Below are 42,149 nucleotides of genomic sequence, written 5' to 3'. Positions count from 1 at the left end.
GGGGTGTGCCCGCAGTGCATTTGACGGTCTAACTGCGGGTGACGCGGGGTTTCCCCCCCCCCAAGCGGGGCGGGGGCGGGCACAGACCCCCCGGCCCCGCCCCGCGCCCGTTGTGGCCTCAAGCCCCGCGCCCTACGCTCACCCCCAAGCAGAACTGACGGTCCATCAGATATCTTGGGGGTCCCCACCATGCGCCTCGGGCTAGCACTCGGCTATTGGGGCGCCGCCCCCTCCCCCGGCTTCCTCGACCTCGCCGTCGAGGCCGAACGCCTCGGCTACCACAGCGTCTGGACGGCGGAGGCCTGGGGCTCCGACGCCTTCACCCCGCTCACCTGGATCGCCGCCCGCACCAGCCGGATCCAACTGGGCACCGGGATCGCGCAGATGGCGGCCCGCACCCCGACCGCGACCGCGATGCACGCGATGACCCTGGACCACCTCTCCGGCGGCCGACTGCTGCTCGGCCTCGGGCTGTCCGGACCGCAGGTCGTCGAGGGCTGGTACGGACGGCCGTTCCCCCGCTCCCCGCTCACCGCCGTCCGGGAGTACGTGGACGTGGTCCGCCAGGTGCTGCGCCGCGAGAAGCCGGTCACCCTGGACGGCGTCTACCATCCGCTCCCCTACCCCGGCCCGGACGGCACCGGCCTCGGCAAGCCGCTGAAGCCGATCCTGCACCCCCTCCGCTCCGACCTGCCGATCCTCCTCGGCGCCGAGGGTCCTAAGAACATCGCCCAGACCGTGCGGATCGCCGACGGCTGGCTGCCGCTCTACTTCTCCCCGGCATCCGAACGAGCCGACCTCTACGCGGACGCACTCGCCCAGGCGCGGCCCGGCTTCACCGTCGCCCCCCTGGTCCATGCCCGGGTCTGCGACGACGTCGCCGACGGCCTGGCGCCGATCCAGGCCATGCTCGGCTTCTACGTCGGCGGGATGGGGGCACGCGGGCGCAACTTCCACGCCGACCTGATGGCCAGAATGGGTTACGAGCCGGAGGCCCGCCGGATCCAGGAACTCTTCCTGGCCGGCCGGCAGGCCGAAGCCGTCGCCACCGTCCCCGCCGCCTTCGCCGACGAGATCTCCCTGGTCGGCCCCCGTGCCCGCATCGCCGACCGGCTGCAGGCCTGGGAGGCGAGCCCGGTCACCGACCTGCTGGTCACCACCCGCGACCCGCTGACCCTGCGCACCCTCGCCGAGCTGGTGCTCTGACGGGTCATCCGCTGAAAGGCCGTCAGTCGAGGGTCAGCCCGTCCAGCCAGAGCGCGACCACCCGGTCGTCACCGATCACCTGAACGTCGTTCCTCCCGTCCGGCAGCCGCTTGTTGACCAGCAGCATCAACTCCTCCGCAGATCCGCGCACGGCGGCATCGCCCTTGGCGTGCCCCTCCTCGTAGACGAAGCCCTCCGGCACCGGAGCGCGCCGCAGCAGCCACTCGCCGGGCACGTCGGTGCAGTGCAGGTGCAGGGTGTCGCCCTCACCGCGCAACAGGCCGCGGTTGGGGAAGGCCCGGGAGGCGGGCGCGACGGCGTTGTGCAGCAGCTCGTCGATGTTGTCGGCGGCCAGTTCGGGGTCGATCGGCCCGGGGCGGCCACTGACCGTCAACTCGGCGTCGATCCGGTGCACCATCGTCTCGTGCGCCATCCGGCGGCCCCACCAACCGGTGCTGTGCTCCCCGGCCCAGCCCCACACCTCCAGCCCGGTGCCGGCCTCGCGCAGCAGCGCGGTCACCGCCAGCGCGCCGCGCAGCAGCCATTCCGCCTGTCCGGCGGGATCGGCGGGGATCTCCGCGTCGGGCAGGGCGTCCCAACCGACCCGTTCCTGCGAGCGGGTGGTGATGATCTGGGTCACCCATCGGTGCACATTGCCCTGGTGGGCACAGAGGTCGGCCAGTTGCCAGTCCGGGCAGCTCGGCACCTGGGCCTTGGGATCCCCCTCGGCCACCGCTGCGGCGAAGCGCCTCGCGTCCGCCTCCACCGATTCCAGGTACCGCTCGTGCCGAAGCAAGGTCATCGCAGGTCACGTCCCCTTCTGGATACTTCTTCCGACTGCCTGGAAGTTAGCATCCGGCCGGGCGGGGCAGGCGTAGGACATGAGTGGACTCATACGTCTGATCGGACTCGCCCTGTACCTAGGGGCGTTGATCCTCGTCATCTGGTTCCTGCTGTACCTCTTCGACGCGAACACCGGCAACACGGTGGTCAACTGGTTCCACGAGGCAGCAGACTGGCTCGCCACCTGGTCCCGCAACATCTTCAACAACAACGGCGTCCACAACAGCAAGCTGCGCGCCCTGCTGATCTTCGGCCTCCCGGCCCTGGTCTACGGAGCCGTCGGCAACGCTCTCGGCCGCACCGGCTCCCGCGAGTAGGCGGGATCCGAGCAGTACTGACGGAGCGTCAGCAGTCCTGCGGCGCGCAGCACTCGTCGGCCAGTCCGGTCGGCAGCCGCGCGCCGCCGAACACCGTCGCGGTGGCCTCGTCCCCGCCCAGGGCCGCCACGGCCAGCAGCAGCGCGCCCGCCGTCCAGGTGGTGCGTTCCTCGGGCCAGACCGCGTCGTCCTCGAAGACATAGCCGGTCCAGTAGCCGCCGTCGGGGTGGCGCAGGTGCTGGATGGACCGGAGTATCTCCACGGCGCGGTCGGACTCGCCGATCGCCCAGAGCGCCAGGGCCAGTTCGGCGCTCTCGCCGCCGGTGACCCAGGGCCGGTCCGAGACGCAGCGGACGCCGAGCCCGGGCACCACGAAGCGGTTCCAGTCACGCTCGATCCGCTCCTCGGCGGCCGCTCCGCGCAGCGCCGTCCCCAGCACCGGGTAGTACCAGTCCATGGAGTAGCGGTCCTTGTCCAGGAACGCCTCCGGATGGGCGGTGACGGCGTGGCCGAGCCGTCCGGCGGCCAACTCCCAGTCGGGCTGCGGCTCTTCCAGGCAGTCGGCGATGGCCAGCGCGCACCGCAGCGCGTGGTGGACGCTGGAGCAGCCGGTGAGCAGCGCCTCGTCGGGAGCGCTGCCGTCCTCCTCGCGGCGCCAGGCGACGGTTCCGTCGGGCCGTTGCAGGGTCAGTACGAACTCGACCGCGCGGACGACCGTGGGCCAGACCTCCTCCAGGAAGGTGTCGTCGCCGGTGGCCAGGTGGTGGTGCCAGATGCCGACGGCGATGTAGGCGCAGAAGTTGGACTCCCGGTTCCGGTCCGTCACCGCCCCGTCCGTGTAGGCGGAGTACCAGGAGCCGTCCGGGTTCTGATGCCTCATCAGCCATCGGTAGGCGGCCTCGGCTGCGGCGTGTTCGCCCGCGACGTCCAGGGCCATGGCGGCCTCGGTGTGGTCCCAGGGGTCGAGGTGGCCCCCGGCGAACCAGGGAATTCCGCCGTCGGCGCACTGGTCGGCGAGGATGCTGCGGACGGTGGCGGCGGCCTGCTCGGCGTCCAGCACGCCCGGCAGGACCAGGACGTCCGGGACGGCGACGGGCCCGGGCCCGGTGCCCGCCGTCACCCGAGCTCCAACGAGAGCGAGAGCGCGGCGGCGTGGGGCTTGGTCGCATAGGCGACGAAGCTCTTGCCGATCAGCGGGTTCAGGGCGCTCTCGGCGGCCCGGGTGAGCCTGCTGATCACCGGGGTGCCGACGATGTCCCAGACCAGCAGCTGGTGGTAGGCGCGGACCGGCAGCGCCTTGTCGTTGTCCACGCCGACCGCGCACTTGATCCACCAGTACGGAGAGTGCAGCGCATGGGCGTGGTGCTGCCCGTAGGGCTGAAGGCCGGCCTCGCGCATCTTCCCGACCAGCTCGTCGCCGCGGTAGATGCGGATATGGCCGCCCTCGACCTCGTGGTAGGCGTCCGAGAGCGCCCAGCAGACCTGCTCGGGGAGCCAGCGGGGCACGGTGATCGCGATGGAGCCGCCGGGCTTGAGCACGCGGACCATCTCGGCGAGCACGCCCTTGTCGTCCGGGATGTGCTCCATCACCTCGGAGATGATGACCTTGTCGAAGCTGTCGTCGGGGAAGGGCAGCGCCAGCGCGTCCCCCTCCATCGCCACGGCCGAGGCGCCGGCCGGTGCCTCGCCCTCCTGCTCCATGGCCGAGAACCAGCGCTGGACCTCGCGGATCTCCTCCGCGTTGCGGTCCAGGGCGACGACGCGGCCGCCGCGCCGGTAGACCTCGAAGGCGTGCCGGCCGCCACCACAGCCGAGGTCGAGCACCCGGTCGCCGGGGGCGATCGGGAAGCGGGAGAAGTCGACGGTCAGCACGGTCGCGGTGCTCCATTCGCGTCGTCGACGCCGACCGCGTCGGGCGGCCGGGCGTCAGTCACGTGGGAAGGTCAGGACGGGAAGTCAGGACGGGGGTGATGGCGGTAGCGGTGGCGGATCCGCTGCCGAGGCGCGGCTCCTGCTGCGGACTAGACGTACCTCCACCCGTCGCCGGCCCGGGCGCGCTGCCCGGCCCCGGTGGCGATGGCCTCGCGGTAGCGCTCCGCGGTGAGCTCGGCGGCGCGCTCCCAGGTGAACCGGGCCAGCACCCGCTCGCGTCCCGCGGCTCCGATCCGGGCGCGGAGCCCGGCGTCGTCCAGCAGCCGGCCCAGCGCCACCGCGAGCGCTCCGGCGTCGCCGGGCGGCACGGCCAGACAGGTCTCGCCGTCGGCGCCGGCCACCTCGGGGATCGCACCGCCGGTGGTGGCGACCAGCGGCGTGCCGGTGGCCATGGCCTCGGCTGCCGGCAGCGAGAAGCCCTCGTACAGGGACGGGACGCAGGCGACCTCCGCGCTGCGCACCAGGTCGACGAACTCCTGGTCGTCGATGCCGCCGCGGAACTCCACGGCGCCCTCCAGTCCGAGCCTGCGGATCGCGTCGGCCACCGGGCCGTCCTCCCGCCGTCTGCCGACCACGACCAGATGCGCCTCACGCTCGGTGCGGACCTTGGCCAGCGCCTCGACCAGATGTATCAGGCCCTTGAGCGGGACGTCCGCGCTGGAGGTGGTGACGATGCGCCCCGGCACCACGGGCACGGACGCGTCCGGCGACCAGAGCCGGACGTCGGCGCCGATCGGCACCACATGGACCCGCTCGGGACGCACGCCCAGGTGCTCGCTGATCTCACGGCCCGAACTCTGCGAGACCGTCAGGATCGACTCCAGCCGCTGGGCGACCCGCCGCTGCATCCGGGTGAAGCCGTACCAGCGGCGCACCGAGAGCTGCTTGAGCAGGCCCTCGGCGGCGGCGAGGTCCAACTCGCGGTCGACCGTGACCGGGTGGTGGACCGTCGTCACCAGCGGGAAGCCGATCCGCTCCAGGCCGAGCAGGCCGTAGCCGAGGGTCTGGTTGTCGTGGACGACGTCGTAGCGGCCGCGGTGCCGGGCCAGGTGGCGACGGGCCCGCATGCTGAACGTCAGCGGCTCGGGGAAGCCGCCGGTGCGCATGGTCGCGTACTCGACCACGTCGGCGAGACCGCGGTACTCGCCGAGCCGGGGATTGCGGAAGGGGTCGGGCTGCCGGTAGAGGTCCAAGCCGGCGATCTCGGTGAAGGAGAGCCTGCCGGGCCCCTCCACCTCGTCCAGCAACGGGTACGGCTGGCCACCGAGCACCTCGACGTCATGGCCGAGACGGGCCAGCTCCCGGGAGAGGTGACGGACGTAGACGCCCTGTCCGCCACAGAAGGGGTTGCCCTTGTAGGAGAGCAACGCGATCCGCAGCGGCCGGTCAGCGGGCGCGAGGCCTCGCACGGCACTGGTCACCTTGGATTCTTCTCCTCTGTCAACGGCTGCCTCGGTCAGGGTAATCTAGAACACGTTCCAATGATGCAGCGTATGGAGTCCCTGAGATTACCGGCCCGTAGCTATCCGCTTCGGGGCAGGGCTGGTGATTCGCGCCACCCGTGGTGTCTGCGCCATCATTCGGAGCGCCGGGAGAACGCCACGAGACGGAACCACACCAGACGGGGTGAGCGACCTGACCACCAATCCCAGGCCGCCGGCCGCGCCGCCGCTGACCGAGCGGCAGGAGGCCCGCCGCCGCCGGATCCTGCACACGGCCGCCCAGCTCGCCTCCCGCGGGGGCTTCGACGCCGTCCAGATGCGCGAGGTCGCCGAGAGCTCCGGCGTCGCCCTGGGCACGCTCTACCGCTACTTCCCCTCCAAGGTGCACCTGCTGGTCGCGACCATGCAGGACCAGCTCCAGCTGATGCAGTCCCAGCTGCGCAAGCACCCGCCCTCGGCCACCGAGCCGGGAGCCAGAGTGGCCGAAACCCTGATGGGCACCTTCCGCGGGCTGCAGCGCGAGCCGCAGTTGGCCGAGGCCATGGTGCGGGCGCTGACCTTCGCGGACCGCTCGGTGAGCGCCGAGGTGGACCAGGTCAGCCGGCTCACCGCGGTGCTGATCACCGAGGCGATGGCGCTGGACCACCCGCTGAGCCGCGACCAGCTGGCCGCGGTCCGGGTGATCGAGCACACGTGGCACTCCGCGCTGGTCACCTGGCTCAGTGGGCGCGCTTCCATCGCGCAGGTGCGGATCGACCTGGAGACGGCCTGCAAACTCCTTGCCGAGTAGCACCCGTTCTGCATGGTCGGTCGCGCAGTTCCCCGCGCCCCTGGGTAGGTGCAACTCACCCGCTGTGGGTCAGTTGCAGCCCCCCAGGGGCGCGGGGAACTGCGCGACAAGCCACCTACGGTCCGCACCCGAAAATCAGACCGTCAGTCCGGCGGAAACACAGGCTCGCTGCTCCCCGCCAGCCGCAGGCGAATTGCTTCGACCGGACAGCTCTCCGCCGCCGCCAGCAGGGCCTCCGCGGCGTCCGCCTCGTCCTCGACCGGATGCGACTGCCGCGCCCCGTCCAGTCGGAAGCCGTCCGGCGCGGAGGCGACGCAGAGCCCGGAGCCGATGCACACCGACCGGTCCACCTCCACCTGCCAGCGGTCCCCCATCAGCCCTCCCCGCCCTGTCCGCCCTGCGCGGCGACCGCGGTGTACCCCTGCGGGAGATGGATCGTCTTGGCCTCCAGATAGGAGTCCAGCCCCTCCGGGCCGAACTCGCGGCCGATCCCGGACTGCTTGTAGCCGCCGAACGGACCCTTGAAGTCCAGGCTGAAGGTGTTCACCGAGAACGTCCCGGTACGAATCTGCCGGGCCACCTCGATGCCGTGCTCGACGTCCGCGCACCAGACCGAGCCCGACAGCCCGTAGTCGGAGTCATTGGCGATCCGCAGTGCGTCCGCCTCGTCCTCGTACGGGATCAGACAGACGACCGGGCCGAATATCTCCTCGCGGGCGACCCGCATCCGGTTGTCGACACCGCCGAGCAGGGTCGGCTCGACGTACCAGCCCTTCGGCTGCGCCGCGGGCACCCCGCCGCCGGTGAGGACCTTGGCGCCCTCCTCCTGGCCGATCCGGATGTAGTCCAGGTTCCGCTGCTGCTGACGGCGGGTCACCAGCGGACCGAGCTGGGTGGACTCGGCCAGCGGGTCGCCGACCACCAGCGCGTCCACTGCGGCGACCAGCTGCTCGGCGATCTCGTCGTAGCGGGCCCTGGGGGCGAGGATGCGGGTCTGCGCCACGCACGCCTGGCCGTTGTTCATGTAGGCCGAACCCATCAGGCTGGCGACGGCGGCCGGGACGTCGGCGTCCGGCAGCAGGATGGCGGCCGACTTGCCGCCCAGCTCCAGGGTGACCCGGGTGAGGTTGCGCGAGGCGACCTCCATGATCCGCTTGCCGGCCGCGACCGAGCCGGTGAAGGAGACCTTGTCGACGCCCTGATGCCCCACCAGGTACTCGCTGACCTCGCGGTCGGCAGGCAGGATGCTGAGCACCCCCTCCGGCAGCCCGGCCTCGCGGACGATCTCGGCGAGGATGTAGGAGTCCAGCGGGGTCTCCGGCGAGGGCTTGAGGATCACCGTGCAGCCCGCGATCAGCGCCGGGGCCAGCTTGGCGGCGGCCACGAACTGCGGCACGTTCCACGGGACCACGGCGGCGACCACGCCGACCGGCTCGCGACGCACCAGGATCGGCCCGAGCACGCCGGACCGGTGCTCCTCGAAGGAGAAGTCCCTGGCGGTGGCGATGGCGGCGTCCCAGATCATCATCGGGCCGTAGGCCTGGGCCAGAATGCTCCAGGAGTACGGGGAGCCGTTCTCCGAGCTGATCACCCGGGCGATCTCGTCCGCCCGCGCTGCGATGCCGTCCTTGATCCGCTCCGCGACCGCCAGGCGCTCGGCCAGCGGCAGCCTGGGCCAGGGACCCTCGTCGAAGGCCTTCCGGGCGGCCGCGACGGCCCGGTCGACATCCTCACGCGAGGCGTGCGGCACCCGGCCGATGACCTCCTCGGTGTGCGGGGAGACCACCTCGATGACGTCACGCCCGGCGGGGGCGACCAGCTCGCCGCCGATGAAGAGTTCGCCGTACTCCACTACCTCGGCCATGCCGTCCTCCGGATCGACGATCACCGCAACGTCGGATGTTCTGACGCCCCGTCACTTATGGCGGTTGATAGAACTGATATCAGTTCTACTTATTGAGGGCAACGGTCGTGCAGTAGGCTGCCCAACTAGTTGCGTTATACATAGAACACGTTCTATACAGCTGGCCCGGAGAGGACGGCAGCATGCCCCCCACGGAGAAGGCCCCGCCCCCGCCGACCCAGGACCTCGGCGGCGGGGTGTGGAGCATCACCGTCCCCATCCCTGACAACCCGCTCCGCTACACCCTGGTCTACCTGCTGGAGAGCGACCGCGGCCCGGTCCTGGTCGACACCGGCTGGGACGACCCCACCGGCCGCGAGGCCCTCTCCGCGGGCCTCGCCGCGGCCGGCCACGCCCTCTCCGACGTCCACGGCGTGCTGGTCACCCACCACCACCCGGACCACCACGGCCTCTCCGGCCACGTCCGCGAGCAGTCCGGTGCATGGATCGGCATGCACGCCGCCGAGACCGCTATCGTCCGGGCGCTGCACAGCAACAGCTCCGGCCGCTGGATCGGCCGGATGGCCGAGCTGATGCGCGGCTCGGGCGTCCCCCAGGAACACCTCGACGGCCTCGGCCACTTCGGCAGTTCCGGAGCGCCGCTCGCGGACACCCTCCCCGACCGGGAGCTGGTGCACGGCGAACCGGCCGGGGTGCCCGGACGCGGACTCCGGGTCATGTGGACCCCCGGCCACACACCGGGGCACGTCTGCCTCTACCTGGACGAACCGGGCCGGCCCACCCGGCTGCTCTCCGGCGACCACCTGCTGCCCACCATCAGCCCGGTCGTCAGCCTGTATCCCGAAAACCCCGGCGACGAGCCCGCCGACCCCCTCGGTGACTTCCTCGACTCCCTGGAACGGATCGCGGCGCTCGCACCCCAGGAAGTCCTGCCCGCACACCAGCACCGCTTCGCGGACGCACCCGGACGCGTCCGCGACCTGCTGGACCACCACGCCGTCCGGCTGGCCGACCTGCACACCCAACTCAAGCACGAGCCACTGACACTCTGGGAGTGCGCCCAGCGGATGCACTGGAACCGCCCCTGGGAGGAGCTCAACTTCGTCGCCCGCCACCTGGCCCTCTCCGAGGCGGCGGCACATGTCCGACGGCTGGTGAAGACCGGCCTGGCGGAGGAGAACGGCTCCGGCGAACCGCAGCGCTTCGTCGCCACGGAGTGACACGGACAGGGTGACGACGGAACGAGCTGCACGGTCCGGATACAGTGACGGCACAACCTGAGCCCGCTCGATCCGCTGTATCGAACACCCGTCAGGAGGCGAGCGGCGCCGTCGAGGTCTACGGTCGCCAACCGCTCCCCGAAAGGCACCACCCATGCTCACCGCCGCCGTCCGCACCGGTACGGCCGTACCCGCACTCGCCGCCCTGACCGGCCCGATCAGCTGCATCAGTGACATCAGCTCCAACCGGAACAGGCGGCAGGCATGAGAACACGCCGTACCGGTGCGGTGGCCGGCCTGCTCGCCGCCGCGCTCCTCCTGGTCCTGACAACGGTGACCCCGGCCTCCGCCAGCAGCTACCGCTACTGGTCGTTCTGGCAGGGCTCCGCCAGCGTCTGGAGCCTCCAGCAGTCGGCTCCGAACACCAACCGGCCGGCCGACGGCTCGGTCGACGGCTGGCGCTTCGGCATCAGCGTCGACAGCGCCGGCGCGGCCAAGCCGGGCACGGCGCCCGACTTCGCCACGGCCTGTGCCGACACCCCTGCGGTCAGCGGCAAGAAGCGGGTCGCCGTGGTGATCGACTACGGCGTCGCCGGCGACGTCCCGGCCGGCTCCACCCTCCCGCACCCCACCTCGTTCACCGCCTGCGCCGTCCTCCCGGCCGACGCCACCTCGGCCCAGCTCCTGGCCCAGGTCGCACCCCCGCTGCGGTACGACAGCAACGGGAACCTGTGCGCCGTCGGCGGCTACCCGACCACCGGCTGCGGCGTGGTCGTCACCGGCACAGCCGCCGGCGGCACGACCACTGCTGCACCCAACGCCACCAGCAAGGCCGCCCCCTCCAAGTCCTCCAAGACCGCCGGCTGGATCATCGGCGCCGTACTCCTCGCCGCCCTCGCCGGAGCCGGCTACTGGCAAACCCGCCGCCGCAGACCGCAGTAGCCCAGCCGCCCGAGCAGGAGAGCCGAGCCCACGACGCGAGCGGCTCCGCCGCGCGACAAGCCCGGGGGCGGGCCGCTCTGGCGCGGAGCGTTTAGCGGTGGGCGGGGGCAACGCCCCACGCCTGCAACGGCAACGCAGGCGCAGCGAGTTGGCCGCCGCGCGACAAGGGCAGGGGGTGGGGCCACTCTGGCGCGGAGCGTTTGGCGGGGGAAGGGGCGGCGCTCCACGCTTGCAACGGCAGCGTGTGGTGGGGCGAGTTGGCCGCCGTCTCCCGGGCTCGCGCCCGGACCGAAGCGGCTCCGCCGCGCAACTGGGGCCGGGGGCGGCCCGGGTCCGGCGCGGAGCGTGCGGCGGGGGCGCGAGGCGGGGCGAGTTCACCGATTTTGGGTCACTCGACCTACTTTGGGTCACTCTTTCGACGCCATATCGGACATAGCGGGCAGAAATCGTCGGACGAGTGACCCCAAAGTAGGTCGAGTGACCCGAAAAGCCCGCCCCCTGGGCGAACCGGGGTCACTTTCGGGACAAGGTGTCACTTGATCATGACGTTATGCCCGATTTGTTCCGTTATTCGTGTACCAAAAGTGACCCGGTGTACGAAAAGTGACCCCGGTTCAGCCAAAGGACACGGAAGGAGCCTTTCTGCAACCCCGGCACCGGCGCGCCACCCGGCAACGCACGCCCCACCACCCCCTCCCCTCCGCGCAGTTGGCCGCGAGCGACAGCGAGCCACCCCAGCCCGGGACCAACCGGCGTGCCCCACGGAGGCGACGGACGGCCAGCGGGAGCGAACGCGCACGTCAGAGACGGCGTCGGGACGGGGGCTCGGCCGCGAGGCACATTCCGTGCGGCTCCGCAGGCCGCCTCCCTATGATCACCGAACGGCCGACGCGACCGCTTCCCTGAACGGCATCACCATCAGCCGCACCGACCTCGGGGACCGCGACTCCCCCGCGCTCCTCCTCGTCCACGATCACCCGTTCGACCGCTCCATGTGGGGGCCGCAGAAGGGCCCGGCCAAGGCGGCCGCTTCCCGATAGCCGCCGACATCCGCCCACAACCACCGACAACCACCAACAGCCACCGGCAGCCGCCCCGCCCCACCTCGCCCCAACTCCTCAGATCCGCTGCAGGATCGTCCCCGTCGCCAGCGCGCCGCCCGCGCACATGGTGACCAGGGCGAACTCCTTCCCCGTGCGCTCCAGTTCGTGCAGTGCCGTGGTGATCAGCCGGGCGCCGGTCGAGCCCACCGGGTGGCCCAGGGCGATGGCGCCGCCGTTGACGTTGACCTTGTCCATGTCGGCCTCCATCACCTGGGCCCAGGACAGCACCACCGACGCGAAGGCCTCGTTGATCTCCACCACGTCGATGTCGGAGAGCTTCATCCCCGCCTTACCGAGGACCGCCCTGGTCGCGTCGATCGGGCCGTCCAGGTGGTAGTGCGGGTCAGTGCCGACGACCGCCTGGGCGACGATGCGGGCGCGCGGGGTGAGCCCCAGCGCCCTCGCCGCGCGCCGGGACGCCCACATCACCGCGGCCGAACCGTCGGAGATCTGCGAGGACGTGCCGGCCGTGTGCATGGCCGTGGGGAGCACCGGGCGCAGCCCGGCCAGCGCCTCCAGCGAGGTGTCCCGCAGGCCCTCGTCCCGGTCGAACAGCCGCCACATGCCCTGTCCGGCGAGCTGTTCGGCCTCCGTGGTCGGGACCTGGACGGCGTACGTCTCGCGCTTGAACCGCTCCTCGGCCCAGGCGTTGGCGGCGCGCTGCTGGGAGGCCACGCCGAACCGGTCCAGGTCGCTGCGGCTGAGCCCGCGCCGCCGCGCGATCCGCTCGGCAGCCTCGAACTGGTTGGGCAGGTCGACGTTCCACTCCTCCGGGAACGGCCGTCCGGGCCCGTGCGCGGAGGCAGCGCCGAGCGGCACCCGGGTCATGGACTCGACGCCGCAGGCGATGCCGACGTCGATGACGCCGGCCGCGACCATGTTGGCGACCATGTGGTTGGCCTGCTGCGAGGAGCCGCACTGGCAGTCGACCGTGGTGGCGGCGACCTCGTACGGCAGGCCCATCGCGAGCCAGGCGGTGCGGGCGGGGTTCATCGACTGTTCGCCGGCGTGGGTGACCGTCCCGCTGACGATCTGCTCGACGACGTCCGGCTGCACACCCGTGCGGGCGAGCAGCTCCCTGAAGGTCTCCCCGAGCAGATAGCCGGGGTGGAGGTTGGCGAGGGCTCCGCCTCGCTTACCGATGGGGGTGCGCACTGCTTCGACGATGACGGGTTCAGCGGCCATGACTCGCCCTCCGGAAGCTCCGGCGTCCGCGGGACGTCGAAGAGAACTGATACGCGTTCTAGTTCTGGCCCCCTTTGTATTCGCCGCGAGCACTGTCACGCAAGGCTCTTGCGCGGACTGGAACCCGTTACTACGGTCTAGAGGAGATCTGACACACCGTCAGCTAATCCAGCGGCTGACCCGCGGCTGACCGTCGGTAGCTTTGGAGGCCCCCATGACCTGCCCGGTCCTGCCCGACGGCTTCGACTTCACCGATCCCGAGCTCAACCAGCAACGCGTCCCGCTGCCCGAGTTCGCCCTGCTCCGCGGCACCACCCCGGTGCACTGGATCGCCCAGCCGCACGGCACCACCGGCTTTGACGACGGGGGCTACTGGGCCGTCACCCGGCACGCCGACGTCAAGGAGGTGTCGGTCCACCCGGAGACCTTCTCCTCCTACACCAACACCGCGATCATCCGCTTCAACCCGGAGATCACCCAGGACGGCTTCGAGGGCCAGAAGCTGATCATGCTCAACATGGACCCGCCCGAGCACACCCGTCTGCGCCAGATCGTCCAGCGCGGCTTCACGCCGCGCGCCATCAACGCCATGCAGCAGGCGCTGCGCGACCGGGCCGAGCGCATCGTCGCCTCCGCGCTCAAGGAGGGCACCGGCGACTTCGTCCGCGACATCGCCTGCGAACTGCCGCTCCAGGCGATCGCCGAGCTGCTCGGGATACCGCAGCAGGACCGGGCCAGGATCTTCGACTGGACCAACAAGATGGTCGCCTACGACGACCCGGAGCTGGCCGTCACCCAGGACGTAGGCATGCAGTCCGCGTTCGAGCTGATGATGTACGCGATGGGCATCGCCGAGGAGCGCAAGGGCTGCCCCGCCCACGACATCGTCACCCAGCTGGTCAGCGCCGAGGGGCAGGGCAACCTCAGCTCGGACGAGTTCGGCTTCTTCGTGCTGCTGCTGGCCGTCGCCGGCAACGAGACCACCCGCAACGCCACCAGCCACGGGATGCACGCCCTGCTCAGCCACCCCGAGCAGTGGGAGCTCTACAAGGAGCGCCGCCCGCAGACGGCCGCCGACGAGATCGTCCGCTGGGCCACCCCGGTGATGTCCTTCCAGCGCACCGCGACTCAGGACACCGAGCTCGGCGGCGTCGCCATCACCGCAGGTCAGCGCGTTGGCATCTTCTACAGCTCGGCCAACAACGACCCCGGGGTCTTCGACCGCCCCGAGCGGTTCGACATCCTCCGCGACCCCAACCCGCACCTCGGGTTCGGCGGCGGCGGTCCGCACTTCTGCCTGGGCGCGAACCTGGCCCGGCTGGAACTGGACCTGATCTTCAACGCCATCGCCGACACCGTCCCCTCGATCCGGCTGACCGGCGAGCCCCGCCGGCTGCGCTCGGCCTGGCTCAACGGCGTGAAGGAACTCCCGGTCCAGTACGCGTAGCCAGGACCTCGGCTGCGGACTGTAGCTGGCCGGTCGCGCAGTTCCCCCGCGCCCCTGACTGGCTGCAAGCGGGCCAGTTGCAGACCCCAGGGGCGCGGGGCTCTGCTTGATCAACGGCGCGCGCGACCGGCCACGTACGGTCCGCGGCCGAAGAACGTCGCGCTACCCCGTTCGGCCTCCAGCGCAGGCATCCCCGCCGCTCTGCTGAAAACCTGATGGTCAGTCCATTCCATCAGGCAGACAGCGGAGACAGCGGAGGGTCGATGACCCAGCAGCAGGCGACCGCAGAGGCACCGGACACCGAACGGAACGAGGAGGGCTCCGGACGACGGGTCAGGCTGGTCTTCCTCGGCGTCATGCTGGGCATGTTCCTGGCCGCCCTCGACCAGACCATCGTCTCCACCGCGCTGCCCACCATCGTCGGCGACCTCGGCGGGGCCAACCACCTCTCCTGGGTGGTCACCTCCTACCTGCTCGCCGCCACCGCCACCACTCCGCTGTGGGGCAAGCTCGGCGACCTCTTCGGCCGCAAGCACGTCTTCATCATCTGCATCGTCATCTTCCTGATCGGCTCGGCCCTCTGCGGCGTGTCGCAGAACATGCTCCAGCTGATCGCCTTCCGCGCTCTGCAGGGCCTGGGCGGCGGCGGGCTGATGGTGCTGGCCATGGCGGTGATCGCGGACGTCGTGCCGCCCCGCGACCGGGGCCGCTACCAGGGCGTGATCGGCGCCGTCTTCGGTGTCTCCTCCGTGGTCGGACCGCTGCTCGGCGGCTTCCTGGTGGACAACCTCAACTGGCGCTGGGTCTTCTACGTCAACCTGCCGGTCGGCGTCGTAGCGCTGTTCGTGATCGCGACCGCCCTCAAGGCCAAGAACCCGGACGTCCGCCCGAAGATCGACTACCTGGGCACCTTCCTCCTTGCCGCCGCCTCCACCTGCCTGGTGCTGATCACCAGCCTCGGCGGCACCACCTGGTCCTGGAACTCGGTCGAGGTGTGGGGCTGCGCCTTCGGCGCGGCCCTGCTGATCTTCGCCTTCGTCGTGGTGGAGCAGCGGGTGGACGAGCCGGTGCTGCCGCTGCGGCTGTTCCGCAACCCGGTCTTCACGGTCTGCTCGGGCATGGGCTTCGTCATCGGCCTGTGCATGTTCGGCGCCCTCTCCTACATCCCGCTGTACATGCAGGTGGTCAACGGCAACTCGCCGACCGTCTCCGGGCTGCGGCTGCTGCCGATGATGGCGGGCCTGCTGATCACCTCGATCGGCACCGGCCAGCTGATCAGCAGGACCGGCAAGTACAAGATCTACCCGATCATCGGCACCGCGCTGACCGCGATCTCCCTGGTGCTGCTGGCCCAGGTGGACGACACCACCAGCGACACCGTCATGGGTGCCTACATGCTGCTGCTCGGCCTGGGGCTCGGCCTGGTGATGCAGGTGCTGATCATCGCGGTGCAGAACGCCTCGGACTTCTCCGACCTGGGCACCGCGACCTCCGGGGTCACCTACTTCCGCTCCATCGGCGGCTCCTTCGGCGCGTCCATCTTCGGCACGGTCCTGAACAACCAGCTGAACCACAAAATCAGCACGGCCCAGGCGAACGGCACCCTGTCAGCGCAGTTCCCGCTGAAGGAGGTGCTGGCCAATCCGACCATCGTGCGCAAGGCCCCGGCCGCACAGCAGCCGCTGCTGGAGCCGTTCCTGCACATCTACGCGATCTCGTTGCAGACGGTCTACCTGGTGGCGGCCGCGATCGCGGTGATCGCCTTCCTGCTCTCGCTGTTCCTGCGCGAGGTGCCGCTGCGCACCTCGACCCGCACGTCGCAGCAGGGCGAGGCGGCCGGCCCGCCGACCTTCCGCACCTCGGCCGAGGAGATCGAGGGCATGGTCACCCGACTCTCCAGCCGGGAGAACGTATGGGAGCGCTACGGCCGGGCCATCGAGAGATCCGGCATCGACATCAGCGTGCCCGCGGCCTACGGGCTGTTCCGGCTGCACCGCGCCGGTCCGGTGACGCTGGATGAGATCTGCCGCCGCAACAAGTTCAGCCCGGACGAGATCCGGCCCAAGCTGGCGGCGATGGAGCAGGCCGGCCGGATCCACACGGACGCGGACAACATGATCCGGCTGACCCCGCGTGGCGAGGAGATCGTCGCCAGGCTGAGCGAGGCGCGGCTGGCCCTGCTCAACGAGAAGCTGGACGGCTGGTCCCCGGAGCAGCACGCCGACCTGGTGGCGATGCTCAGGGTGCTGGCGGACAACTCGATGGACGCCCCGGGGCGGGTGATGAACTGACGGCGCCGACGTACCCCCGGTCCTCGCTCCGCCCGCTGTTCCCCCCTGGACACTGCTGCCACTCTGAACTGATGTCCTGCATAATCGTCCCCTGTTCGACTAGGCACAGGGGAGCTGATGGTGGGACAGATCTGCGGCAGATGCGGCCTGGCGCTTTCGAGCGGCGGCTGCGGCTGCCGTCCGGACGACGCCGAAACGGCGGTGCTGCCGGTGATCGGCGGCCCCGAACTGGTCCGTCCGTACGTCCACCCGGCGGACGACTCCGGCCCGGTCGACCCGGCCGAAGCCGCGAACGAACCGCTGCTCCCGGCCGCCCGCTACCTCCCGGCCACCGCGCGGCTGCCGGAACAGCGCAATGCCCTGCCAGTGCTGCGCGGTACCGCGCCGCCGCCGGCCGTCCGGCACCGCGGCCTGCCCCGGCCGGCAGGCCGACGCAGGCGGCGCGGCCTGCTGATCGCTGCGGGCACGCTGGCAGTGGCCGGGCTCGGCACCGTGGCGGCGGCGCTCCCGCAGATGTTCAACAGCGGTCCCACGGACCAGTCGCTGCCCGCGCCCGGGGTGACCGTGGCGATGGCCTCCTCGGGTCCGGACGGCGGGACGCCCGCCCCGGCGACCACTGCCACGACCGGCACCACCTCGTCGTCGGCCGCGTCCGCCGCCGCGACCAGGCGTGCCGCGGCGGCGCGGACCTCCGCCGGCGCCCGACCGACCCCGAGCGCGTCGCGTACGCCCTCACCCTCGCCGAGCAGCAGCCGTCCCTCGACGAGCGCCACACCCAGCAGCACGTCATCGGCCTCCGTCGCCGCGTCCGCCTCCGCCGCCGTGGCCACCGCCTCGACCACCCTCCGGCTGGGCGACACCGGCACGGCCGTGGCCACGCTCCAGTCGCAACTGCGCGCCCTGTGGGTCGATTCGAGCCTCACGGCCGACGGCATCTACGACGCCCGTACCGAGCACGATGTGGCGACGTTTCAGATCTGGTTCAACGTCCAGGGCGATCCCAGCGGCGTGTACGGGCCGAACTCCCAGGCCAAGATGGCCCAGCAGATGCAGGCCCAGAACCAGTGACGTCAGAACCAGTGACGTCGGACGAATGACGTCGGACGAATGACGTCGGACGAGGCGGCAGTCACCCGCTGACCGCGCCGAAGAGGCTGAAGCCCGCCATCACGATCATGATCACGGCCGCGACCCTGGTGATCACCCGTAGCGGTACGTGCTTCATCAGCTTCTGACCGCCCACGATCGCGATCGCCGCCACCGCGCACAGCCCCAGCCAGGACCCCAGGAACACCGACAGCGGGTCCGCGTACTTCGCGGCCAGGTTGGCGGTGGTGATCTGGGTCAGGTCGCCGAACTCGGCGATCAGCACCATCAGGAAGCCTGCCCCGGCCACCCGCCAGAACCCGGTCGATCCGGGCTCCCTCACCGACTCGTCGTCCTCGTCCTCCTCCTTCTGCAACAGCAGCATCAGTGCGCCGCCGAGGAACATCAGGCCGACGACCAACTCCACCCAGCGGTGCGGCAGCAGGGTCAGCAGACTGCCGGCCGCGACGGCCAGAGCGGCATGCACCGCGAATGCGGCGGCGATTCCGGCGAAGACGTAGCCGGCGCGGTAGCGGGTGCCCAGAACCAGACTGGCCAGGGCCGTCTTGTCGGGCAGTTCGGCGAGGAAGATGATGCCGAACGTGATCGCGATGATGGTGATGTTCACGTGGTGAGCGTCCTTGGGAGGTCATGAGCGCTGCCCTGGCTTCATGATCCGTTCCCGGATGCGCTTCGGCCCGGCAGAACTCGGGGCCGAAGTACGTCGACGCGCGACGACGACGTACAACCTGGAGTGACTGCGCGGCCGAAGGTCTCACCAGCACCGTTGAACGGTGCCCCGGGCGCCGGGCGGCCCGCGTGTCGCGCGAGCTGCCGGTATGTCGACGGTCCGGTAGGGGGCTACTCCCCTTCGATCAGCCATAAGCGTACCCGACACTCCCGGCTGCCTGACGCCCTCGACAATCGATGCCCCCAAGGGTGAGGCTGAGGGTATGGAGTACACCTCACTCGGCCGTACCGGCCTGTCCGTGTCCCGACTGTGCCTCGGCACGATGAACTTCGGCCCGCTGACCACGGAGGCCGACGCTCACCACATCATGGATGCCGCCCACCGGGACGGCATCAACTTCTTCGACACCGCCAACGTCTACGGATGGGGCGAGAACAAGGGCCGCACCGAGGAGATCGTCGGTACCTGGTTCGCGCAGGGCGGCGGCCGCCGGGAGCGGACCGTCCTGGCGACCAAGCTCTACGGCAGCATGTCCGCCGACGACGCGAACAAGTGGCCCAACGAGGACAAGCTGTCCGCGCTGAACATCCGCCGGGCCGTGGACGCCAGCCTCAAGCGGCTGCAGACCGACTACATCGACCTCTACCAGATGCACCACGTCGACCGGGCGACCCCCTGGGAGGAGATCTGGCAGGCGATGGAGGTGCTGACCACCCAGGGCAAGATCCTCTACGTGGGCAGCAGCAACTTCGCCGGCTGGCACATCGCCACCGCGCAGGCCGCCGCCGCCAAGCGCAACTTCCTCGGCCTGGTCGCCGAGCAGTCGCTCTACAACCTGCTGGCGCGCACCGTCGAGCTGGAGGTGCTGCCCTCGGCCGAGTACCACGGCCTCGGCGTCATCCCCTGGTCCCCGCTCCAGGGCGGGCTGCTCGGCGGTGTGCTGCGCAAGGCCGGCGAGGAGGGCGGCCGCAGCGCCGACCGGGCCAAGAAGCTGTCGGCCACCCAGCGCGAGCAGCTCCAGGCGTACGAGGACTTCTGCGACAAGCTCGGCCAGGAGCCCGGCACCGTCGCCCTGGCCTGGCTGCTGCACCAGCCGGCCGTCACCGCTCCGATCGTCGGCCCCCGTACCGCGGGCCAGCTCGACACCGCGCTCAAGGCGCTGGAGGTCGAGCTGGACCAGAGCGACCTGGACCGGCTCGACGAGATCTTCCCGGGCCACCGCCCCGCCCCGGAGGACTACGCCTGGTGACGACACCGGAACCCGTCACAGGAAACCGGTAAGAGCACGCCAGGCCGGTATCAGCACCCGTAAGCGCCGGAGCAGCCCGTATGAGGTCGGCTCCGGCGCTTGCTCCGGCCGCCCACAGCTCGTTGACACCGTGATGACATCTTCTCGTTGATACGATCCCCCACGCCCGCCTACGCCTGTGAGTCGGTGCATCCGACAACCAACGAGGTGGCACGTGCCCCAGCAAGCAAGTCTCAGTCACCCGGTCCGGGCGGAGAGCAGCCCGCGACCAGTCTCGGGGTGGGCGAGAACGGCTGTGTGGGCACTCCCGACCGTGGCGGCGCTCCTGCTCGGGGTGTTCCGCTCGTCCCACCCGGAGCTGTGGCGGGATGAGCTCGCGAGCGTCAGCGCTTCGGGCCGCAGCCTCAGCCAGCTGTTCGACCTGCTGGGCAACACCGACGCGTCGACCGGCTTCTACTACGTGGTGCTGCACTTCTGGACCGCGGTCTTCGGCACGTCGCTGACCATGCTCCGGATGCCCTCGGCGCTGGCGATGGCCGGAGCCGCCGCCTGCGTCGCGATGACCGGTCGGCGCCTCTTCGGACGCTGGGCCGGCCTCGGCGGCGGCCTGCTGTTCGCGCTCATCCCCAGCGTCACCCGGTACGGCCAGGAGGCCCGGGCCTACGCCTTCGTCGTCTGCTCCGTCGCCCTGGCCACGCTGCTGCTGGTGCGGGCCCTCGACGCCGGCAAGGAGCAGGCCGGGAAGGAGCAGGCCGAACAGGGCGTCCGGCCGGCGACCCCGAAGGGCCGCTGGGTGGCGTACGGGGCCTCGCTCGTCCTGGTCGGGCTGTGCCACATCGTCGCGCTGGCCAGCCTGGCCGGGCACGCGGTGCTGTTGCTGCTGCACTGGCGACGGACCCGCTCGCACCGCGCGTTCCGCTGGTGGGCGGGCAGCGTCGTGGTGGCCCTGGGCACCCTGTCACCGCTGGTGGTCCTCGGCCAGTCCGAGGTGGGCGGCCAGCTGTTCTGGCTGAAGCCGCCGGACACCAAGGATCTGACGAACAGCATCACGTCCGTGCTGCAACCGCTGTTCTGCTCCAGCGGCTATCCGGTGCTGTTCGGCGTGCTCAGCGTGTGCGCGCTGCTGCTCTGGGGCCGGCACCGCGACTCGGTGCTCTTCCTGCTGGCGAGCGTGCTCCTGCCGATCACGGCGATCTTCGTGATATCGCTGGTCGGGTCGAACTCCTACTGGCTCGGCCGCTACCTGCTCTTCACGCTCCCCGCCTGGTCCGTGCTGGCCGGCGCCGGGCTGGTCGGCGTCGCGCGGGCAGCCGTCGCGGGCCTGGCGGCGGGTCGGCCGGCCTTCGGAGCCGGCCCAGCCCGACAGCGCGTCCTCGCCGCCGTGACCGCGCTCGGTGTGGCGCTCGCCGTGCTGGCCGGCTACTCGGACCAGGTGGCTGTACGCGCCTACGGCTCGCACAGCTGGTCGAACTACCCGATGGGCTCGGCCGGGGGAGCCTGGGGCTACCAGCCGGCGGCGCAGAGCCTGCTGCACCACGCCCAGGCCGGGGACGGCGTCTACTACGGCGCATCGCACCTCTACATGGTCGGCCCGGGAGTCGAGTACTACCTCAGGGGCCGGCTGCCGCTGAACCAGTTCCTGACCACCGAGACCGAGTTCCAGAACGGCAGCTACGGTCCGACCTACTGTGCGGACCTGGCGTCCTGTGTCGCCAAGGCTCCGGCCCGGGTGTGGCTGCTGATGGGACCGTCCCGGCCCACCGGCGAGGACGCCAAGGTCGAGATCGCCCTGATGACCTCGGGCGCCTACACGGTCAGCGAGACGCACCATGTGTCCGGCATCACCCTGTACCTCCTGGTGCGAAAGAGCTGACACCGTGGCCGAGCCGTACATCGCCTTCCTGCGAGCGGTCAACGTCGGTGGCCGCAAGGCGCCGATGGCCACGGTCCGCGAGCTCTTCGCCGGGCTCGGGCTGGAGGACGTCCGCAGCTACATCGCCAGCGGCAATGTCTTCTTCCGGCCGCCCGGCGACAACGACGCCCCTGTCGACCGGCCCGCGCTGACCTCGGCCATCGAGGCCCGGTTGGCCGAGGGGCTCGGGTTCGAGGTGCCGGTGATGGTCCGGACCGCCTCGGAGCTGGAGTCGGCACTGGCCGCGGCCCCGTTCGACGGGATCGAGCTCACCCCGGAGATCCGGCTGAGCCTGGCCTTCAGCTCGGAGCGGCTGACCGGCCTTCAGTTCCCGATGCGCTCGCCCAAGGGCGACTGGGAGGTGCTCGGGGCGACCCGGGGCGAGCTGTTCGTGGTGCTGCACCTGCCGGACGGGCGGATGCACGGCAATCCGATGGCGGCCATCGAGAAGACCCTCGGCCTGAAGCTCACGGCCCGGTTCTTCCACACCTCGGCGAAGATCCTGGCGGCGGCCCGGGAGGGCGCTACTCGCTGACGGCCTGTCGGATCACTGCGAGCAGTTCCCGGAGCCGGGCCCGGTCCGCTTCGTCCAGCCCCCGGGTGGCTGTGGCGAGAGCCTCCCGGTCCACCGCCTCGGCCTCCTGGTGCCGCTCGCGTCCGAGCGGGGTCAGGGTCAGCAGGAAGGCTCTGCGGTCGACCGGGTGACGGAGCCGCTCCACCAGCCCCTCCCGCTCCAGGCTGTCCACGATGGTCGTGGTGGTCCGCGCCGCCACGCCGAGCATCTCGCCGAGATCCCGCATCCGCAGCGGCTCCGGGGAGGCGGCCAGCATCCGCATGGCCCGGACCCGGGCCACCGAGGCACCGCACTCGCGCAGCCGCGCGTCCGTGAAGGCGCGTAGCCGCACGGTGGTGGCGAAGAGTTCGTCCACCAGGATGTCGCTGCTGCCGGGTGCCTTCATCCGCACGCCCTTCTTCTTCGTCTCATCTTCGTCCGCAATTCTTGTGAGCACGCACATAGTGAGTATGCTCAGTATGTGCGGAAGGCCCGAGCGGTCGGGACCGGTCCGCCCCGACCGCCGTTCCCACAAGGACCGACGGTCCACCAAGTTCCTGCGCTGACACTGCCGTCACGATCATCCACCATGCGCCCACAGGACCGTTTCCCATGGCTCACCGCCGCCTCAGCCAGCGCGTCGTCGTCCCCGTCATGTTCGTCGCCACCGTCTTCATGGTCATCGTGGACGGTGCCATCACCACCGTCGCTCTCCCTGCCATCGCCCGGCAGTTCCAGCTGGCGCCCGCCCAGCTGGACGCCGTGGTCGTGGTCTACCCGGTCTGTGTCGGGGTGGCCGTCCCCGCTTCCGCCTGGCTCGGCGACCGCTTCGGCGGCAAGCGCCTGATGCTGGTGTCCATGGCCCTGTTCTCGGCATCGTCGGCCCTGTGCGGCGCCGCGGACAGTGTCGGCGCCCTGGTCGCCTTCCGGGCCCTGCAGGGCCTGGCCGGCGGGCTGCTCACCCCGGTCGCGGGCGCGCTGCTGTTCCGCACCTTCTCGGCCCGGGAACGGGTTCGCGCCTCCCGAGTGCTGATCTTCCCTCAGCAGATCGCCCCCGCCGTGGCCCCCATCCTGGGCGGGGTACTGGTCGACGGCCTCTCCTGGCGCTGGGTGTTCTACGTCAACCTGCCGCTGGGGCTGGCCGCGATCCTCTTCGGCCTCACCTTCCTCGACCCGCACCAGCCCGAGCATGACGGCCGCAGCCGGCGCTTCGACCTGCCCGGACTGCTGCTCTCGGCCGGCGGCCTCGGTGCCATGACCTACGGCATCTGCGCAGGCTCCGACCACGGCTGGACCTCCCCCGCCATCGTGCTCTCCCTCGTGGCGGGAGCCGTCCTGCTCGCCGCCACCGTCTTCGTCGAACTCCGCACCAGCGAACCGATCCTGCGGCTGCGGCTGTTCCACGACCGGCTGTTCCGGGACTGCAGTCTGATCTCGCTGATCGGGCTGATCCCGATCCTGGGGGCGATGTTCCTCGGCCCGCTGTTCATCCAGGACGCCCTGGGCGGCAGCGCGATGGACTCGGGCACCAGCACCTTCACCGAGGCTTTCGGCGTGCTGCTCACCGTGCAGGTGGCAGGCGCGCTCTACGCCAGGATCGGACCGCGCGCGATCATCGGCGGCGGCCTGATGGGGGTGGCCGCCGTCCTGCTGCTGCTCTCCACCTGCGATCTGCACACCAGCCTGTGGACCTTCCGGCTCTACATGTTCCTGCTCGGCGTCGCCATGGGCGCGGTGTTCATGCCGACCACAGTGGCCTCACTGAGCACCATCTCCAAAGCCGACATGGGACAGGCCTCGACCCTGAACACGGTGGTCCGCCAGACCTCGGGCGCACTGGCTCCCGCCGTGGTCACCACCCTGCTGGTAGCAGGCGGTGCCGGCGCGGCCGGAGCCGGTGGCGTCGGCCCCTCGGTGTCGACCTACCAGAACGCCTATCTGGTACTGGCCGCCATCTCCGTGGTGTCGGCGCTCTACGCCTTCACCCTGCGCGACGGCGCCGCCCGGCAGGCCGCGACCAGCGGGATCCCCGAGCCGGCCGAAGCTGCGACAGTGGGCTGACCGGCCCCGGCCGAGATCGCGCCTCAGCCGGGACCGGCCCAGTCGAGCGTCGGCGCGAGGACCCCCTCCAGGGTCAGCAGCCAACGCTTCACCTCCATGCCGACGGCTCCCCCGCCGAACCCGCCGATGCCGTCCGCGGCCACCACCCGGTGGCACGGCACCAGCAGGAACAGCGGATTGGAGCCCATGATCGAGCCCACCGCCCGGGCGGCGAGCCCGCCCTGGTCCAGCACATCGTCGAAGACGCCGCTGCGGACCGCCAGTTGTCCGTAGGTGATGGTCTGTCCGTAGAGAACGCTGCGCTGGAGTTTCTGGAGCACGGCGCGCTGCGGCCCGGCAGCCGTCGAGCGCCAGTCGATCGGCAGGTCGAACGACCGGCGCCGCCCGGCGAAGAACTCCCCGATCCGCTCGGTGACAAGGGCGGCCTTCTCCTCGTCGCCGGCCCGCACCGCGTCCGCCCCGCTGTCCCCGAAGCTCGCCGCGACCACACCGACGTCGGTTATCCCGATCCGGACCGGACCACTGGGCAACGGCGTCGGCACCCCGAACCAGGACGTGGGGACGGACCCCGCCGAGCCGGTTCCAACGGGAATGGACACCGTGGGAAGAGACCGACTGGGAATGGACGGAGTGGGAAGAGACACGGGCGCGACCCCCTTCAAGCTCTCAAGCCGCTGTGTCCATCACGCTACCTCCGGCCACTGACAATCGGGCGTCCGTGGGTCTGGCCAGTGGGCCGGACGACGACGGTGTTCACCTCGACCCCGGCCGGCTGCCCCAGCGCCCACAGGACCGCGCCGGCGATCTGCTCGGGCGTCAGCACCGGTCCGGCGGGGACCTCGCGACCGGGGTGGCTGCTCCAGAACGGGGTGTCCACCCGGCCCGGGGCGATCAGGGTGACCCCGACCCCGGCGCCGGTCACCAGTACCCGCGCGTTCTCGGCCAGCGAGGTGAGCGCGGACTTGGAGACCGAGTACATGTTGCCCGGGGTGTTCTTGATCCCGGCGGTGCTGCCGATCAGCACCACCCGCCCGCCGCTCCGGGTCAGCTCCGGCAGCGCCGCCTTGATCAGCACGGCCGGGCCGAGGACGTTGACCAGCAGCATCTCCCGCCACTGCTCGGGGTCGCCGTCCGCGAGGTTGTCGTGGGTGGAGAAGCCCGCATTGGCGATCACCGCGTCCAGCCGGCCGAACTCCTTGACGGTGGCGTCCACGGCCTGGCTGACCGAGGCGTAGTCGGTCGCGTCGGCGGCGACCGGCAGCAGCACGTCCCGGCCCGCCCCGATCCCGGCCGCGAACCGCTCCAACCGCTGCTGGTCGCGGCCGGTGACACCGACCCGGTGCCCGGCGGCGAGCAGCTGCCCGACGGTGGCGGCGCCGATGCCGGTGGCACCGCCGGTGATCAGCGTGACGGGCGCGGCGCTGGTGGTCTGGCTCATTCCGGTGACTCCCCCTGATACAGATCTTCGAAGCAACCATTGTGCAGTGCCGAGGAAATGACGGGGTAACAGTTTCAACAGAAAGTTGACGCCCTCGGCGTCGGCATGCTCCCGGTGGTCGCCCCGTCCGTCTACCACGGCCTCCCCCAGTGGTTCCAGACCATCGCCGGCAGCGCGATCACCAGCGCCACCCTCACCGCCTTCGCCCTGAACCTCCTCTTCAACCACCTGCCACTGGGACAGCCGACTGACGCTCCGTCAACGGAAGCGACGCCTTGACGGCGTCGTGGCGGGGCAGCGGAAAACCATTCGCGTCCAACTCACCGACCCGGCATGATGCTCGACATGTCCAGCTACGTCATCGCCCTCAAGCCCGCAGTCGCGGGTGCGATGACCGCTGCCCTGGCACTCGACCTGGCACTGGCACTCGCGCCGGCAACGGCCGCCGCAGCAGCAACCTTCGACGGCGCGCGACGCTGACCTTCCCCGGGATGTCCCGGGACCTCGGACGGGGAAGGTCGGCCCGTCCCTGAGGTCCCCATCCCGCCAGGCCCGTCGGGCCGGTCACCACCAGGAAGCATCATGTCCAAGCAGGCCTACCTGCGCACCAAGCCGCACCTCAACATCGGCACGATGGGTCACGTCGACCACGGCAAGACCACCCTCACCGCCGCCATCACCAAGGTCCTCGCCGACCGGGGCAGCGGCAGCTTCGTGCCGTTCGACCGGATCGACCGGGCCCCGGAGGAGGCCGCCCGGGGGATCACCATCAACATCTCCCACGTCGAGTACGAGACCGCCACCAGGCACTACGCCCACATCGACATGCCGGGGCACGCCGACTTCGTCAAGAACATGATCACCGGCGCCTCCCAGCTGGACGGGGCGATCCTGGTCGTCTCCGCGCAGGACGGGGTGATGCCGCAGACCGCGGAGCACGTGCTGCTCGCGCGTCAGGTCGGGGTCGAGCACATCGTCGTCGCGCTCAACAAGGCCGACGCCGGCGACCCCGAACTGCTGGACCTGGTCGAGCTGGAGGTGCGCGAGCTGCTCACCGACCAGGGGTACGACGGAGCCGGGCTGCCCGTGGTGCGGGTGTCCGGGCTGCGCGCCCTCGACGGGGACCCGCAGTGGACGGCCGCGATCGGCGACCTGCTGGACGCGGTGGACACCGCCGTGCCCACGCCGGTCCGCTACACCGACGCGCCCTTCCTGCTGCCGGTGGAGAACGTGCTGACCATCACCGGTCGCGGCACGGTCGTCACCGGGGCGGTCGAGCGCGGCCGGGTGCGGATGGGTGACCGGGTGGAGGTGCTCGGCCTCGGCGGCGAGCAGCTGACCTCGGTGGTCACGGGTGTGGAGACGTTCGGCAGGACGATGGAGGCGGCGGAAGCCGGCGACAACGTCGCGCTGCTGCTGCGCGGGGTGCAGCGCGGGCAGGTCCGCCGCGGACAGGTCGTCGCCGCGCCGGGCAGCATCAGCACCCACACCCGCTTCACCGCGCGGGTGTACCTGCTCGGCACCGCCGAGGGCGGCCGGCGCACACCGGTCACCAGCGGTTACCGCCCGCAGTTCTACCTGCGTACGGGGGACGTGGTCGGCGACGTCACGCTGGGCGGCGTCCACCAGGAGACGGGCGTGGCCCGGCCCGGGGAGACGGTCGAGCTGACCGTCGAGCTGGGACGGCCGGTCCCGCTGGAGCCCGGCCTGGGCTTCGCGGTCCGTGAGGGCGGCCGTACGGTCGGCGCGGGGAACGTGACCGCGCTGCTGGACTGACCTCCGACCGCGCTGCGCCACCTGACGGGCGGTACAGGAATAGATCACCTGTACCGCCCGTTATTCGGCCTGTATAGTTGAACTATCAACTACTGGAGGAGCCAGCCATGACCGCCATGCAGTTCGGGATCTTCTCGGTCGGGGACGTCACCGTCGACCCCACCAACGGGGTCAAGCCGACCGAGCACGAGCGGATCAAGGCCATGGTGGCCATCGCGCTCAAGGCCGAGGAGGTGGGCCTGGACGTCTTCGCCACCGGTGAGCACCACAACCCGCCCTTCGTGCCGTCCTCCCCCACCACCATGCTCGGCCACATCGCGGGCCGCACCGAGAACCTGATCCTCTCCACCGCGACCACGCTGATCACCACCAACGACCCGGTGAAGATCGCCGAGGACTACGCGATGCTCCAGCACCTCGCCGACGGCCGCGTCGACCTGGTGATGGGCCGCGGCAACACCGGCCCGGTCTACCCGTGGTTCGGCAAGGACATCCGCGAGGGCATCAACCTGGCCGTCGAGAACTACGCCCTGCTGCGGCAGCTGTGGGACAACGACGTGGTGGACTGGCAGGGGAAGTTCCGCACCCCGCTGCAGGGCTTCACCGCCACCCCGCGCCCGCTGGACGACGTCGCGCCGTTCGTCTGGCACGGCTCCATCCGCAGCCCCGAGATCGCCGAGCAGGCCGCCTACTACGGCGACGGCTTCTTCGCCAACAACATCTTCTGGCCCAAGGAGCACTACCAGAAGCTGATCGCCTTCTACCGCAAGCGCTTCGCCCACTACGGCCACGGCGCTCCCGAGCAGGCCATCGTCGGACTCGGCGGCCAGGCGTTCATGCGCAAGAACTCGCAGGACGCGGTGCGCGAGTTCCGCCCGTACTTCGACAACGCCCCCGTCTACGGCCACGGCCCCTCGATGGAGGAGTTCATGGCCGAGACCCCGCTGGTGGTCGGCAGTCCCCAGCAGGTCATCGAGCGCACCCTGGCGTTCCGCGAGCACTTCGGCGACTACCAGCGCCAGCTGTTCCTGATGGACCACGCCGGGCTGCCGCTGAAGACCGTGCTGGAGCAGTTCGACATCCTCGGCGAAGAGGTCGTCCCGGTGCTCCGCAAGGAGTTCGCGATCGGCCGACCGGCCGACGTCCCGGACGCGCCCACGCACGCCGCCCGGGTCGCCGCGAAGGCCGCCGAGGCGGACGCCGCTGCCGCCACCGCTGTCTGACACCAGTTCAGTAGTCGTCCCGATCAACGTAGTCGGAGGAAACCGTGACCGCTCCCGTCCGTATAGCCGTCGTCTCGGCCGGCCTCAGCCAGCCCTCGTCCACCCGCCTGCTCGCCGACCGCCTGGCCGACGCGGCACGGGTCGGCCTGGACGGACAGGGCCGCGAGGTGGAGATCCAGGTGGTCGAGCTGCGGGAGCTGGCGCACGCCATCGCCGACAACCTGGTCACCGGCTTCCCCGGCGCCGCCCTGCGCGAGGCCGTGGCGGCGGTGACCGGCGCGGACGGCATCATCGCGGTCACCCCGGTGTTCAGCGCCTCGTACAGCGGCCTGTTCAAGTCCTTCTTCGACGTCATCGAGAACACCGCGCTGGCCGGCAAGCCGGTGCTGATCGCCGCCACCGGCGGCACCGCCCGGCACTCGCTGGTGCTGGACCACGCGCTGCGCCCGCTGTTCTCCTACCTGCGCGCCGTGGTGCTGCCCACCGGCGTCTACGCGGCCTCGGAGGACTGGGGATCCGGCGACTCCGCCCTCACCGACAGCCTGCCCGGACGGATCTCCCGCGCGGCGGGCGAACTCACCGCTCTGCTCGGCCACGCACGGCCGGTGGTCCCCGCGGACGAGGAGGAGCTCGACTTCCTCCCCTTCGACCAGCAGCTCGCCGCCCTGCGCCCGCAGAACTGATCCCTCGTCAGCCGATCGGAGTCCGACTGCGGGCGTCGCTTCAGCCGGCCGGACGGATGTGGACCACGTCCTGCCCCACCTCCGGCGGGTTGGTCAGCAGTCCGTACAGCAGGCCCGCCACCGTGGCCGAAGTGAGCGGCTTCGCGGCGCCCACCCTGGTCAGGTAGCCGTCGGCCACCCACACCGGGTGGGCGCGCCGCCGGTCCTCGTCGCTGAAGTTCTCGACGAAGGCACTGTCCGCGATCGACCCCAGGATCACCAGGCCGACCCTGATGCCGTCCCCGCGCAGCTCCCGCCGCATCGCGGCGGTGAAACCGTTGAGGCCGTGCTTGCTCGCCGCGTACATCGCCATCAGCGGCATATGGTCCAGGGTGATCTCGGACGAGATGTTGAGGATGTCGCCGCCTCCCGCCGCGCGCAGCAGCGGCACCGCGGAGCGGATCGTGTGGATCGGCCCCAGCAGATTGGTGCCGACGCAGGCCTGGATGTCCTCGTCCTGGGTCTCCTCGATGGCGCGAATGCGGGCGACACCGGCGCTGTTGACCAGGATGTCCACCCGGCCGAACCGCTTCTCGACCTCGGCGAAGGCCGCCCGGACGCTGTCGCCGCTGCTGACGTCCGTGGGGATGGTCAGCACCGTCCCGTCCATGTCGCGCGCGGCTGCCTCCAGCCGGTCGGCGCGCCGGGCCAGCAGCACCACCTGGGCCCCGTTCTCCGCCAGCAGCTTCGCCACCGCCCGGCCGACCCCGGTCGAGCCGCCGCTGACCACAGCGACCTTCCCCTGCACAGTGCCGGCCAAGGAGGCCTCCCCATCGAGAAGTTCTGGAAGTCGTGGAGAGGATACCTCTCTGCTACTGAGAATGCGATATTCGCTACTTGGCGGCTCCGGCCGTCTGCGCCGCCGCGTGCAGCGCAGCCTGCGGCGTCTTGTTGCCGCTCAGCGAGGTGCTGACGGCGTTCGCCAGGGCCTGGGAGATGCCCGCGTACTTGCTGCCGAGGTTGTCACTGGTGCGCCCCTTGGCATCCTGGACGGCGCGTCGCCAGACGGCCAGGCTCGGGTCCGCCGTCACCTGCTTGCCCTGGACCGCGGTGGTGGGGGCGATGTAGGACAGCGTCCGGTCGGTGGCGTACGAGTTGTCGGCGCTGGTCAAACAGGTGACGATCTTGTTGCTGGCGGCATAGCGCGCGGCGTTCTTCTGCACGGGGATGGTGACGAACTCTCCACCCAGGGGTACAGGGGCGTCGCCGCCGCCCTCGGCCGGCACCGGGATGATGCCGTAGCCGAAGGGGAGTTGCTTCGCCGAAGGCAGTTCCCAGGTGCCGTTCTCGGCGAAGGCCACCTGCCCGGTCTGGAAGTTCTTCCAACTATCTCCCTGAGTCGGGGAGTTGGCGACCAAGGTGGTGTACCCGTGGTGGACCCAGTCCGTCCACAGCGACAGGGCCGAGCGGGCCTGCACGGAGTCGAGCCGGGTCAGCTGCGCCCCGGCGCCCCAGAACCACGGCAGGAACTGGAAGGTCTCCTCCTCCGACGCGGCCCCGACGAAGGTGATGCCCTGCTTACCGGACGAAGTGACCTTGGCCAGCGCATCGGTGAGGCTCGCCCAGTCCTTGACCGTGGAGATGTCCACCCCTGCGCTGCGCAGGAGGTTCTTGTTGTAGTACAGGGCCAGGGTGTTCGCGCCGATCGGCGTGCCGTAGGTGCCTGTGTGGTCCTGGCCGGCAGCCAGGAGGTTCGGCTGCACCGCCGACGTGGCGATCCCGCTCTGATCGGTGGTGGTCAGCAGGCCCCGGCCGACCAGATCGGCGACGGCGGGATTGTCGACGATCAGCACATCGGGCTGCGCACTCTGCGCCACGGCCGCCTCCAGCAGGCCGGTCATCTCTCCGGTGTCGAAGGTGTTGCGCACCACCTTCACCCCGGCCTGGGCCCCGCAGCTGTCGAGCAGTGCGGCCCAGGGCGAACCTGCGTCGAACTGCGGATAGGGATCCCATACGACGTACTGACCCTTGGCCGAGCCGCCGGCGCCCAGCGCCGAGCATCCGGCGGTCGCCGCGGTCAGCGCAACAGCCGTGACGAGGCAGGCCGCTCGTCTCCGACGGGGGAGTCTGTTCATGTCTGTCCTTTTCGTGCGAGCCGAGGCGGCGTCGGTGGCGCGGACGGTCGCAGTGGTTCCGGCGTGCCGCGGATATCTCGTGTTAGCGCTAACAATCGCGGGCATGCCAAAAGCGGCCCGATGGAACGTCAGATCATGGAACGGCTCGGCGAATCAAGGGAAATATCAGGAAACCCTTTGCCGTGCATGAAGCTAGAGCTCGCCCTGGTACCAGTCAAGGGATCGAACAGGAGTGGTTCCATCCCTTCCAGATGGCAATGAGCTCGGCGGCTGACGGGGCACAACCCGAAGAGAAATGGTTTTCCTTCATCAGCACACAGCCGCCTACCAGGGCCGGTTGCCGCCCTGGAACAGCACGGTCTCCACCGCCCGCAGCTGGCGCCCCAGCACGGTCAGGCGCTCGGCCTCGTCATCGTGGGCCGCAAGGAGCTGCGCCGTGATCTGCGGACCCAGGACGTCGGGCCAGGTGTCGGCGACGTAGCGCCGGGATGCGCGGTGGATCTCCATCTCCCGGTCGATGCGCCACGTGCCCATGACAGCCAGGGTCCAGGGCTGGTCACGGAGGACTGCGTGCAGCCATCGGTCGGTCGGCATGGTCTCGTAGAGCCAGGCAAGGGCGGCTCGGGGCAGGTCGCGACTCTCGGGTGAGGGCAGCGCGGTGGGCCAGTCGTCAGGGGCCGGCCGCCAGGATCGTTCGTTCATGTGTTCGATTGTGCCTCCATGGGACGGCTGACACCAGCAACCGTTCGATCCCTTCGGCAGCCTTCAGCCGATCTGCTCAGCCAGTCCGACCATGATGCCCTCGGGGCCGCGGACATAGCAGAGCCGATAGCTGTCCTCGTACTGCGCCACCTCACCGACTAGTTCGGCACCGTGGGTGCGCAGGCGGGCGACGACGTCCTCGATGTCGTCGACGGCGAACATGATGCGGCGAATGCCCAGCGTGTTCACCGGCGCGTCCTTCGGCTCGACGCTGATCGCCTTCGGCGCGTGGAACATCGCCAGCTCAACTCGGCCGTGGCCGTCCGGAGTCCTCAGCATGGCGATCTCCTGCCGGACGTCGTCAAGCCCGATGACACGCTCCGCCCAACGTCCCTGGAATGGCGCCCTGCCCTCCAACTCCATGCCGAGCTCGACGAAGAACGCAATGGCGGCGTCAAGGTCGGCGACAACGATGAGGACGTTGTCCATGCGCTGGATCGTCATGCCAGGTCTCCTCTTCAGGTCGCGGCCATGGAGGATCTGGGGATTCGCCGAACCCTGCACTCGACCGCGTGCACATGCACTTGCATAAGCACCTGCACGTGCATGTGCACTGGCGTTACCATCTCGAATAGCCAAGACGAAACAGGCCCGCCCGTACCGCTCCAGCCTGGACAGCAGCGCGATACGAACGGGCCATGAAGCCTCCAAGGAGGTCCGCTATGAGTTTGCCCCATTGCGCAGCGCCGCGGCCAGCCGTTTCTTTCGTACGTTGGCCGATCACGGTCATCATCGTCATCGTGGTCCTGGTGATTCCGGCCTTGCAGATCCACGTCGTCCTTGCCGACGTGATCACCCTGTCTGCGCTGCTCATGGGGGTCGGCGTGCCGGCAGAGAGGTACCGTGTCGGCCCGAGTTGACTGCAGGGTACGTAGCCCGCCCTCTCAGAATGAGAGACCTCAGCGACCGAACTGCCGGTGGTCCGCATTGAGGGGCACGAGATCTCGTGCCCCTCAGGGCTCTCATGTTCGAATCGCAGGGCGATCCGATTCGGGGGTATCGCTGGGGTTGGACAAGTGCGCGGAAGGCCTGGCCGGCAATAGGCATCGGCCTGATTCAGCAAAGGCCTCGACTTCTTCCACGGTGCGTGCCCACCCCGCTACCGTAGGCGTAGGATCTCGACCTTCGGGGGCGACCGTGCCCGATCAGCCCTGTTCGGCCTGTGGTGGAAGTGGCCAGACGACCAAAATCGAATACACCTACGAGCGCGACGCCATGGGGAATGAAGTCCCTGCAGCCCACCATGTCTACGGCCCCTGCAACAGCTGCGGCGGCACCGGGAGGATCGCATGAGCGACGACATCAGCCGCGGGATCTTCGTGTGCCAGGACTGCGGCAACCACTACTTGCCACCGGTGGACATGAACTACCCGACCGGTCCGGCCTCAGAGATCTTCTGCGCCACCTGCCAGCCCGAGCACTCCCCAGCTCTGGCCGCCAGCGCCGGCTTCAATCTCGCCGACGGCATGGCCAAGCCCCGGACCCGGGGACCGAGGCGCGCGGGTACGGCACCGGCCGCGCGCGGCAAGACCGGGCGCAGCAAGCTCGGCTGAACGAATCGACCTCATCGCCCCGTTCGGCCTCGCGCCGGGCGGGGGTATGCGTCATGCCTGCGGCGCAGGTCGGTGGCCCTACTCGCTGACTCGGCAGGGCCGCCATTCGAGTTTCACTTCGTCAGCCTCCGTCGAAGCCACATGCGCCTTCCGCCGAGCGTGGTCGGTCTGCTGAGAGCAGCCCTCGGCGCGGGCCTTGGTCGGGTATCGGTGCATGGCAGCCTGGCGGACCTCGCGGAGTCGGTTGAGCACCCCAGGCTGCATCTTTGGCCCACTCGTGCCTGACGGGTGGTTCCTCAGACCCGCGTGCGTGGGCGATCTGAAGGTTCGCCAACGCAGCATCGCAGAGGTCCGTCACCCCGACACCGTCACCGAGGTGGGCGACCGAAACCGTCAACCGTCGCCGACACCACGAAACCAACCCGTAGCGGATCACCCCAGGGCCGGGTCAGCGCACCCAGTCCTTCAGCGGCTCGGTGTCCAGGGAGACCCCCACCGGGTGGGGCAACTCCACGGTTTTCCCGAAGGAACGCCGGGTGAGGCTGGCGTAGGCACCGTCCTCCGGCTCGCTGTAGACCAACGTCTCGCAAGAGTCCCGGTCGATCAGAAAGTACACCGGGATGTCGGTCTGCGCGTACGCCCGAGGCTTCTCCTCCCGGTCGCGCTTGTCGGTGTCCGTGTCGTAGGACGTCACCTCGACCACCATCAGCACTCGGTCTGCCGCGGCCCACTCGCCCTGGCCGGCAAAGCTGCCCTTCGGAGCCAGGGACCCGTCCGGCTTCGCATGCCCCTTGCGGTAGGTCTCGACCTTCAACCCGCGCTCCGGGTAGAGCCACAGGTCGGGCCGCTGCTGCATGCAGTGCTCCATCACCCAGCGGATGATCTCGTCGTGGTCCCCGTCCGGCACCGCCTTGACCCCCAGCTTCCCAAGGACGAACTCAAGCCGAACGCCTTCACGCTCAGCAGCTGCCGCGATGCGCTCAAACTCCTCGGCCAGCATCTGCGGCCGATCCTCAGTGACGGTCACTGCACGCCTCCGCGTTCGGTCGGGGTCCAGACCCGGCCGAGCCGCGTCCTGCCGACTCGACCAAGTCTCTAACCTGCGGGTGTACAACACGATGTGGGCGCAGACGGTTTCGAACCGCCGACATCCGCCTTGTAAGGGCGGCGCTCTACCGCTGAGCTATGCGCCCGTGCGAGAGGTAAGGATACCTGCTCCGGCGGGTGCCCGGTGTCGGGGCGGGGCTCGGGTCGGAGACCGGGCCCTGGGCCGGGCTCGGGGCCGGTGTTCGCGGCATGTCAGGTTGAGTGCGGGGGTGTGGGCCGGGGTGCGAGGATGGGGGCGACGGGCCGACGTGGCCTGGTGGCAGGGCACGTGGAGCGGGAGAAGACGTGGCGTCGGGATCAGCGCGATGGGGGCGTGGCGATGCTGGGCGCGCGGCCGCGCAGGCGGCCAAGGACGCCGCTGCGCAGGCGTTCCTGGAGCTGGACACCGTCCAGCGGGACGTGCGGATCTCGGTGGAAGCGGTCGCCGCCTCCGACAACTCCCCCAACGCCCGCCGGGCCATCGCTGACTTCGCCGCGCTGGGCACCAGGATCGACCAGGTCAGCAGCGAGTACATCACCGCCCTGGACGCCCACGACCTGGACGCCGAGGACCTCGACCACGGCTCCGCCAACCAGGCCCGGCAGCAGCTGGACCACGCCAGGCAGCAGTTGGTCGACGTGCGGACGGAGCTGGAGCGCTTCGCCGGCTTTCTGCAGCCGCTGGTCGCCGCGGCCGAGACCCAGCTGGCGCAGGTCGGCCCGGCCGTGCAGCGGGCCAAGCAGTCCTGGCTGGCCGCCAGCAACGCGCTGGACGCGGTCAAGGCCGCCCGGATCGGCGCCGACGACCTGTCCCGGCGGCTTGCCGCGCTCGGCCCGCAGCTGACGCTGCTCGGCGAGGGAGCGGGCAAGCACGGCGTGCAGGCGATCCTCCGCACCGCCACGGACGTGCAGCGCAGCGCCGAGGCGATCCGCGCCGAGGCCGAGCGGCTGCCGGAGCAGGCCCGGGAGATCGACCAGCGGCTGGCGTCGCTGCGCACCCGCACCCAGGCGCTGGAGACCCGGGCCGGCAATATCGGGCCCACCCTGAGCGAGCTGCGCCGCCGTTTCAGCTCGGCCTGCTGGGTGGACCTGCAGAACGTCCCCGAGCAGACCGAGGCGGCGGTCCGCAACGCGCAGCAGCGGCTGGCCGAGGCGGCCAAGGCCAGGGACGAGCAGCGCTGGCCGGACGCCGTCAGCATCCTGGCGACCACCCGTACCCTGCTGAACACCGCGGACGGGGCCGTGGCCACCGTCAACGAGCGGCTGCACTCGCTCAACGAGGCCCAGCGCGCGCCCCAGGCCGAGATCGAGCGCACCCGTTTCGCCCTGCGGGACGCCCAGCGGCTGGCGATGGCCGGGCGCAGCGCGCCCGATCCGCGCCATGCCGGTCCGCTGGACGCCGCCGTGGAGCGGCTGGACCGGGCCGCCGACGCGCTGACGGGCCGTCATCCCGACTACTGGCACTTCCTGACCGAGCTGGCGGCGGTACGGGAGACCGCGGCCCAGGTGGTCCAGGCGATCCGCGAGGAGCGCGGAGCGGGACACCGGTAGCCGCCACCGCCGGGCCCGCAGGCCGTAGAGTTGGCGGCATGCCTCGCTATGACTACCGCTGCCGCACCTGCGGTGCCACGTTCGAACTCCGCCGCCCGATGTCCCAGTCGGACGCCCCGGCGATGTGCCCGGCCGGTCACGACGACGCCGTCAAGCTGATGTCCATGGTCGCCGTGACTGGTACGGCCTCCGGCAGTGCGGGCGCCGCCCCCGCCCAGGGCGGCGGAGGCGGTTGCTGTGGCGGCGGTTGCTGCGGCTGAGACCCCGTAGAGCCGAGAGCCCGCAGAGCCGAGAGCCCGCAGAACCGTCAGCGCACCGGCGTGCGCACCCGTACCCGGGCGAGGAGTCGCCGGACGATCTCCTCGCCCGCTGCCACGCCCACCTGCGGCAACGCGGTCACGCCCGGCGCGGTCCAGCCGGTGTCGGCCAGTTCGCCGTGCCCGGGCCGGAAGCCGGCGTCCGCGGCCAGCAGCAGTTCCGCGTCCAGCAGCGAGTCCCCCGCGGTGAGCACCGTGGAGGCCCCGGTCCGCCGCTCGACCTCGGCGAGCGCCGCCGACTTGGTCAGCGGCTGCGGGACCAGGTAGATCTTCCGGCCCTGCAGCGAGACGGTGTAGCCGCGCTCGTCGGCCCAGCCGGTCAGCTCGGCGACCCAGCCCTCGGGCAGCTGCTCCCGCTCGACCACCAGGTAGGCGAAGAGTTCCTCGGCGACCCGCCGCTTCAGCGTCCACTCCGGGTCGGCGGCCAGCGCGAGGTGGTGCACGATCTCGTCCAGCGGCGCGCAGCTGGTGGCCAGGGTGGACGAGATGTGCGCGGTCCAGTCCTCGTCCGTCAGCCCGTCCACCAGCAGCCGTCCGCCGTTGGCGCAGATGGCGTAGCGGGGGGCCCAGCCCGGGACGGGTCCCGGCAGGTGCACCCGCTGGTACTGGGCCCGGGTGCGGGTGGTCACCGGGACGAATTCTGCCGCGCTGATCAGCTCGGCCAGCAGTTCGGCACAGTGCTCGGTCATGAAGGACAACGGCTTGCCGTTGTGCACCTCGACGGCCAGCAGCCGGGGCGCCGTCTCGTCGGACATGTCCAGGGCCAGGGCCCGCGGCGAGTAGATCAGGGTCCGGTCCAGGTCGCTGCCGACCAGGTAGCGGTCGCTTCCGTGCAGGGGGACGCTCATACCGCGGTGCCCTCGTCTCCGGTAGCGCCCCGGGTGTACCGGGGGTGGATCAGTCCGACGCAGCTGTAGGGCAGGCCGTCGACCACCTCGACGGGTACGCCGCGCTGCTCGGCGAGCAGCCGGACGTGGCGCAGCTCGGCCTCGGCCCCGCGCCGGACCAGTACCTTCCAGGGGACCCGCCGCAGCAGGACCCGGGTGGTCTCGCCCACCCCTGGTTTGACCAGGTTCACACTGTTGATGCCGTACTCCTCGCTGATGCGCTCCACGGCGGCCCAGCCGGACCAGTCGGGTTCGCGGTCGGGGCTGTCGGCGGCGGCAGTGGCGCTGACATCGGGGAAGCAAGCGGTGATCGCGTCCAGGAACTGCTCGGAGACGTCGCCGTCGGCGAGCTCGCGGTAGAACTTGGCGCCGTGGAAGTCGTCCGGGCCGATCAGGTCGGTGCGCAGCACGGTCCGCGAGACCAGCCCGGAGACGGTGGAGTTGAGGCAGGCCGAGGGGATCAGGAAGTCCTCCCTGGTCCCGAAGGTCCGCACGCAGTGGCCCGGGTCGGCGAGGACGGCCATCTCCGGGTTGAACCCGGTGCCCGCCAGGGCCTCGGCCAGCTCGCGGGTGATCGCGCCCTTGCCGGTCCAGCCGTCGACGAACACCACGTCGGCGGCGTTGTGACGGTCCGCCAGATAGCGCAGGGCGACGGCGTCGATGCCCCGGCCGCGGACGATGGACACGGCGTAGTGCGGCAGGTCAATGCCGTGCGCGTACTGCGCCCAGCGCCGCATCAGCACGCCGACCGGGGTTCCGGCGCGGGCCAGCGAGGCCAGCACGACGCCCCGGCCGCGTTCGGCGAGCACGGTCTCGGTGACCACGGCCACGGCCTCCGCCATCCGTCCCGCCGACTCGCGCAGGGCCTGCTGGAACAGCTCCTGGTAGGCGGCGGTGGGCTGGTACTCGACCGGCAGCGACTCGGCGTAGTGGGCGCCGCCCTGCTGGATGGCCTCCTCGCGCTCCTCGGTGGGGGCCTCCAGGGTGACCTCGGAGAGGTCCTTGAGCAGCCAGGAGACCTCCTCGGCGCGGTAGGAGGAGAAGGCTGGCCCGTACAGCGGCTGAGGGAGCGCGCTTGCAGAAGCGGGCGCGGGCGCGCTGGAGGGCGCGGGCGCCCGGCGCGGACGGTGTGCGGGCACGACGGCCAGCAGCACCCGGTCGGTGACGCCGCGCAGCCGGTCCAGCAGTCCGCGTCCCGGGGCGTGCAGCGGCGCCCGGTCGCCGTGGTCGTCGACGACCAGCACGATCGCGTCGAAGCGGCGGGACGGGTCGCTGCCGGGGGCGACGTTGTAGGCGTAGCGGCGCCCCTCGCCGTCGGCGGGGGCGTCGTGCGAGGGGAAGGCGAGCCGGGTGCGCAGGGCGTAGCCGGGGTGGTCGACGGTCAGCGCCGGGGAGCGGGTGGTGGTGGAGAAACGCACCTCGCTGCCGGCGCCGAGCCGCTCGGCGAGCGCGCCCGCGAGCCGTAGCGGCGCGTACATCAGCTCCTCCTGGCCGAGGACCAGCACCCGGCGCGGCGATCCGTCCGACTGCCCCGGGTCCGACTGCGCCGGGGACAGCTGCTCCGCGAGCCGCGCGGCCATCTCCGGCAGCGCCTGCTCCAGCCGGGCCCGGTCGGCGGCGGTGAAGCCGTGCCGGCCGCCGTCCGGCAGCCCGGCCGGCCAGCCGAGCTCGACCCGGGCCAGCGGGGCGAGCGGCCCGGCTTCGGGCACGGCGCAGCCCTGCCGGGTCTCCTCGGCCGCGACCAGCGCGGCGCCGCGCTCCAGTACCCGCTCCGGCAGCTCGACCGCGCCGCCGGCGGTGGCCACCACATCGATGCGGACGCCCAGGTCGGCGGCGGTCTTGTCGAACGCCTCGCGGTCCTCGGGGCTGCGGGTGTCGATCAGCGCGGCGACGACGTAGTGGCCGCGCGGGTGGCGCCCGTGCAGAGCGGCCACGGTGTTCAGCACGGTGCGGCCGGTGGACAGCTCGTCGTCGACCAGGACCAGCGGTCCGTCACCGCCGAGGAAGCCCGGATCGGCGGGCAACAGCAGGTGCTCGGTGGCGTGCGAGTGCTCCTCCTCGAACACCACCGCCTCGATGCCCGCGACCGGACGGCGGGTCGAGTGCAGATAGGGGGCGGCTGCTCCGGAGGCGCCGCCGAGGCCGTCCGCGACGCAGTGGCCGAGGCCGGTCGCCGTCTCCGCGTAGCCGAGCACCACCGGCTGTGCCAGCGGGCCGAGCAGGTCCCGTACCGCCTCGCCGAGCCGGTAGCCGGCCCCGTACACCACCTCGGGCAGCTGCGGCACATGCTTGCCCAGCACCTGGGAGACCAGCAGATGCGCCCGGCGCGGATTCTGCCGCAGCGCCAGGCCCAGCAGTTCCCGCACGGACGGCTCCGGCAACCGGACGCCGAGCCGCTGCTCGACCCACTCCCCCGGCCATACGGTGCCGTTCTTCCGCCCCTGGAACTGCTGCTCAGCCGTCATCGTCCTGCTTTCGTCGATCGTTCATCCGTGCACATGCGCATGTCTGTCCACTCCCCCAGTCCATCACGGGGGAGTGACCGTCAGATGTCCCGCAGCCCTCGTCAGGGGCACAGACAGGCAGCCAGAAGTTCCGCGAAGGTCACGCCCTCGCGCGCCACACCGAACACCGAGGCCCTCAGCATCACCCGCTGCGCCCAGGCGCGGTGCGGCTTCACCTCGTTCATCTTGTTGGTGTAGGCCGACCGCATCACCCCGCCGCCGGCCCGGTCCTGGTGCAGGATGTCCGCCGCGTCCGACCACTCCTCGTGGCTGGCGACGGACAGTGCGTGTATGGCGGGGACATGGCTGGGGTGGATGCAGGTCTTGCCGAGCAGGCCGTTGGCGCGGTCCAGTTCGATCTCGCGGATCAGCCCATCCAGGTCGTGCTCGATCAGCTTCTGCCGGACCCCCTCGGTCGGCGGCTCCGTCCCGGCGAACGGGGTGGAGCGCAGCTGCGGCTTGAACTTCCGCTCCTGGACCGGGAAGTACTCCCACACCGGACCGGTCACGGTGTATCCGGTGCCGTCGGCCCGTCCCAGCACATTGACCACGTCGCCGATGACCGAGGCGACCAGCTGGACGTCGTACGCGGTGAGGTCCGGCGGCCGGCGCAGCCCGTAGGCGGAGCTGAGGTCGGTGACGCCGAGGCGGACCGCGAGCACCTGCTCCCGGTGCTTCTCCAGGACCAGCGCGACCCCGGCCAGCGTCTCCCTGCGGGTTTCCAGATGCGCCAGCTCCGGGGACTCCAGCACCGGCATCGCGAACAGCCGCCGCCCGGTGGCGCTGCGGACCTGTTCCAGCGCCTCCAGGAACGGCAGGCCGCTCTCCTCGGTGAACTTGGGCATCACAAAGCCGGACAACACCGCCAGCGCGGGACCGAGCCGCGCCGAGAGGTCGACGATCTGCTCGGGACGGCGGACCCGGACGAACAGCAGCGGCAGCTGCTCCCCGGCCTCGACCCGTTCCAGCAGCAGCGGCAGCTGCCGGACCAGATTGTCCTCGGCCGCCGCGACCTCGCTGTCGTCTATCGCGTCCTCCAGGCAGAGCACCATCGACACCACGCCGTTGGCGGCCTGCTTGCGGACGTCGTCGTACAGCCGGGGCCGGGTGGCCGGCGAGTAGAGGGTGGCGCCCAGCGCGGTCGACAGTATGGAGGGGTCGCTGGAGCGATCAAATTCAGCCGGTTCCCGGAGGAAGAGGCGCTCACGGGTGTCGCCGTCGAGTTGACTGAAATGGCGCATGGCCCCTCCTCGGGATTCCTGGGCGTGACAGCACGGTTGTTCTCTGCTGCGGAGAGTGGGACGTCCGGGACCACGGAGGCCGTGACGGTAATCGTACGGGTCCAGCAGTAAGAATCCAGTGGGGAAACCTGCTGTTCTCGGAAGCGTGGCATCCGCTTAACACGCCGAACGGGCACATCGGACAATCAGTTCCCGCAGTTCCGCGGTTCCGGTACCGGTCGTACACGTCGGTTCCCGGCCATGCTCCCCGGTTCCACCGGCGCCGCCCCGCCGCCTACCCTGGTGCCCGTCGAATGTTTCCCGCCGGTGCCGTCCCCAGCCGACGCTGAGACAGCTGAGACAGAGGGAGAGCGTCAACCGCTATGACCAAGGTCATGCCCAAGGGCTCCAACACTCCGCTGACCAAGGTGGACGCGGTGCGCGCGGTGCTGCGCTGGCGGGTCGTCCCCGGCGCTCCCGACGTGGACGTGTCGGCGCTGCTGCTCGGTGTGGACGGCAGGGTCGGGTCGGACGACGACTTCGTCTTCTACAACCAGCCCCGGCACCCGTCCGGGCTGGTACGGCACCGGTCCAAGGCCAGGATCGGCGAGGACGTCACCGAGACGATCGACATCGACCTGGCGCTGCTGCCCACCGAGATCGACCGGGTGGTGGTGGGCGGCTCGGTCGAGCACGGCGACTTCGACGAGATCCCCGAGCTGCGGATCCTGCTGTTCGACATCGCGGGCGGCCCCGGGGCGGAGGCCATCGCCCGCTTCGACATCGCCGACACCGGCGGGGTCACCGCGCTGCTCTGCGGCGAGCTCTACCGGCGGAGCGGGGGCTGGAAGTTCCGGGCCATCGGGCAGGGGTACTCGTCCGGGCTGGTGGGGCTGGCCAC

The 42,149-nt window shown here is 70.7% G+C and carries 41 protein-coding genes and 1 tRNA gene (1 of these 42 only partly in view); 22 read left to right on the top strand and 20 right to left on the bottom strand.

Annotated features, from left to right (window positions below; genetic code table 11):
- The first annotated feature begins 189 nt into the window (after positions 1 to 189).
- Positions 190 to 1,206: an LLM class F420-dependent oxidoreductase gene (locus tag ABH941_RS37640; RefSeq protein WP_370135386.1), complete on the top strand. Its 1,017-nt coding sequence runs from the start codon at positions 190 to 192 to the stop codon at positions 1,204 to 1,206.
- 22 nt (positions 1,207 to 1,228) lie between these two features.
- On the opposite strand, the gene ABH941_RS37635 is transcribed toward ABH941_RS37640, so the two are convergent.
- Positions 1,229 to 2,008 (bottom strand): maleylpyruvate isomerase family mycothiol-dependent enzyme, encoded by a 780-nt coding sequence (locus tag ABH941_RS37635; protein WP_370135384.1) that lies wholly within the window; start codon positions 2,006 to 2,008, stop codon positions 1,229 to 1,231.
- Between the two features lie 79 nt (positions 2,009 to 2,087).
- On the opposite strand from ABH941_RS37635, the gene ABH941_RS37630 reads away from it, so the two are divergent.
- The gene (locus ABH941_RS37630) at positions 2,088 to 2,366 is read left to right on the top strand and encodes a hypothetical protein (protein ID WP_370135382.1); all 279 of its coding nucleotides are present in this window, start codon (positions 2,088 to 2,090) and stop codon (positions 2,364 to 2,366) included.
- 28 nt (positions 2,367 to 2,394) lie between these two features.
- Here ABH941_RS37630 and ABH941_RS37625 read toward each other — a convergent pair whose 3' ends face one another.
- The 3 genes from ABH941_RS37625 to ABH941_RS37615 form a co-directional block, all read right to left on the bottom strand.
- A complete protein-coding gene (locus ABH941_RS37625) occupies positions 2,395 to 3,486 on the bottom strand; it encodes a prenyltransferase/squalene oxidase repeat-containing protein (RefSeq protein ID WP_370135379.1) in 1,092 nt (363 codons plus the stop codon).
- Positions 3,483 to 4,238 carry a class I SAM-dependent methyltransferase gene (locus ABH941_RS37620; RefSeq protein WP_370135376.1) on the bottom strand — a complete coding sequence of 252 codons (756 nt, stop codon included), beginning with the start codon at positions 4,236 to 4,238 and terminating at the stop codon, positions 3,483 to 3,485. The genes ABH941_RS37625 and ABH941_RS37620 overlap by 4 nt, the downstream gene beginning before the upstream one ends.
- Positions 4,239 to 4,387: 149 nt before the next feature.
- A complete protein-coding gene (locus tag ABH941_RS37615; RefSeq protein ID WP_370135373.1) occupies positions 4,388 to 5,719 on the bottom strand; it encodes a glycosyltransferase family 4 protein in 1,332 nt (443 codons plus the stop codon).
- 214 nt (positions 5,720 to 5,933) lie between these two features.
- Between ABH941_RS37615 and ABH941_RS37610 the strand changes: the two genes are divergently transcribed.
- Positions 5,934 to 6,530 carry a TetR family transcriptional regulator gene (locus ABH941_RS37610; RefSeq protein WP_370135394.1) on the top strand — a complete coding sequence of 199 codons (597 nt, stop codon included), beginning with the start codon at positions 5,934 to 5,936 and terminating at the stop codon, positions 6,528 to 6,530.
- Positions 6,531 to 6,673: 143 nt separating this feature from the next.
- On the opposite strand, the gene ABH941_RS37605 is transcribed toward ABH941_RS37610, so the two are convergent.
- Together ABH941_RS37605 and ABH941_RS37600 are read right to left on the bottom strand one after the other, a co-directional pair.
- Complete coding sequence (locus ABH941_RS37605) at positions 6,674 to 6,904, bottom strand: ferredoxin (RefSeq protein WP_370135371.1); 231 nt, start codon at positions 6,902 to 6,904, stop codon at positions 6,674 to 6,676.
- On the bottom strand, positions 6,904 to 8,394 hold the full coding sequence (locus tag ABH941_RS37600) for an aldehyde dehydrogenase (RefSeq protein WP_370135368.1): 1,491 nt from the start codon (positions 8,392 to 8,394) through the stop codon (positions 6,904 to 6,906). Before ABH941_RS37600 ends, ABH941_RS37605 begins: the two co-directional genes overlap by 1 nt.
- Before the next feature lie 182 nt (positions 8,395 to 8,576).
- On the opposite strand from ABH941_RS37600, the gene ABH941_RS37595 reads away from it, so the two are divergent.
- Complete coding sequence (locus ABH941_RS37595; protein WP_370135364.1) at positions 8,577 to 9,614, top strand: MBL fold metallo-hydrolase; 1,038 nt, start codon at positions 8,577 to 8,579, stop codon at positions 9,612 to 9,614.
- A gap of 264 nt (positions 9,615 to 9,878) precedes the next feature.
- Positions 9,879 to 10,556 carry an SCO2322 family protein gene (locus tag ABH941_RS37590; RefSeq protein ID WP_370135361.1) on the top strand — a complete coding sequence of 226 codons (678 nt, stop codon included), beginning with the start codon at positions 9,879 to 9,881 and terminating at the stop codon, positions 10,554 to 10,556.
- A gap of 1,118 nt (positions 10,557 to 11,674) precedes the next feature.
- On the opposite strand, the gene ABH941_RS37585 is transcribed toward ABH941_RS37590, so the two are convergent.
- A complete protein-coding gene (locus ABH941_RS37585; RefSeq protein WP_370135359.1) occupies positions 11,675 to 12,844 on the bottom strand; it encodes a steroid 3-ketoacyl-CoA thiolase in 1,170 nt (389 codons plus the stop codon).
- Positions 12,845 to 13,058: 214 nt separating this feature from the next.
- On the opposite strand from ABH941_RS37585, the gene ABH941_RS37580 reads away from it, so the two are divergent.
- The 3 genes from ABH941_RS37580 to ABH941_RS37570 all read left to right on the top strand — a co-directional run bounded on the left by ABH941_RS37580 (position 13,059) and on the right by ABH941_RS37570 (position 17,650).
- The gene (locus ABH941_RS37580) at positions 13,059 to 14,291 is read left to right on the top strand and encodes a cytochrome P450 (protein WP_370135357.1); all 1,233 of its coding nucleotides are present in this window, start codon (positions 13,059 to 13,061) and stop codon (positions 14,289 to 14,291) included.
- A 263-nt stretch (positions 14,292 to 14,554) separates the two neighbouring features.
- Positions 14,555 to 16,582 (top strand): MFS transporter, encoded by a 2,028-nt coding sequence (locus tag ABH941_RS37575; RefSeq protein WP_370135354.1) that lies wholly within the window; start codon positions 14,555 to 14,557, stop codon positions 16,580 to 16,582.
- Between the two features lie 117 nt (positions 16,583 to 16,699).
- Positions 16,700 to 17,650: a peptidoglycan-binding protein gene (locus tag ABH941_RS37570; protein ID WP_370135351.1), complete on the top strand. Its 951-nt coding sequence runs from the start codon at positions 16,700 to 16,702 to the stop codon at positions 17,648 to 17,650.
- 61 nt (positions 17,651 to 17,711) lie between these two features.
- On the opposite strand, the gene ABH941_RS37565 is transcribed toward ABH941_RS37570, so the two are convergent.
- On the bottom strand, positions 17,712 to 18,296 hold the full coding sequence (locus tag ABH941_RS37565) for a TMEM165/GDT1 family protein (RefSeq protein ID WP_370135348.1): 585 nt from the start codon (positions 18,294 to 18,296) through the stop codon (positions 17,712 to 17,714).
- Between the two features lie 325 nt (positions 18,297 to 18,621).
- Here ABH941_RS37565 and ABH941_RS37560 point away from each other — a divergent pair, with 325 nt between their 5' ends.
- The 3 genes from ABH941_RS37560 to ABH941_RS37550 all read left to right on the top strand — a co-directional run bounded on the left by ABH941_RS37560 (position 18,622) and on the right by ABH941_RS37550 (position 22,055).
- Positions 18,622 to 19,608: an aldo/keto reductase gene (locus tag ABH941_RS37560; RefSeq protein ID WP_370135345.1), complete on the top strand. Its 987-nt coding sequence runs from the start codon at positions 18,622 to 18,624 to the stop codon at positions 19,606 to 19,608.
- A gap of 313 nt (positions 19,609 to 19,921) precedes the next feature.
- Positions 19,922 to 21,481, top strand: a complete 1,560-nt coding sequence (locus ABH941_RS37555; protein WP_370135341.1) for a glycosyltransferase family 39 protein — start codon at positions 19,922 to 19,924, stop codon at positions 21,479 to 21,481.
- A gap of 4 nt (positions 21,482 to 21,485) precedes the next feature.
- Positions 21,486 to 22,055 (top strand): DUF1697 domain-containing protein, encoded by a 570-nt coding sequence (locus ABH941_RS37550; protein ID WP_370135338.1) that lies wholly within the window; start codon positions 21,486 to 21,488, stop codon positions 22,053 to 22,055.
- Here the strand turns inward: ABH941_RS37550 and ABH941_RS37545 are convergent.
- Entirely contained in the window at positions 22,045 to 22,536 is a 492-nt protein-coding gene (locus ABH941_RS37545) for a MarR family winged helix-turn-helix transcriptional regulator (protein ID WP_370135335.1), read from the bottom strand. The two genes, ABH941_RS37550 and ABH941_RS37545, sit on opposite strands and share 11 nt — an antisense overlap.
- A gap of 149 nt (positions 22,537 to 22,685) precedes the next feature.
- Between ABH941_RS37545 and ABH941_RS37540 the strand changes: the two genes are divergently transcribed.
- A complete protein-coding gene (locus ABH941_RS37540; RefSeq protein ID WP_370135332.1) occupies positions 22,686 to 24,134 on the top strand; it encodes a DHA2 family efflux MFS transporter permease subunit in 1,449 nt (482 codons plus the stop codon).
- A gap of 23 nt (positions 24,135 to 24,157) precedes the next feature.
- Here ABH941_RS37540 and ABH941_RS37535 read toward each other — a convergent pair whose 3' ends face one another.
- Positions 24,158 to 24,733, bottom strand: a complete 576-nt coding sequence (locus ABH941_RS37535) for a methylated-DNA--[protein]-cysteine S-methyltransferase (RefSeq protein WP_370135328.1) — start codon at positions 24,731 to 24,733, stop codon at positions 24,158 to 24,160.
- 89 nt (positions 24,734 to 24,822) lie between these two features.
- Positions 24,823 to 25,572 carry an SDR family oxidoreductase gene (locus tag ABH941_RS37530; protein WP_370135326.1) on the bottom strand — a complete coding sequence of 250 codons (750 nt, stop codon included), beginning with the start codon at positions 25,570 to 25,572 and terminating at the stop codon, positions 24,823 to 24,825.
- 105 nt (positions 25,573 to 25,677) lie between these two features.
- On the opposite strand from ABH941_RS37530, the gene ABH941_RS37525 reads away from it, so the two are divergent.
- The 5 genes from ABH941_RS37525 (at position 25,678) to ABH941_RS37505 (ending at position 29,254) form a co-directional block, all read left to right on the top strand.
- On the top strand, positions 25,678 to 25,851 hold the full coding sequence (locus ABH941_RS37525) for a hypothetical protein (protein ID WP_370135324.1): 174 nt from the start codon (positions 25,678 to 25,680) through the stop codon (positions 25,849 to 25,851).
- A 66-nt stretch (positions 25,852 to 25,917) separates the two neighbouring features.
- A complete protein-coding gene (locus tag ABH941_RS37520; RefSeq protein ID WP_370135321.1) occupies positions 25,918 to 26,052 on the top strand; it encodes a hypothetical protein in 135 nt (44 codons plus the stop codon).
- A 102-nt stretch (positions 26,053 to 26,154) separates the two neighbouring features.
- Positions 26,155 to 27,348 (top strand): elongation factor Tu, encoded by a 1,194-nt coding sequence (gene tuf / locus ABH941_RS37515; RefSeq protein WP_370135319.1) that lies wholly within the window; start codon positions 26,155 to 26,157, stop codon positions 27,346 to 27,348.
- A 116-nt stretch (positions 27,349 to 27,464) separates the two neighbouring features.
- Positions 27,465 to 28,571, top strand: a complete 1,107-nt coding sequence (locus tag ABH941_RS37510) for an LLM class flavin-dependent oxidoreductase (protein WP_370135391.1) — start codon at positions 27,465 to 27,467, stop codon at positions 28,569 to 28,571.
- Positions 28,572 to 28,615: 44 nt separating this feature from the next.
- Positions 28,616 to 29,254: an FMN reductase gene (locus ABH941_RS37505; RefSeq protein ID WP_370135317.1), complete on the top strand. Its 639-nt coding sequence runs from the start codon at positions 28,616 to 28,618 to the stop codon at positions 29,252 to 29,254.
- A gap of 40 nt (positions 29,255 to 29,294) precedes the next feature.
- On the opposite strand, the gene ABH941_RS37500 is transcribed toward ABH941_RS37505, so the two are convergent.
- The 4 genes from ABH941_RS37500 to ABH941_RS37485 form a co-directional block, all read right to left on the bottom strand.
- The gene (locus tag ABH941_RS37500; protein WP_370135315.1) at positions 29,295 to 30,053 is read right to left on the bottom strand and encodes an SDR family oxidoreductase; all 759 of its coding nucleotides are present in this window, start codon (positions 30,051 to 30,053) and stop codon (positions 29,295 to 29,297) included.
- A 73-nt stretch (positions 30,054 to 30,126) separates the two neighbouring features.
- Positions 30,127 to 31,368: an extracellular solute-binding protein gene (locus ABH941_RS37495; RefSeq protein ID WP_370135312.1), complete on the bottom strand. Its 1,242-nt coding sequence runs from the start codon at positions 31,366 to 31,368 to the stop codon at positions 30,127 to 30,129.
- Positions 31,369 to 31,692: 324 nt separating this feature from the next.
- On the bottom strand, positions 31,693 to 32,070 hold the full coding sequence (locus tag ABH941_RS37490) for a hypothetical protein (RefSeq protein ID WP_370135309.1): 378 nt from the start codon (positions 32,068 to 32,070) through the stop codon (positions 31,693 to 31,695).
- A gap of 63 nt (positions 32,071 to 32,133) precedes the next feature.
- Entirely contained in the window at positions 32,134 to 32,574 is a 441-nt protein-coding gene (locus tag ABH941_RS37485) for a VOC family protein (RefSeq protein ID WP_370135306.1), read from the bottom strand.
- 218 nt (positions 32,575 to 32,792) lie between these two features.
- On the opposite strand from ABH941_RS37485, the gene ABH941_RS37480 reads away from it, so the two are divergent.
- Positions 32,793 to 32,990: a hypothetical protein gene (locus tag ABH941_RS37480; RefSeq protein ID WP_370135303.1), complete on the top strand. Its 198-nt coding sequence runs from the start codon at positions 32,793 to 32,795 to the stop codon at positions 32,988 to 32,990.
- A 429-nt stretch (positions 32,991 to 33,419) separates the two neighbouring features.
- Positions 33,420 to 33,683: a hypothetical protein gene (locus ABH941_RS37475; RefSeq protein ID WP_370135300.1), complete on the top strand. Its 264-nt coding sequence runs from the start codon at positions 33,420 to 33,422 to the stop codon at positions 33,681 to 33,683.
- Positions 33,684 to 34,131: 448 nt separating this feature from the next.
- On the opposite strand, the gene ABH941_RS37470 is transcribed toward ABH941_RS37475, so the two are convergent.
- Together ABH941_RS37470 and ABH941_RS37465 are read right to left on the bottom strand one after the other, a co-directional pair.
- Entirely contained in the window at positions 34,132 to 34,710 is a 579-nt protein-coding gene (locus ABH941_RS37470; protein ID WP_370135297.1) for a Uma2 family endonuclease, read from the bottom strand.
- A gap of 94 nt (positions 34,711 to 34,804) precedes the next feature.
- Positions 34,805 to 34,876: transfer RNA gene (locus tag ABH941_RS37465), tRNA-Val, on the bottom strand.
- A gap of 199 nt (positions 34,877 to 35,075) precedes the next feature.
- On the opposite strand from ABH941_RS37465, the gene ABH941_RS37460 reads away from it, so the two are divergent.
- Both ABH941_RS37460 and ABH941_RS37455 read left to right on the top strand, forming a co-directional pair.
- Complete coding sequence (locus ABH941_RS37460) at positions 35,076 to 36,320, top strand: hypothetical protein (RefSeq protein ID WP_370135292.1); 1,245 nt, start codon at positions 35,076 to 35,078, stop codon at positions 36,318 to 36,320.
- Between the two features lie 38 nt (positions 36,321 to 36,358).
- Positions 36,359 to 36,580, top strand: coding sequence for a zinc ribbon domain-containing protein (locus ABH941_RS37455; protein WP_370135289.1), 222 nt, complete (start codon positions 36,359 to 36,361; stop codon positions 36,578 to 36,580).
- 47 nt (positions 36,581 to 36,627) lie between these two features.
- Here ABH941_RS37455 and ABH941_RS37450 read toward each other — a convergent pair whose 3' ends face one another.
- The 3 genes from ABH941_RS37450 to ABH941_RS37440 form a co-directional block, all read right to left on the bottom strand.
- Positions 36,628 to 37,485, bottom strand: coding sequence for an HAD family hydrolase (locus ABH941_RS37450; protein ID WP_370135287.1), 858 nt, complete (start codon positions 37,483 to 37,485; stop codon positions 36,628 to 36,630).
- Positions 37,482 to 39,989: a phosphoribosyltransferase gene (locus tag ABH941_RS37445; protein ID WP_370135285.1), complete on the bottom strand. Its 2,508-nt coding sequence runs from the start codon at positions 39,987 to 39,989 to the stop codon at positions 37,482 to 37,484. The genes ABH941_RS37450 and ABH941_RS37445 overlap by 4 nt, the downstream gene beginning before the upstream one ends.
- 101 nt (positions 39,990 to 40,090) lie before the next feature.
- On the bottom strand, positions 40,091 to 41,269 hold the full coding sequence (locus ABH941_RS37440) for an HpcH/HpaI aldolase/citrate lyase family protein (RefSeq protein WP_370135282.1): 1,179 nt from the start codon (positions 41,267 to 41,269) through the stop codon (positions 40,091 to 40,093).
- Between the two features lie 362 nt (positions 41,270 to 41,631).
- Between ABH941_RS37440 and ABH941_RS37435 the strand changes: the two genes are divergently transcribed.
- On the top strand, positions 41,632 to 42,149 hold the 5' portion of the coding sequence (locus ABH941_RS37435; RefSeq protein WP_370135279.1) for a TerD family protein. It continues 271 nt past the right edge of the window; 518 of the gene's 789 nt are visible here — the first part of the coding sequence; its start codon is at positions 41,632 to 41,634; its stop codon lies off the right edge, out of view.

This window comes from Streptacidiphilus sp. EB103A, assembly GCF_041261405.1.
Taxonomy (GTDB): domain Bacteria; phylum Actinomycetota; class Actinomycetes; order Streptomycetales; family Streptomycetaceae; genus Streptacidiphilus.
The sequence above is the reverse complement of the archived record's forward strand: the minus strand, read 5'-3'. Positions and strand labels throughout refer to the sequence as shown.

Bases quoted from the DNA above. Each gene is read 5' to 3' on its own strand.
- ABH941_RS37640 (WP_370135386.1), top strand. From the start codon at position 190: ATGCGCCTCGGGCTAGCACTCGGCTATTGGGGCGCCGCCCCCTCCCCC.
- ABH941_RS37635 (WP_370135384.1), bottom strand. From the start codon at position 2,008: ATGACCTTGCTTCGGCACGAGCGGTACCTGGAATCGGTGGAGGCGGAC.
- ABH941_RS37630 (WP_370135382.1), top strand. From the start codon at position 2,088: ATGAGTGGACTCATACGTCTGATCGGACTCGCCCTGTACCTAGGGGCG.
- ABH941_RS37605 (WP_370135371.1), bottom strand. From the start codon at position 6,904: ATGGGGGACCGCTGGCAGGTGGAGGTGGACCGGTCGGTGTGCATCGGC.
- ABH941_RS37600 (WP_370135368.1), bottom strand. From the start codon at position 8,394: ATGGCCGAGGTAGTGGAGTACGGCGAACTCTTCATCGGCGGCGAGCTG.
- ABH941_RS37595 (WP_370135364.1), top strand. From the start codon at position 8,577: ATGCCCCCCACGGAGAAGGCCCCGCCCCCGCCGACCCAGGACCTCGGC.
- ABH941_RS37590 (WP_370135361.1), top strand. From the start codon at position 9,879: ATGAGAACACGCCGTACCGGTGCGGTGGCCGGCCTGCTCGCCGCCGCG.
- ABH941_RS37585 (WP_370135359.1), bottom strand. From the start codon at position 12,844: ATGGCCGCTGAACCCGTCATCGTCGAAGCAGTGCGCACCCCCATCGGT.
- ABH941_RS37580 (WP_370135357.1), top strand. From the start codon at position 13,059: ATGACCTGCCCGGTCCTGCCCGACGGCTTCGACTTCACCGATCCCGAG.
- ABH941_RS37575 (WP_370135354.1), top strand. From the start codon at position 14,555: ATGACCCAGCAGCAGGCGACCGCAGAGGCACCGGACACCGAACGGAAC.
- ABH941_RS37570 (WP_370135351.1), top strand. From the start codon at position 16,700: ATGGTGGGACAGATCTGCGGCAGATGCGGCCTGGCGCTTTCGAGCGGC.
- ABH941_RS37560 (WP_370135345.1), top strand. From the start codon at position 18,622: ATGGAGTACACCTCACTCGGCCGTACCGGCCTGTCCGTGTCCCGACTG.
- ABH941_RS37545 (WP_370135335.1), bottom strand. From the start codon at position 22,536: ATGTGCGTGCTCACAAGAATTGCGGACGAAGATGAGACGAAGAAGAAG.
- ABH941_RS37540 (WP_370135332.1), top strand. From the start codon at position 22,686: ATGGCTCACCGCCGCCTCAGCCAGCGCGTCGTCGTCCCCGTCATGTTC.
- ABH941_RS37530 (WP_370135326.1), bottom strand. From the start codon at position 25,572: ATGAGCCAGACCACCAGCGCCGCGCCCGTCACGCTGATCACCGGCGGT.
- ABH941_RS37525 (WP_370135324.1), top strand. From the start codon at position 25,678: ATGCTCCCGGTGGTCGCCCCGTCCGTCTACCACGGCCTCCCCCAGTGG.
- ABH941_RS37520 (WP_370135321.1), top strand. From the start codon at position 25,918: ATGTCCAGCTACGTCATCGCCCTCAAGCCCGCAGTCGCGGGTGCGATG.
- tuf (WP_370135319.1), top strand. From the start codon at position 26,155: ATGTCCAAGCAGGCCTACCTGCGCACCAAGCCGCACCTCAACATCGGC.
- ABH941_RS37510 (WP_370135391.1), top strand. From the start codon at position 27,465: ATGCAGTTCGGGATCTTCTCGGTCGGGGACGTCACCGTCGACCCCACC.
- ABH941_RS37495 (WP_370135312.1), bottom strand. From the start codon at position 31,368: ATGAACAGACTCCCCCGTCGGAGACGAGCGGCCTGCCTCGTCACGGCT.
- ABH941_RS37490 (WP_370135309.1), bottom strand. From the start codon at position 32,070: ATGAACGAACGATCCTGGCGGCCGGCCCCTGACGACTGGCCCACCGCG.
- ABH941_RS37485 (WP_370135306.1), bottom strand. From the start codon at position 32,574: ATGACGATCCAGCGCATGGACAACGTCCTCATCGTTGTCGCCGACCTT.
- ABH941_RS37480 (WP_370135303.1), top strand. From the start codon at position 32,793: ATGAGTTTGCCCCATTGCGCAGCGCCGCGGCCAGCCGTTTCTTTCGTA.
- ABH941_RS37475 (WP_370135300.1), top strand. From the start codon at position 33,420: ATGAGCGACGACATCAGCCGCGGGATCTTCGTGTGCCAGGACTGCGGC.
- ABH941_RS37455 (WP_370135289.1), top strand. From the start codon at position 36,359: ATGCCTCGCTATGACTACCGCTGCCGCACCTGCGGTGCCACGTTCGAA.
- ABH941_RS37450 (WP_370135287.1), bottom strand. From the start codon at position 37,485: ATGAGCGTCCCCCTGCACGGAAGCGACCGCTACCTGGTCGGCAGCGAC.
- ABH941_RS37445 (WP_370135285.1), bottom strand. From the start codon at position 39,989: ATGACGGCTGAGCAGCAGTTCCAGGGGCGGAAGAACGGCACCGTATGG.
- ABH941_RS37440 (WP_370135282.1), bottom strand. From the start codon at position 41,269: ATGCGCCATTTCAGTCAACTCGACGGCGACACCCGTGAGCGCCTCTTC.